At 70.5% G+C, this 53,373-nt stretch carries 61 protein-coding genes, 1 pseudogene and 1 riboswitch (2 of these 63 running past the window's edge); of the genes and pseudogenes, 26 read left to right on the top strand and 36 right to left on the bottom strand.

The window, feature by feature from the left end:
* The 7 genes from ACWC0C_RS23760 to ACWC0C_RS23730 all read left to right on the top strand — a co-directional run.
* Positions 1 to 590: the 3' portion of a hypothetical protein gene (locus ACWC0C_RS23760; protein ID WP_450865696.1), read on the top strand. It extends 67 nt beyond the left edge of the window; the window shows 590 of its 657 coding nt (coding positions 68-657); the start codon falls outside the window, past its left edge; the stop codon is at positions 588 to 590.
* A gap of 640 nt (positions 591 to 1,230) precedes the next feature.
* Entirely contained in the window at positions 1,231 to 1,395 is a 165-nt protein-coding gene (locus ACWC0C_RS23755; RefSeq protein ID WP_450865695.1) for a hypothetical protein, read from the top strand.
* Between the two features lie 6 nt (positions 1,396 to 1,401).
* Complete coding sequence (locus tag ACWC0C_RS23750; protein ID WP_450865693.1) at positions 1,402 to 1,587, top strand: hypothetical protein; 186 nt, start codon at positions 1,402 to 1,404, stop codon at positions 1,585 to 1,587.
* Entirely contained in the window at positions 1,587 to 2,474 is an 888-nt protein-coding gene (locus tag ACWC0C_RS23745; RefSeq protein ID WP_450865692.1) for a hypothetical protein, read from the top strand. The genes ACWC0C_RS23750 and ACWC0C_RS23745 overlap by 1 nt, the downstream gene beginning before the upstream one ends.
* A 5-nt stretch (positions 2,475 to 2,479) precedes the next feature.
* A complete protein-coding gene (locus ACWC0C_RS23740; RefSeq protein WP_450865690.1) occupies positions 2,480 to 2,917 on the top strand; it encodes a C2 family cysteine protease in 438 nt (145 codons plus the stop codon).
* An 86-nt stretch (positions 2,918 to 3,003) separates the two neighbouring features.
* A complete protein-coding gene (locus tag ACWC0C_RS23735; RefSeq protein ID WP_450865688.1) occupies positions 3,004 to 3,228 on the top strand; it encodes a hypothetical protein in 225 nt (74 codons plus the stop codon).
* Positions 3,225 to 3,668 carry a hypothetical protein gene (locus ACWC0C_RS23730; protein WP_450865686.1) on the top strand — a complete coding sequence of 148 codons (444 nt, stop codon included), beginning with the start codon at positions 3,225 to 3,227 and terminating at the stop codon, positions 3,666 to 3,668. The genes ACWC0C_RS23735 and ACWC0C_RS23730 overlap by 4 nt, the downstream gene beginning before the upstream one ends.
* Positions 3,669 to 3,687: 19 nt before the next feature.
* On the opposite strand, the gene ACWC0C_RS23725 is transcribed toward ACWC0C_RS23730, so the two are convergent.
* Both ACWC0C_RS23725 and ACWC0C_RS23720 read right to left on the bottom strand, forming a co-directional pair.
* Entirely contained in the window at positions 3,688 to 5,373 is a 1,686-nt protein-coding gene (locus ACWC0C_RS23725) for a serine/threonine-protein kinase (RefSeq protein ID WP_450865685.1), read from the bottom strand.
* A gap of 52 nt (positions 5,374 to 5,425) precedes the next feature.
* Positions 5,426 to 6,274 carry a menaquinone biosynthetic enzyme MqnA/MqnD family protein gene (locus ACWC0C_RS23720; protein ID WP_449196388.1) on the bottom strand — a complete coding sequence of 283 codons (849 nt, stop codon included), beginning with the start codon at positions 6,272 to 6,274 and terminating at the stop codon, positions 5,426 to 5,428.
* A 297-nt stretch (positions 6,275 to 6,571) separates the two neighbouring features.
* Between ACWC0C_RS23720 and ACWC0C_RS23715 the strand changes: the two genes are divergently transcribed.
* Entirely contained in the window at positions 6,572 to 6,775 is a 204-nt protein-coding gene (locus ACWC0C_RS23715) for a cold-shock protein (protein ID WP_003992177.1), read from the top strand.
* Positions 6,776 to 6,901: 126 nt separating this feature from the next.
* On the opposite strand, the gene ACWC0C_RS23710 is transcribed toward ACWC0C_RS23715, so the two are convergent.
* On the bottom strand, positions 6,902 to 7,477 hold the full coding sequence (locus ACWC0C_RS23710) for a helix-turn-helix domain-containing protein (RefSeq protein WP_450865683.1): 576 nt from the start codon (positions 7,475 to 7,477) through the stop codon (positions 6,902 to 6,904).
* Between the two features lie 68 nt (positions 7,478 to 7,545).
* Between ACWC0C_RS23710 and ACWC0C_RS23705 the strand changes: the two genes are divergently transcribed.
* Positions 7,546 to 8,271, top strand: coding sequence for an AzlC family ABC transporter permease (locus tag ACWC0C_RS23705; protein WP_449196390.1), 726 nt, complete (start codon positions 7,546 to 7,548; stop codon positions 8,269 to 8,271).
* Positions 8,268 to 8,582 (top strand): AzlD domain-containing protein, encoded by a 315-nt coding sequence (locus ACWC0C_RS23700; RefSeq protein ID WP_449196391.1) that lies wholly within the window; start codon positions 8,268 to 8,270, stop codon positions 8,580 to 8,582. Before ACWC0C_RS23705 ends, ACWC0C_RS23700 begins: the two co-directional genes overlap by 4 nt.
* 31 nt (positions 8,583 to 8,613) lie before the next feature.
* Here ACWC0C_RS23700 and ACWC0C_RS23695 read toward each other — a convergent pair whose 3' ends face one another.
* Positions 8,614 to 8,994: a VOC family protein gene (locus tag ACWC0C_RS23695; RefSeq protein WP_449196392.1), complete on the bottom strand. Its 381-nt coding sequence runs from the start codon at positions 8,992 to 8,994 to the stop codon at positions 8,614 to 8,616.
* Between the two features lie 98 nt (positions 8,995 to 9,092).
* On the bottom strand, positions 9,093 to 10,685 hold the full coding sequence (locus ACWC0C_RS23690) for a serine/threonine-protein kinase (protein WP_450865680.1): 1,593 nt from the start codon (positions 10,683 to 10,685) through the stop codon (positions 9,093 to 9,095).
* Between the two features lie 83 nt (positions 10,686 to 10,768).
* On the opposite strand from ACWC0C_RS23690, the gene ACWC0C_RS23685 reads away from it, so the two are divergent.
* Positions 10,769 to 11,419 (top strand): class I SAM-dependent methyltransferase, encoded by a 651-nt coding sequence (locus ACWC0C_RS23685; protein ID WP_450865678.1) that lies wholly within the window; start codon positions 10,769 to 10,771, stop codon positions 11,417 to 11,419.
* On the opposite strand, the gene ACWC0C_RS23680 is transcribed toward ACWC0C_RS23685, so the two are convergent.
* The 3 genes from ACWC0C_RS23680 to ACWC0C_RS23670 all read right to left on the bottom strand — a co-directional run bounded on the left by ACWC0C_RS23680 (position 11,378) and on the right by ACWC0C_RS23670 (position 14,547).
* Positions 11,378 to 11,482, bottom strand: coding sequence for a DUF397 domain-containing protein (locus ACWC0C_RS23680; protein ID WP_450865812.1), 105 nt, complete (start codon positions 11,480 to 11,482; stop codon positions 11,378 to 11,380). The two genes, ACWC0C_RS23685 and ACWC0C_RS23680, sit on opposite strands and share 42 nt — an antisense overlap.
* 121 nt (positions 11,483 to 11,603) lie before the next feature.
* A complete protein-coding gene (locus tag ACWC0C_RS23675) occupies positions 11,604 to 12,500 on the bottom strand; it encodes a LysR family transcriptional regulator (RefSeq protein WP_450865676.1) in 897 nt (298 codons plus the stop codon).
* 184 nt (positions 12,501 to 12,684) lie between these two features.
* Positions 12,685 to 14,547 carry an AMP-dependent synthetase/ligase gene (locus ACWC0C_RS23670; RefSeq protein ID WP_450865810.1) on the bottom strand — a complete coding sequence of 621 codons (1,863 nt, stop codon included), beginning with the start codon at positions 14,545 to 14,547 and terminating at the stop codon, positions 12,685 to 12,687.
* Positions 14,548 to 14,947: 400 nt separating this feature from the next.
* On the opposite strand from ACWC0C_RS23670, the gene ACWC0C_RS23665 reads away from it, so the two are divergent.
* A complete protein-coding gene (locus ACWC0C_RS23665) occupies positions 14,948 to 15,790 on the top strand; it encodes a MaoC family dehydratase (protein ID WP_450865674.1) in 843 nt (280 codons plus the stop codon).
* 22 nt (positions 15,791 to 15,812) lie between these two features.
* Here the strand turns inward: ACWC0C_RS23665 and ACWC0C_RS23660 are convergent, their stop codons facing one another.
* The 10 genes from ACWC0C_RS23660 to ACWC0C_RS23615 all read right to left on the bottom strand — a co-directional run bounded on the left by ACWC0C_RS23660 (position 15,813) and on the right by ACWC0C_RS23615 (position 23,451).
* Complete coding sequence (locus ACWC0C_RS23660; RefSeq protein WP_449196397.1) at positions 15,813 to 16,463, bottom strand: TetR/AcrR family transcriptional regulator; 651 nt, start codon at positions 16,461 to 16,463, stop codon at positions 15,813 to 15,815.
* Between the two features lie 10 nt (positions 16,464 to 16,473).
* Positions 16,474 to 16,782: a DUF4229 domain-containing protein gene (locus ACWC0C_RS23655; protein WP_449196398.1), complete on the bottom strand. Its 309-nt coding sequence runs from the start codon at positions 16,780 to 16,782 to the stop codon at positions 16,474 to 16,476.
* A gap of 87 nt (positions 16,783 to 16,869) precedes the next feature.
* Positions 16,870 to 17,394, bottom strand: a complete 525-nt coding sequence (locus ACWC0C_RS23650; protein WP_450865673.1) for an N-acetyltransferase family protein — start codon at positions 17,392 to 17,394, stop codon at positions 16,870 to 16,872.
* A 16-nt stretch (positions 17,395 to 17,410) separates the two neighbouring features.
* Positions 17,411 to 18,073 carry a UdgX family uracil-DNA binding protein gene (locus ACWC0C_RS23645; protein ID WP_450865671.1) on the bottom strand — a complete coding sequence of 221 codons (663 nt, stop codon included), beginning with the start codon at positions 18,071 to 18,073 and terminating at the stop codon, positions 17,411 to 17,413.
* 66 nt (positions 18,074 to 18,139) lie between these two features.
* The gene (gene mqnE, locus ACWC0C_RS23640) at positions 18,140 to 19,303 is read right to left on the bottom strand and encodes an aminofutalosine synthase MqnE (protein ID WP_449196401.1); all 1,164 of its coding nucleotides are present in this window, start codon (positions 19,301 to 19,303) and stop codon (positions 18,140 to 18,142) included.
* 41 nt (positions 19,304 to 19,344) lie between these two features.
* Complete coding sequence (locus tag ACWC0C_RS23635; protein ID WP_360746680.1) at positions 19,345 to 19,800, bottom strand: Lrp/AsnC family transcriptional regulator; 456 nt, start codon at positions 19,798 to 19,800, stop codon at positions 19,345 to 19,347.
* 63 nt (positions 19,801 to 19,863) lie between these two features.
* Positions 19,864 to 20,520, bottom strand: coding sequence for a UbiX family flavin prenyltransferase (locus ACWC0C_RS23630; protein WP_450865670.1), 657 nt, complete (start codon positions 20,518 to 20,520; stop codon positions 19,864 to 19,866).
* Between the two features lie 153 nt (positions 20,521 to 20,673).
* The gene (locus ACWC0C_RS23625; RefSeq protein ID WP_450865668.1) at positions 20,674 to 20,988 is read right to left on the bottom strand and encodes an SH3 domain-containing protein; all 315 of its coding nucleotides are present in this window, start codon (positions 20,986 to 20,988) and stop codon (positions 20,674 to 20,676) included.
* Between the two features lie 112 nt (positions 20,989 to 21,100).
* Positions 21,101 to 22,003 (bottom strand): menaquinone biosynthesis prenyltransferase MqnP, encoded by a 903-nt coding sequence (mqnP, locus tag ACWC0C_RS23620; RefSeq protein WP_450865666.1) that lies wholly within the window; start codon positions 22,001 to 22,003, stop codon positions 21,101 to 21,103.
* Positions 22,000 to 23,451 (bottom strand): menaquinone biosynthesis decarboxylase, encoded by a 1,452-nt coding sequence (locus ACWC0C_RS23615; RefSeq protein ID WP_449196404.1) that lies wholly within the window; start codon positions 23,449 to 23,451, stop codon positions 22,000 to 22,002. The genes mqnP and ACWC0C_RS23615 overlap by 4 nt, the downstream gene beginning before the upstream one ends.
* A 75-nt stretch (positions 23,452 to 23,526) precedes the next feature.
* Between ACWC0C_RS23615 and ACWC0C_RS23610 the strand changes: the two genes are divergently transcribed.
* Complete coding sequence (locus ACWC0C_RS23610; protein WP_449196405.1) at positions 23,527 to 23,814, top strand: PLD nuclease N-terminal domain-containing protein; 288 nt, start codon at positions 23,527 to 23,529, stop codon at positions 23,812 to 23,814.
* Positions 23,814 to 24,713: a LysR family transcriptional regulator gene (locus ACWC0C_RS23605; RefSeq protein ID WP_449196406.1), complete on the top strand. Its 900-nt coding sequence runs from the start codon at positions 23,814 to 23,816 to the stop codon at positions 24,711 to 24,713. Before ACWC0C_RS23610 ends, ACWC0C_RS23605 begins: the two co-directional genes overlap by 1 nt.
* Here the strand turns inward: ACWC0C_RS23605 and ACWC0C_RS23600 are convergent.
* Positions 24,601 to 25,557 (bottom strand): DMT family transporter, encoded by a 957-nt coding sequence (locus ACWC0C_RS23600; protein ID WP_450865664.1) that lies wholly within the window; start codon positions 25,555 to 25,557, stop codon positions 24,601 to 24,603. The two genes, ACWC0C_RS23605 and ACWC0C_RS23600, sit on opposite strands and share 113 nt — an antisense overlap.
* 110 nt (positions 25,558 to 25,667) lie before the next feature.
* Positions 25,668 to 25,991 carry an ArsR/SmtB family transcription factor gene (locus tag ACWC0C_RS23595; RefSeq protein ID WP_450865663.1) on the bottom strand — a complete coding sequence of 108 codons (324 nt, stop codon included), beginning with the start codon at positions 25,989 to 25,991 and terminating at the stop codon, positions 25,668 to 25,670.
* Positions 25,992 to 26,121: 130 nt separating this feature from the next.
* Here ACWC0C_RS23595 and ACWC0C_RS23590 point away from each other — a divergent pair, with 130 nt between their 5' ends.
* The gene (locus ACWC0C_RS23590) at positions 26,122 to 27,096 is read left to right on the top strand and encodes a quinone oxidoreductase family protein (protein ID WP_450865662.1); all 975 of its coding nucleotides are present in this window, start codon (positions 26,122 to 26,124) and stop codon (positions 27,094 to 27,096) included.
* A gap of 45 nt (positions 27,097 to 27,141) precedes the next feature.
* Here ACWC0C_RS23590 and ACWC0C_RS23585 read toward each other — a convergent pair whose 3' ends face one another.
* Positions 27,142 to 29,028, bottom strand: coding sequence for a serine/threonine-protein kinase (locus ACWC0C_RS23585; protein ID WP_450865661.1), 1,887 nt, complete (start codon positions 29,026 to 29,028; stop codon positions 27,142 to 27,144).
* A 15-nt stretch (positions 29,029 to 29,043) separates the two neighbouring features.
* A complete protein-coding gene (locus ACWC0C_RS23580; protein ID WP_450865660.1) occupies positions 29,044 to 29,793 on the bottom strand; it encodes an LppU/SCO3897 family protein in 750 nt (249 codons plus the stop codon).
* A gap of 87 nt (positions 29,794 to 29,880) precedes the next feature.
* On the opposite strand from ACWC0C_RS23580, the gene ACWC0C_RS23575 reads away from it, so the two are divergent.
* The 4 genes from ACWC0C_RS23575 (at position 29,881) to ACWC0C_RS23560 (ending at position 33,560) form a co-directional block, all read left to right on the top strand.
* Positions 29,881 to 30,480, top strand: coding sequence for a TetR/AcrR family transcriptional regulator (locus tag ACWC0C_RS23575; protein WP_449196412.1), 600 nt, complete (start codon positions 29,881 to 29,883; stop codon positions 30,478 to 30,480).
* 94 nt (positions 30,481 to 30,574) lie between these two features.
* Positions 30,575 to 31,024, top strand: a complete 450-nt coding sequence (locus tag ACWC0C_RS23570; RefSeq protein WP_450865658.1) for a nucleoside deaminase — start codon at positions 30,575 to 30,577, stop codon at positions 31,022 to 31,024.
* Entirely contained in the window at positions 31,005 to 31,982 is a 978-nt protein-coding gene (locus ACWC0C_RS23565; protein ID WP_449196414.1) for an isopenicillin N synthase family dioxygenase, read from the top strand. Before ACWC0C_RS23570 ends, ACWC0C_RS23565 begins: the two co-directional genes overlap by 20 nt.
* A gap of 171 nt (positions 31,983 to 32,153) precedes the next feature.
* Positions 32,154 to 33,560, top strand: coding sequence for a condensation domain-containing protein (locus tag ACWC0C_RS23560; protein WP_450865657.1), 1,407 nt, complete (start codon positions 32,154 to 32,156; stop codon positions 33,558 to 33,560).
* Positions 33,561 to 33,575: 15 nt separating this feature from the next.
* On the opposite strand, the gene ACWC0C_RS23555 is transcribed toward ACWC0C_RS23560, so the two are convergent.
* From ACWC0C_RS23555 to hemL, 8 genes are all read right to left on the bottom strand, one after another.
* A complete protein-coding gene (locus tag ACWC0C_RS23555; protein ID WP_449196416.1) occupies positions 33,576 to 33,977 on the bottom strand; it encodes a hypothetical protein in 402 nt (133 codons plus the stop codon).
* Between the two features lie 25 nt (positions 33,978 to 34,002).
* Positions 34,003 to 35,079: a c-type cytochrome biogenesis protein CcsB gene (ccsB, locus tag ACWC0C_RS23550; RefSeq protein WP_450865655.1), complete on the bottom strand. Its 1,077-nt coding sequence runs from the start codon at positions 35,077 to 35,079 to the stop codon at positions 34,003 to 34,005.
* Entirely contained in the window at positions 35,076 to 36,788 is a 1,713-nt protein-coding gene (gene resB, locus ACWC0C_RS23545) for a cytochrome c biogenesis protein ResB (protein ID WP_450865654.1), read from the bottom strand. The genes ccsB and resB overlap by 4 nt, the downstream gene beginning before the upstream one ends.
* Before the next feature lie 3 nt (positions 36,789 to 36,791).
* The gene (locus ACWC0C_RS23540) at positions 36,792 to 37,559 is read right to left on the bottom strand and encodes a cytochrome c biogenesis CcdA family protein (RefSeq protein WP_449196419.1); all 768 of its coding nucleotides are present in this window, start codon (positions 37,557 to 37,559) and stop codon (positions 36,792 to 36,794) included.
* Position 37,560: 1 nt separating this feature from the next.
* Entirely contained in the window at positions 37,561 to 38,151 is a 591-nt protein-coding gene (locus tag ACWC0C_RS23535) for a TlpA family protein disulfide reductase (RefSeq protein ID WP_450865652.1), read from the bottom strand.
* Between the two features lie 126 nt (positions 38,152 to 38,277).
* The gene (locus ACWC0C_RS23530; protein ID WP_449196421.1) at positions 38,278 to 39,543 is read right to left on the bottom strand and encodes a hypothetical protein; all 1,266 of its coding nucleotides are present in this window, start codon (positions 39,541 to 39,543) and stop codon (positions 38,278 to 38,280) included.
* Positions 39,544 to 39,690: 147 nt separating this feature from the next.
* Positions 39,691 to 40,407 carry a histidine phosphatase family protein gene (locus ACWC0C_RS23525; RefSeq protein WP_449196422.1) on the bottom strand — a complete coding sequence of 239 codons (717 nt, stop codon included), beginning with the start codon at positions 40,405 to 40,407 and terminating at the stop codon, positions 39,691 to 39,693.
* On the bottom strand, positions 40,404 to 41,729 hold the full coding sequence (gene hemL / locus ACWC0C_RS23520; protein ID WP_450865649.1) for a glutamate-1-semialdehyde 2,1-aminomutase: 1,326 nt from the start codon (positions 41,727 to 41,729) through the stop codon (positions 40,404 to 40,406). The genes ACWC0C_RS23525 and hemL overlap by 4 nt, the downstream gene beginning before the upstream one ends.
* A 562-nt stretch (positions 41,730 to 42,291) precedes the next feature.
* Between hemL and ACWC0C_RS23515 the strand changes: the two genes are divergently transcribed.
* The 5 genes from ACWC0C_RS23515 to ACWC0C_RS23495 all read left to right on the top strand — a co-directional run bounded on the left by ACWC0C_RS23515 (position 42,292) and on the right by ACWC0C_RS23495 (position 46,348).
* The gene (locus tag ACWC0C_RS23515; RefSeq protein WP_003974483.1) at positions 42,292 to 42,729 is read left to right on the top strand and encodes a hypothetical protein; all 438 of its coding nucleotides are present in this window, start codon (positions 42,292 to 42,294) and stop codon (positions 42,727 to 42,729) included.
* A gap of 71 nt (positions 42,730 to 42,800) precedes the next feature.
* On the top strand, positions 42,801 to 43,322 hold the full coding sequence (locus ACWC0C_RS23510; RefSeq protein WP_450865647.1) for a hypothetical protein: 522 nt from the start codon (positions 42,801 to 42,803) through the stop codon (positions 43,320 to 43,322).
* A 115-nt stretch (positions 43,323 to 43,437) separates the two neighbouring features.
* Entirely contained in the window at positions 43,438 to 43,971 is a 534-nt protein-coding gene (locus ACWC0C_RS23505; protein WP_450865645.1) for a hypothetical protein, read from the top strand.
* A gap of 10 nt (positions 43,972 to 43,981) precedes the next feature.
* Positions 43,982 to 44,995, top strand: coding sequence for a hypothetical protein (locus ACWC0C_RS23500; protein WP_450865644.1), 1,014 nt, complete (start codon positions 43,982 to 43,984; stop codon positions 44,993 to 44,995).
* A 42-nt stretch (positions 44,996 to 45,037) separates the two neighbouring features.
* Positions 45,038 to 46,348 (top strand): Dyp-type peroxidase, encoded by a 1,311-nt coding sequence (locus tag ACWC0C_RS23495; RefSeq protein ID WP_450865642.1) that lies wholly within the window; start codon positions 45,038 to 45,040, stop codon positions 46,346 to 46,348.
* Positions 46,349 to 46,465: 117 nt separating this feature from the next.
* Here ACWC0C_RS23495 and ACWC0C_RS23490 read toward each other — a convergent pair.
* The 5 genes and pseudogenes from ACWC0C_RS23490 to ACWC0C_RS23470 all read right to left on the bottom strand — a co-directional run.
* Positions 46,466 to 46,939 (bottom strand): annotated as a pseudogene (locus ACWC0C_RS23490) (L-tyrosine/L-tryptophan isonitrile synthase family protein); the annotation flags it as partial.
* 292 nt (positions 46,940 to 47,231) lie between these two features.
* On the bottom strand, positions 47,232 to 47,822 hold the full coding sequence (locus ACWC0C_RS23485; RefSeq protein ID WP_450865641.1) for a sigma-70 family RNA polymerase sigma factor: 591 nt from the start codon (positions 47,820 to 47,822) through the stop codon (positions 47,232 to 47,234).
* Between the two features lie 166 nt (positions 47,823 to 47,988).
* Complete coding sequence (locus ACWC0C_RS23480) at positions 47,989 to 48,681, bottom strand: hypothetical protein (protein ID WP_450865639.1); 693 nt, start codon at positions 48,679 to 48,681, stop codon at positions 47,989 to 47,991.
* A gap of 77 nt (positions 48,682 to 48,758) precedes the next feature.
* Positions 48,759 to 49,337, bottom strand: a complete 579-nt coding sequence (locus ACWC0C_RS23475; protein ID WP_450865638.1) for a copper chaperone PCu(A)C — start codon at positions 49,335 to 49,337, stop codon at positions 48,759 to 48,761.
* Positions 49,338 to 49,574: 237 nt separating this feature from the next.
* On the bottom strand, positions 49,575 to 49,958 hold the full coding sequence (locus ACWC0C_RS23470) for an ArsR/SmtB family transcription factor (protein WP_450865636.1): 384 nt from the start codon (positions 49,956 to 49,958) through the stop codon (positions 49,575 to 49,577).
* Positions 49,959 to 50,045: 87 nt separating this feature from the next.
* A riboswitch (cobalamin riboswitch) is annotated at positions 50,046 to 50,235 on the top strand.
* A 24-nt stretch (positions 50,236 to 50,259) separates the two neighbouring features.
* Between ACWC0C_RS23470 and ACWC0C_RS23465 the strand changes: the two genes are divergently transcribed.
* Positions 50,260 to 51,369: a HoxN/HupN/NixA family nickel/cobalt transporter gene (locus ACWC0C_RS23465; RefSeq protein WP_450865634.1), complete on the top strand. Its 1,110-nt coding sequence runs from the start codon at positions 50,260 to 50,262 to the stop codon at positions 51,367 to 51,369.
* A 24-nt stretch (positions 51,370 to 51,393) separates the two neighbouring features.
* Here the strand turns inward: ACWC0C_RS23465 and ACWC0C_RS23460 are convergent, their stop codons facing one another.
* Positions 51,394 to 52,911 (bottom strand): serine/threonine-protein kinase, encoded by a 1,518-nt coding sequence (locus tag ACWC0C_RS23460; protein ID WP_450865632.1) that lies wholly within the window; start codon positions 52,909 to 52,911, stop codon positions 51,394 to 51,396.
* Between the two features lie 222 nt (positions 52,912 to 53,133).
* Here ACWC0C_RS23460 and ACWC0C_RS23455 point away from each other — a divergent pair, with 222 nt between their 5' ends.
* Positions 53,134 to 53,373, top strand: the 5' portion of a protein-coding gene (locus ACWC0C_RS23455) for a hypothetical protein (protein WP_449201342.1). It continues 12 nt past the right edge of the window; 240 of the gene's 252 nt are visible here — the first part of the coding sequence; it begins with the start codon at positions 53,134 to 53,136; the stop codon falls past the right edge of the window.

Below are 53,373 nucleotides of genomic sequence, written 5' to 3'. Positions count from 1 at the left end.
CAGCGCTCACTTGCGCCTGCGGACATGGCGCAAGCAGCCATGGAACAGGCGAGCCGATGCTGGGCAAGGACGACCCGTCCACAGTCGTGACGGCCTCCCAAGCCCGGTCAGCGCTTCCGCAGCTGAGTGACCTCCCGGCCGACTGGAAGGTTGCCCGCGCCGCCTCATCGCAGGATCTGCGCCATGCGGCCCATTTGTCCGGCAGTCCGGCATGCCACAACGAGCCCAAACCTTGCGGATACGAAGCCAGAGCGGAGATTCGGTTCCAGCATGCGACGGACGATGAACTAATCAAATGTGACATCACGACATTCACCAGCAAGGCCGAAGCAGTCGCCGGTTTCAAGCTGGAGAACAACGACCCCCTTGCACCTGATCCCCTCGCGATCAGTCACGTAGGCAATCAGAGCCAGGGGCACTCGGGCTCGTGGGGCCAGGACGGCAGGATTCTGATGTCCGTGGCCAGGGTGGGGACAGCTGTCGTAGTCGTTACGGCCAGTGGCCCCAAGCCGATCAAGGCATCTTCCCTGGAGGCCCTGGCGAAGATTGCCGGGCAGCGGGCCCTGCACGTGGAACTGGGAACAAGGTGATCGGCGTCGGCGGTGACCTCCTGAGCGGTGATGCGGAAGGTGCGTTGCACGACCTCGGTGGTGTCGGTGCCGATCTGAAGGAGGCGCAGTCGCTTGCGCAGGAGACACTCGAAGCGGTCCGCCCCGCCATCGGATCGACCGCCACGTCGATCGACAGCAGCTGCTGGGAGAGGTGCTCGACCGAGACACCCGGGGTGCACAGGTTCTCCTACGACTACGTCCTGAAGGTCGCCGTTCCCCAGGACGCCTCTCAGCCCATGATGGACGCGGCGCAGGCACACTTCACCAAGGCCGGATACACGCCCGACCTCCCGAACCCGAAAACGGCCAGGGTTGGAGCCACGGTCCCCAAATCCGGCGGTGGATCGGGGTGGGGGTACAGGACGCGTCATCCATGTTCATCAGCATCGGCTCGGACTGCATCCCCACCTCCTCCGACCCGAAGGTCTGACGGAGCTGCCCCGAAGATCAGACGAGCCCGAGGAGACCGCCGGTCGTGGCGGGCTGTCAGCTCGTCGTCGATCCGCACGGTCAGCAGGAGATGTGGATCTTCGGTCACGCATCGGATACGGAGCCCGATGCCCGAATTCCCCTCGTCTAGGGTTTCGAAGACGCCAGGGACGGATGGGACGCGGGGGACATGGCAGACCAGGACGACGCCGCGACGTTGCGCAGCCGGGCGAAGAATCTGCGTGAGGCCGCGCGTCAGGCGCGGAGCATAGCGCCCAAGCTGGGCGGCTACCTCAACGACGTCACCAAGCAGGCCTCCAACGGCATCAACGACTTCGTCGTACGCAACAGCTAGTGGGGTTTGGCCATATGGCACGGCCCCTACGCCCAGCAGTGCACCCAGGCCCTGCAGAAGCGCCGTTCCGCGCTCCAGTCGATGGCCACTGCGCTTCTGGCCGACGCCAAGCGGTGGGACGCCGAGGCCACGGATCTCGAGTCCAAGGCGAAGGATGCGGACAAGAAGACTGCGGCGCGTGGGGGCCACTGATGGGTGACGGATACGTCGGGTTCGACATACCGGGGGTGCGGAAGCTCGCGGGGGACCTGGACGGACTCGCCTCACACGCCTCCTCGCTCCACCGGAGCCTCAAGGCCGTCATGGAGATGGCGCAGACGAACCTGTCCGCCGGCAAGGTTGCCTGGAACGATCCGGATCTCCAGGCCCTCGCCACCCCCCTCGGTGACTTCTCCCTGTTCGGTGGCACAGTTCATCTTCCCGGCGTGCTGAGCGGCCAACTCGGTGACATGCAGACGGATATCAAGCGCCGCCTCGCCCAGCTGGAGGGGGTGCGGAAGCTGGCGGACCTGGGCTACCCGGTCGACCCTGCGATGGTCTTCGCGGACGAGAAGCCGCCGGATCCGAAGAAGATCCAGGAGGCGCTGAAGTGCTTCCGACAGCACCTCGACGACGAGGTGGTCGCCCGCGGTTTCTACGTCACCACCGGATCGGACCCGATTCTCAAGGAGTTCCAGACGCTCACCCCCACCGAGCTGGATGCGGTGGTCTCCAAGCTGTCGGACCATGAGCTGCAGAGGCTGGACCAGCAGATGGAGTTCTCGTTCGGTGACGCGGACAAGCTGCACCGCGACTGGGCGAACCTGATGTTCAGCCACCTCTCGGCGGCCAACGTGGCCAAGGTCTCGAAGGACATGCCCTGCCTGCAGCCGACGATCGACGGGGACTACGCGTACGGCGACGTCGACGGCGACCTGTTCGGAGCGAACGGCGTGGACATCAGGCACGACCTCGCCCAAGGCAACGAGGGCGACTGCTGGTTCCTGGCCTCCCTGGGCGCTGTGGGCCAGCAGGACCCCCAGTTCTTCCGGGACCACATCCGCGAGAACCCCAACGGCACCTACACCGTGACAAGGTGAAGTGGGTGGCCATCTATGAGATGGCCTTCGCCCAACTCCGCGGTGGCTACAAGGGCATCGACGGTGGCTGGGGCGACGAGGGGCTGAACGCCCTCACCGGTCAGTCGAGCGAGCGGCTCGACGCCGGCGACCTCTCCCTGACGGACCTGAAGAACAAGCTCGACCAGGGGTACGCGGTCACGACCGGCAGCAAGGACAACAAGACGCTGTGGTTCTTCGGGGGCAGCGACTCCACGGACAATCACCAGGTCGTCACCACCCACGAGTATGTGGTCGAGCACGTCGACACCGACGCGCACCCGCCTACCGTGACGCTGCTGAACCCTTGGGGCAAAGACGGGGTCGACGATGCGAACGTGAAGGTCCCGCAGGAGATCACCCTGACCGAGGACCAGTGGCACGAGTACTTTCGCGAGGTCGGCACCACGAAGGGCAAGGTGTGATCCGATGACACACGTTCCACAGGAGCATCGCCTGGTGCACAGCGGCAGGCTGCGTCTCGGCCCCGTCATTCCTGGGCATCGTCGCGATGAGCCCGGATCCTGGGGACCGCGCGGCCCGGATCGACATCCTCGACGGGGCGGCGGGCTTCGCCGACGTGGTGGAAGTCCGCGAGGGCGGGGAAGTCGCCACCGGGTGTCACACCGTCCGCTTCACCGAGGTGTTCCCCGGCGACCGTGACGGATACGTCGTCGTCACCGTCGAGGAGTCCGAGCAGACCGCAGAGACCGACGCGCCGGAGGTAAGGCCGTGAGCCCCGTCCGCCGCCGCCGACTGCTCGTCTGGGTACTCGTCCCCGTCACCGTGGTGGTCGGGAGCGTGATCGGTTTCCTCGTGTACTGGAACCAGACTCCTCCCGCCCTCGGCTCGCACGCCTCGGACGTCTACCGCGTCACCTTCTCCAACACTGGTGGCAACTCGGCCCCGCAGCTGCCCACCGCGTTCGTCAAGCTTCCCGACGGATCCAAGGTGGGGCTCCAGATCGGCCGTCCCATCCACAGCTCCGGCCCTCACCAGGCCGGCCTGATGATCCGGCCGCTCCTTGACGGTGGCTCCTACGGAGACGGCACCTCGTTCCAGGTCGCACCTGGCGACGTCGTGTGGGGACACGGCCTGCGCGTCAAGGTCCTCAAGGTCTGGGCCATGCCCGACTGGCGCAAGTCCGCCGTCGATGTGCAGGCCAACCCCGAGTGAGCGACCAGCTCGTGGACCCTCACCCCACCTTCGACATCCGCGACACCGGATTCCCCTCCGCCGAGCTGTCCGACGTGTACTTCAGGTCGTCGCCGACCGGTGTCAGCTCGATCTGGTGCGTGGCCGGGTCGCAGCCTGCGTGGTTGCCCTTGGCGCCGGTGGAGGTGGCGACCAGGTTCGTGCCGGTGACTTGTTTCAGGGTGAGGATGTCGGTGCACACCCCGCCGAGCTGGTCGGTCTGGGTCAGGCGGCCCAATTCCTCGCCGACACCGGCGCGGTGGACGGTGAGGCGGAACGTTCCGATGGGCAGGTTGCCGTCGAGGGCGGTGGCCTGGCCCTCCCAGGTGCCGAGGTAGCGGGCCGGGATCGTGCCGGGCGTGGGGTTGTTGTCCGGGGCGCCGGTGCCGCCCGTGGCCGTGCTGGACGCCGCCGTCGGTGCCTGGGAGTGGGAGGGGGCGCTGCCTGCGCCCTTGTCCTCGTCCTGGTGGGACCAGGGGCGCAGGAGTACACCGAGGCTCAGGGTGCCGGCGGCCAGCGCTCCGGCGACCGCCAGTACGACCGTGCAGCTCAGGCGGCGGCCGCGGGCGCCCTCCACCGGTGTGGCGGCCGCCGCCATGCTGACGGAGATCCGGCCGGGTGGGGGTGCGTCACGCTGCCCGGGCACGACAGTGAGTTCCGCGGGGTTCATCGCGGGCGGAGGCCCGAAGACACCGGCGTCAGTGACAGACGCGGCCGATGCCGAGGCAGGGGACTCTGTCTTCGCAGGGGTGTCGAATGGCACCGGGCCCGAGTGGGGCATCTCCCCCGTGTCCAGGTTCAGGTTCAGCAGGCGTACGGCGCTCCGGCTGACCTGCTCCATCAGAGGTCCCGGGAGCCAGCCGCCGGTCACCAGGCTGGCGGCGCCCGCGGGGGCGAGGCGGTGGCTGATCTCGGTGGGGGTAGGGCGGGAGGGCGGGTCCTTGGTCAGGCAGGCCGCCGCTAGATCGCGCAACTCCCCGTCCATGGTGGACAGTTCGGGCTCCTCGTGGACGACCTTGTAGAGCAGCGCGGCCGAGGAGTCGCCGCGGAAGGGTGGTTCGCCGGTGGCCGCATAGGCGAGGACCGCGCCGAGGGAGAAGACGTCCGCCGCGCCCGTGGCGTCGTTGCCGAGGATCTGCTCGGGTGCCATATAGCCCGGGGAGCCGATCGAGACGCCGGTGGAGGTCAGGGACGCCGTGCCGTCCATGGCGCGGGCGATGCCGAAGTCGATCAGCAGGGGGCCGTCAAGGGTCAGCAGGACGTTCGACGGCTTCACGTCACGGTGGAGCAGGCCCAGTTCGTGCACTGCCGTCAGCGCCTCGGCGAGGCCCGCGCCCAGGGCCCGTACGGTGTGCGTGGGCAGCGGGCCGGTGTCGGCGACGGCCGCGGCGAGGGACGGGCCGGCCGCGTAGGCGGTGGCGACCCAGGGCACCGGGGCGTCCGGGTCCGCGTCCAGGACGGGCGCGGTCCAGGCGCCGCCGACCCGGCGGGCGGCCGCCACCTCGCGCCGGAAGCGGGCGCGGAACTGCTCGTCCAGCGCGAAGTGCGGGTGCACGATCTTCACGGCGACCGTACGGCCGCCCGCGCTACGGCCGAGGTAGACCCGGCCCATGCCACCGGAGCCGAGCCGCCCGAGCAGCCGGTAGGGCCCGATGGCGGCCGGCTCGTCCACGCCCAGCGGCTGCATGACGCACTCCCCCCACCGCACATCCAGTGGTCAGCAGCCTAGTGACGTGCGCTCAGTGCCGCAGCAGGTCCACCTTCACGTCCGCCGGGAAACCGGTCGTCGGGCCGACGCGGCGGGCGAACTCGGCGACGGCCTCCAGCTGCGGGCTGCCGAAGCTGAAGTCGAGGGTGGTGAAGTACTGGGCCAGGGTCGCCTCGTCGAAGGCCTCCCAGCGGGCCGCCTGTTCGGCGACCTTGGCGACCTCCTCCAGGGAGAGGTTGCGGGAGGCGAGGAAGGCCTCGTGGACCTGGCGGGTGATCAGCGGCTCGCGTTCCACGTAGTCCCGGCGGGCCGCCCAGACCGCGAAGACGAACGGCAGGCCGGTCCACTCCTTCCAGAGCGCGCCGAGGTCGTGCACCTCAAGGCCATAGCGCGGGCCGTCCAGCAGGTTCGCCCGCAGCGCCGCGTCGCCGATGAGGACCGCCGCCTCCGCCTCCTGCATCATCAGGCTGAGGTCGGGCGGGCAGGTGTAGTAGTCGGGCTGGACGCCGTAGCGGTCGGCGAGCAGCAGCTGGGCGAGGCGGACCGAGGTGCGGGAGGTCGAGCCGAGCGCGACCCGGGCGCCGTGCAGGCGGTCGAGCGGGACCTGCGAGACGATCACGCAGGACATCACCGGCCCGTCGCAGCCCACGGCGATGTCCGGGAAGGCGACCAGGTCGTCGGCGTTGCGCAGGAACTCGACCAGGGTGACGGGGCCGATGTCGAGGTCGCCGCGCACGATCTGCTCGCTGAGCTTCTCCGGGGTGTCCTTGGTGAGCTCGAAGTCGAGCAGGGTGCCGGTTCTCGCGAGCCCCCAGTACAGGGGCAGGCAGTTCAGGAACTGGATGTGGCCGACGCGCGGCCGGGTGCGAGCATTGTCCACATCGCGAGACTAGACCCCGTGTTGTACGGTGCCGGGACCGACCCCACCCTCGCCACGCCGTCAATTGGCCCAGCGGATGTTCAAACATCCGGGTGACGTGATCTTGACCTCTATTGCTTTCGGCAGCCCGGATGCTAGGCTTGCCGCAAGTTGCAGTTTGGTTTCCCTTGCAGTACAGAGCCTGCGGAGCATGTGACCGCGGGCTCTCGTCGTTTTCAGACGAATGCAGTTGTGCAGCACCGTTTCGCACGTGCAGGTTCTGGAGCAGGGCAACCCTTTTGAGCCCAAGGAGGGCTTATGGCTACCGGAACCGTGAAGTGGTTCAACGCCGAAAAGGGCTTTGGCTTCATCGCCCAGGAGGGCGGCGGCCCCGACGTCTTCGTTCACTACTCCGCGATCAACGCCTCCGGCTTCCGCTCCCTCGAGGAGAACCAGCAGGTGAGCTTTGACGTGACGCAGGGCCCGAAGGGTCCGCAGGCGGAGAACGTCACCCCCGTCTGATCACTGCCTGATCGCAGAACCTGATAGCAGTACCCAAGGAGCCCCGCGCCGTTCCGGCAACGGGGCTCCTGCCTTTTCCGCACCGGCGTTGACCGGCCCGGCCTCGATGAATTCTCCGCGAATTCTCTAGGTGTGCTGCATGACGAGGACGAAGGTCGTGCCCGGCGCCAGCGCCTCGTACGAGTGGGCGACATCGCCCCGATAGGTCATGTAATCACCGGGGCCGAGTTCCGCTTCCTCGCCCGCGGGGCCCGCCTTCACCCGGCCCGAGCCGACGATCAGATGCTCGACAGTGCCAGGAATGTGCGGTTCCGACATGCGGGCCGCTCCCGGCTCGGCGCGCAGGCGGTAGATGTCCCGCCGGGCCGCCGGGGGGCTCGCGGACAGCAGGGTGGCGACGTAGTTCGCCCGTTCCGAGGCGACCTCGGGACCCTCTCCGGCGCGGATCACCTGCACGCTCGCCACCGGCGGCTCCACCAGCGCGCTGAACGGCACGCCCAGCGCGACCGCGAGCGCCCAGAGCGTCTCCACGTTCGGATTCCCGCTCGCCCCCTCCAGCTGGGACAGCGTGGACTTCGCGATTCTGGCACGTTTGGCCAGCTCGGACAGGGACAGCCCGGTGCGGGCGCGCTCGCGCTTGAGCGATGCGGCGATCCACTCCAGGGGGAGCCGGGCGGGGGTCCGGGGAGGCGGCTCGGTCATGTCGTTCGCTCCATCGGTACGATCGTTCGCCTTGACGAACATACGGTCTGCGTTCCATTGTAGAAAACATGCGTTCGGTACAGCGAACAGAAGCAGAAACAACATCCGCGGACGGGGAAACGGACTCCGAGGACGCCTCCCTGGTGCGCGACAGCTCGCTCGTCTGGCTGGCCAGCGGGATCGTCGGCGTCTCCTTCGGTGCCGTCTCCGTCGCGGGCGGGCTGCCGGTGTGGGTGCCGGTGGTGATGTCCCTCGTGGTCTACGCCGGGTCGGCCCAGTTCAGCGCGGTGGGCGTGCTGCTCGCCGGGGGTGGGCCGGTCGCCGCCGCGGCGACGGGGCTGCTGCTGAACACCCGGACGGCCGCCTTCAGTCTGGCCGTCGCCGAGATCATCGGCACCGGGCGCGCGGCGCGCTTCCTCGGCGCGCATCTGGTCACCGACGAGACGGTCGCGTTCGCCCTGGCCCAGTCCGATCCGGTACGGCGGCGCAGGGCGTTCTGGATCTCCGGGCTCGGGCTGTTCGCCGTGTGGAACATCGGGGTGGTGGCGGGTGCGCTGGCCGGGAGCGCGCTGGGGGACACCGCGCGGTACGGCCTGGACGCCGCGTTCCCCGCCGTGCTGGTCGCACTGGTGCTGCCTCAGCTGCGTGCGGACGGGGCGGTACGGCGGTGTGCCGTGCTCGGCGCCGTCATCGCCCTGGTCGCAACGCCCGCCGTGCCCGCCGGGGTGCCGGTGCTGCTGGCTCTGGCGGGGCTGTTCCTGTACCGCCGGAAGTCTGTGGAGGCCACGGCATGAATGCCACCGTCGTCCTGATCCTGGTGCTGGCCGTGGGCACGTACGCCCTCCGGCTGGTGGGGCCGGTACTGCACGGGCGCGTGGAGATACCCGCCCGGGTGCAGGAGTTGGCCTCGGCCGGGGCCGTCGTGCTGCTGGTCGCCCTGCTGGCCACGGGGGCGCTCACCGAGGGCGGCGGGTTCGCGGGCTGGGCCCGGCCGGCCGGGGTGCTGGTGGGTGGCCTTCTGGCGTGGCGCAGGGCGCCGTTCGTCGTGGTCGTCGTGGGAGCGGCCGCGGTGACGGCGTTGCTGCGGGTGGCCGGGGTGGCCTAGGCCTTGGGGCCACCCCGGGGACACGGAACCGTCAGAGCGGGTTGAGGCGGGCCTTGAGCAGGCAGAACTCATTGCCCTCGGGGTCGGCGAGAACGTGCCACTGCTCCTCGCCGGTCTGGCCGATGTCGGCCGGGCGCGCCCCGAGCTTCAGGAGGCGTTCGAGCTCGGCGTCCTGATCGCGGTCGGTGGGGTTGACGTCGATGTGCAGCCGGGGCTTCCCCTGCTCCGGCTCGTCCCTGCGGCTGAGGATGATCGTCGGCTGCGGACCGCCGAACCCCTCGCGCGGCCCGATCTCGAGGGTGCCGTCCTCCTCGCGATCGAGCACCACGAAGTCCAGGACCTCGCACCAGAACCGCGCCAGCACCTCGGGTTCGCGGCAACCGAGCACGAGCTCGCTGATACGACATGCCATCGACGAAACCTACTCTCCGCGTGGGAACTCCGCTCGAGACCGTACCGGGCGAGGCGAGCAGGTGCGAAGGGGTTTTCCAGGTTCCCAGGACGCCGTTCCTAGGACGCCCGCCAGACCGTCAGGTCCCCCTCGACGAAGCCGATGTCCGGTACCGCGGTCGACTTCGTCTGGATCACGAACAGCGCGATGTCCCCCGAGGAGTCCTTGATGCAGATCTCACTGCCGCCCGCCGCCGCGGCCAGCGTGAGACGGTGGTTCTTGGCGCTGTTGAGCATGAGACGGCACTCGTCGAGGGTGGTGCCGTGCCCGCCGAAGATCTGGACGAACACGCTGCTGTCGCTCTCCAGTTCGCAGCCGACGTCCTTGCAGCCGAAGTGGATGTCTCCCTTGCGGTTGTCGAGCGTGCCGTCCGGGTCCTTGAGGCTCAGTGAGTTCTTCGCGTTCAGCATCCGTACGGGGTACGGCTCGGCTTGCGGCTGCCGAGGCGACGGCGAGGACTCCGACGACGACTGCGGCGCGGACGCCGACGAGGATGCGGCCGAGGATGCCGACGGCCCTGCGGTGCCTCCCGCGCCGGACGTCGTGGAGCCGGTCGCGGCAGCCCGGTGACCGCCCCGGTCCCGCGCGTCCATGACCGACCAGGCCAGCGCCGACACCAGCAGCGCACCACCCGCCACGCCCGCCGCCGCGACCACCGCGGTCCGCCGCCTGCGCGCCTTCCGCTGCTCGCCCGGTACCGGCTGCGGCCACCCGGCCGTCGTCACGGTGCCCGCCACGGTCGGCTCGGGCACCGGAGCCGGAACGACGACCTCCGGCCCGGTGATGTCCCGCCACACGGCCGGTCCCCCGCCCGCGCCGGCGTCCTCGCCCAGCCGCTGCCTGCACCACGCGACGGTCTCCGCCAAGTCGGCCCGCTCGGCCGGATCGGCGGCCAGGCACCGGGCCAGCAAGGGGCGCAACGGCTCCGGCAGCAGGGACAGTTCGGGTTCGGAGTGCACGATCCGGTACAGCACGTTGAGCGCCGGGCCGTCCCCGTAGAGCGGCCTGCCCAGCGCCGCGAACGCCGCCGTCTGGCCGAGCGCGAACACATCGGTCGCCGCGGTCACCTCACCCCCGGACGCCTGCTCCGGCGCCATGAACGACGGCGTGCCGATCGTGCCGCCCGTCGCCGTGTACGAGGTGCCGTCGGCGGCCATCGCGATGCCGAAGTCGATCACCCGGGGCCCGTCGGCGGCCAGCAGCACGTTGGACGGCTTCAGGTCCCGGTGCACGATCCCCGCGCCGTGGATCGCCTGCAGCGCCTCGGCCACCCCCGCGATCAGCCACAGCACCGCCGGTACCGGCAGCGGGCCGCGCCGGGCCACCGCCTCCGTCAGGGAAGGCCCGGGCACGTACAGCGTGGCCAGCCAGGGCGGTACGCCGTCCGCGTCCGCGTCGATCAGTTCGGCGGTGTACGCGCCCCGCACCCGCTGGGCCGCCTGGATCTCCCGCCGGAACCGCCGCCGGAAATCCGGGTCGTCCGCCAGCTCCGGCCGTACGACCTTGATCGCGACCGGGCGCCCGCCCTGCGTGTGCGACAGGTACACCCGGCCCATACCCCCCGCGCCGAGCCGCGCGGCCAGCCGGTAACCGGCCACCACCGTCGGATCATCCGCCTGCAGTGGCTGAAAGACCTCCATCGCATGGGTCATCGGCCCACATCCCCCCGTTCCGCCGAGTCGGCCAAGAACAGCAGCGTAAGGGGGCTGTCGGTGCGCCCCGATACGGTCCCCCCATGACCGGCACCGCAGACTTCCTCACCGCCACCCGCACCTTCTACGACGCCGTCGCCGAGGACTACGCCAACCACTTCCGGAACCCGCTCGCCGACAGGCCGCTGGAGCGGGCGCTACTCGCCGCCTACGCCGAACTGGTCGGCGCGGACGCCCCCGTGGCCGACCTCGGCTGCGGCCCCGGCGCGGTCACGGCCCACCTCGCGAGCCTGGGCCTGTCCGTCTTCGGCCTCGACCTCTCCGAGTCCATGCTCACCGTCGCCCGCCGCGAGTATCCCGCTCTGCGGTTCGAGCAGGGGTCGATGCTGGAGCTGCCCCTCGCCGACGGTTCCCTGGACGGGGCCGTCTCCTGGTACTCCAGCATCCACACACCCGTGGCCGAACTCCCCCGCCTCTTCGCCGAGTTCCACCGCGTCCTCGTACCCGGCGGCCACCTCCTCCTCGCCTTCCAGGCGGGTGAGGTGCCGTTGCACCTGGCACAGCCTTGGGGTCGCCCGGTGAGCCTGGACTTCGAGCGCCGTCGCCCCGAATTCATGGCGGAGCTGCTGACCGACGGCGGTTTCATCCTCCGCTCCAGCACCGTGCGCGTACGGGACGCTGCGCTGGCGGAGTCAGCGGACCAGGCGTTCCTTCTCGCCCAGAAGGAAGGCTGACCAGGCGGAGGGGGTGACGGTGAGGTGGGGGGCGGCGGGTTGCTTCGAGTCGCGGATGTGGATGGTGGTGGGGTGGGCGGCTACCTCCAGGCATTCGCCGCCTTCACCGCTGCTGTAGCTGGACTAACGCCGTGGGGCGTGGCCGAGCGCACCGTCGGCAAGACGGTCTGGGCCGAAGTCCCGCTCAGCCCGCGGCAGCGCCCCGGCACTCGACCACCGTGTCGGCGAACGCCCGTGCCGGAGGGCTGAGCGCGTCCCAGCGGCGGACCGCCCAGCCGACCGGCAGCGGGCGCAAGCCGGGTAGCGGGACGAGCCGCAGCTCGCCCACCCCCGGCACCGGAAGCCCCGGTACGGCGGGTACGACCGCCCGCCCCACGCCCAGCTCGGCCAGCAGCAGGGCCGTGTCCCAGTCGGCGACGCTCGTGTCGTAGGTGAAGCGGACGCCTCGTTCGGCGCAGGCCGCATCCAGGTGGACGGCGGAGGTGGAGTTGGGGGGCAGCCGGATGAGCCGGACGTCCCGCAGTTCGGCGGGGTCGAGATCCAGCCGTCCGGCGAGCGGGTCGTCGGCGGGGACGGCGAGCACCCAGGGCAGTTCCGCGACCGTCCGCTGCTCGATGCCGCGCACCGGGGAGCCGACCGTGATCCAGGCCAGGTCGAGGGCCCCGTCGGCCAGCGCGTCGAAGGTGCCGCGTCCCGAACTGACCGTGCGGAACTCCAGGTTGACCTTCGGGTGGCGGCGGCGGAAGGTGACCACCGCGTCGGACATGAAGTGCCGGACGGTGGTGGCACCGGTGGCGACACGGACGTACCCGCTGTGGCCGTCGATGAGGTCGCGTAGCTGCCGCACCGCGAGGTCGAGGCCGGATATGCCCTCGGCCGCCGCCGCTTCCAGGATCCGGCCTGCCTGTGTGGGGACCACGCCGCGTGGCAGCCGTTCCAGCAGCGCGGCCCCTGTCTCCCGCTCCAGCCGCTTGACGTGCTGGCTGACGGCGGACTGGGTGCAGCCGAGGTCCCGGGCGACGGAACTGAGACTGCCCGCCCGGCACACGGCCACGAACACGCGAAGGTCTTCCAGGGTCACAACACCCAAGCTAACACTTGGGTTTGATAAGCAGACCCAAGGATTGACTGGGCGTCAGGTGACGTACGAGGATCGGTGCCGGGCCGCGAACCGACCCAGGCGGCAACCCGCTCCCCGCCTCGCCGAGTCCGGACGACGCGGGACCAGCGAGGAGCGGGTGCCGACCCTCACCGGCCCCTCGGAGTCAACGCCCGGCGTACAGCGCCTCCACCTCGCTCGCGAAGTCGGACGCGATCTGGGCGCGGCGCAGTTTCATCGAGGGGGTCAGGTGGCCGGCCTCCTCCGTGAAGTCCACCGGCAGCACGGCGAAGCGGCGGATGGACTCGGGGCGGGAGACCAGCTTGTTGGCCTCGTCGATGGCGCGCTGCAGGACGGCCTCCAACTCGGGGTCGCCGACGAGGAGTTCCGGCGGCACCGGGTGCTTGCCGATCATCTGCCGCCAGTGGGTGATGCCGTCGGGGTCGAGGGTGATGAGGGCGGCGACGTACGGACGGGCGTCGCCGACCAGCATCACCTGGGAGATCAGCGGGTGCTGGCGCAGCCAGTTCTCCAGCGGGGCCGGGGCCACCGACTTGCCTCCCGCCGTGATCAGCAGCTCCTTCTTGCGGCCGGTGATGGTCAGGTAGCCCTCGTCGTCCAGCTCGCCGATGTCTCCCGTGGCCAGCCAGCCGTCCCTGGTCGCGGGGACGACACCGCCGGCCTGCGGGTCCCAGTAGCCGCGCAGCACGTGCTCGCCCGCGACCAGGATCTCGCCGTCGGCGGCGATGCGGACGCGGGTGCCGGGCAGCGGCCAGCCGACCGTGCCCAGGCGGGGTTTGAGGGGTGGGGTGACGGTCGTGGCGCCGGTGGTCTCCGTCAGGCCGTAGCCCTCGAAGATCTCGATGCCCGCGCCGGCGTAGAACGCGGCGAGGCGCCGGCCGAGCGGGGAGCCGCCGCAGATGGCGTACCGGACCCGACCGCCCATCGCGGCGCGGATCTTGCGGTAGACCAGCGGGTCGTAGAAGGTGCGGGCCGTCTTCAGGGAGCGGCTCGGGCCGCTGCCGGTGCCGGTCTGACGGGCCTCCAGCGCCTCGCCGTAGCGCCGGGCCACGGCCGCCGCCCGGTCGAAGGTCGCGACCCGGCCGCCCGACTCCGCCTTCGCGCGGGCCGAGTTGTAGACCTTCTCCAGCATGTAGGGGATGGTCAGCAGACAGGTCGGTCTGAAGGCGGCGAGGTCCGGCAGCAGGTCCTCGGCGGCCAGGCTCGGCGCGTGACCGAGGCGGACCCGGGCGCGGACGCAGGCGATGGCCACCATCCGCCCGAAGACGTGGGACATCGGCAGGAAGAGCAGGACCGAGGGCTCCTCGTCCTGGGACTTGAAGACCGGGTAGAGCAGCTCGATGGCGTTGTCGACCTCGGCGAAGAAGTTGCCGTGCGAGAGGGCGCAGCCCTTGGGGCGGCCGGTGGTGCCGGAGGTGTAGATGAGCGTGGCGATGGTGTCGGGGCCCAGCATGCCGCGCCGTACGGCGACTTCGCCGTCCTGCACCGGCGCACCGGCCTCGGCGAGCCGGGTCACGTGGTCCTTGTCCATCACCCACAGATGGCGCAGGTCGGGCAGGTGCTGGAGTTCGGGGCCCACGGCGGAGGCCTGGGCGGCCGTCTCGGTGATCAGGGCGACCGCGCCGGAGTCGTGCAGGATCCAGCGCGTCTGGAAGACGGATGAGGTCGGGTAGATCGGCACGGTGACCAGGCCGGCGGCCCAGGCGGCGAAGTCGAGCAGCGTCCACTCGTAGGTCGTACGGGCCATGACGGCGATGCGGTCGCCCGGCGCCAGCCCCTCGGCGATCAGCCCCTTGGCCACGGCGAGGACCTGCTCGGCGAAGTGCGCGGCGGTCACGTCCGTCCAGCGGCCGTCCGGCAGCTTGCGGCTGAGCACGGTCTGGGCGGGGGCGGTCTCGGCGTTGTCGAACGGCAGGTCCGCGAGGGAGCCGTGTTTGACCGGGGACGTGAACGGCGGTACGGACACTTCCCGTACGGCGCCGTCCAGCCGCTGGACCCAGGGCTCCACGAGGACCGGGAGGCCGTCGTAGTCGGTGGCGGAGACCGCGGGGCCGGAGGAGACGGGGGCGTTCGGGAAGGGGGTGGACACGGGCGGCTCCTCTGGCGTGCGTGTACCTGCGGTGCCTTTGCGGGGAGGGGTTACCGCAGGTTAGGGAGGCGATCGTACGGGTCCGGCGTGAGGGGGTTGTGCGGGTTTGGGGGTGGTCCGGGGCTGGGGGTGTGCAGCGTCGGGGGTTATGTGACGGGGGCTCACTTTTGGTTCGCTTGCGCCGTTGAGGGTTCTGGCCGTTGCCGGGTGCGGGTGTGCGGTGGGTTGCTCGCGCAGTTCCCCGCGCCCCTTTGGGTTGGGACTCGCGCCGTAGGCTTACCGGCGGTAACCTTACTTCAGAGTCAGCAGGGGGCCGGATATGGCGGGCGAGTTGATGTCTCTCACGGCCGGTGTGTTGCGCTCGCCGTTCAAGCGGCCCTCCCCGGAGGCGGACTTCCCGCGCGGGCGTCTGGTGCTGCCTGGTCTGCGGGTCGATCTGGAACGGCTGGCCGCGTACGAGCGCGTCTGCGGCTTCCCGACCGGTGACAGCGCCCTCCCCGTCACCTACCCGCACGTCCTCGGCTTCCCGTTGGCCATGCGGCTGATGAGCGACCGGGCCTTTCCGCTGCCGCTGCTGGGCCTCGTCCACACGTCGATCGAGATCAGCCGGCACACCTCCCTTCCGGCGGACGGGGAGTACGAACTCAGCGTGGGGATCGGGGGATTGACCCCGCACCGGCGCGGCACCGCGGCCACGGTGGTCACGGCGATGCGGGCCGGCGGGGACGTCGTATGGGAGTCGTGCAGCACCTATCTCGCGCGGCACCGGACCGATCGGACCGACCGGACCGGCGAGTCCCGGGACGCGCGGCCGGCCCCGCTGCCCGTCGTCGCCGAGTGGCGGCTCGCCGAGGACATCGGCCGGCGCTACGGCGCCGTCTCGGGCGACCGCAACCCCATCCACCTGTACCCCCTCACCGCCCGCCTCTTCGGCTTCCCCCGGGCCATCGCACACGGCATGTGGACGGTGGCGCGCTGCCTGGCCGCCCACGGCGCACCCGACGCCACCGTGGTCCGGGCCCGGTTCCGGGCACCCGTGCTGCTGCCGGGCACGGTGGCGTACGGCGCGGACGGCGCCGGCCGGTTCGAACTGCGCGGGGGCGGCGGGGACCGGCTTCATCTCTCCGGAGAGGTACGGCTGCCATCGGCGAACCGTTCATAACCTGGCCAGGCGCCCCGCACCCCTAGGCATCTCCAGTCGGCGGAGTCCAATGGTGGCCGCTCATCAGGTTCCCCAGCCCCGCCCACGCGAAGTTCATCAGCGTGGCCGCCGCCTGCCTGGCCGTGACGCCGGGCGTCGTGTTGGCCCAGGTGGCGAGGGACTCCGCCGCGCCGACGAGTGCCTCGGCCAGGCCGGCGACCTCGTGCTCCGGCAGGTCGGGGTCGCGGTGGGCCTCGCGGGCCGTGATCGCGACCAGGCGGGTCACGAACGCGACGAGCTCCTCGCGCATCGCAGCGACCTCGGCCGCGAAGGGCTCCCCGTGAGTGCGGGCCTGGAGGTGGAGGACGGACCAGGCGTCGGGGTGCTCGGCGGTGTGCGCGAAGAAGGCCCGGAGGCCGTCCCAGAGCCGGCGATCGGCGGGCAGGTCCGCACGGACTCCGGCGCGGACGGCCTCCGCCAGGGCGGTGGCCTCGCGCCGGATGCAGGCGGTGAAGAGGTCTTCCTTGGAGTTCAGGTACAGATAGACCAGCGGCTTGGAGACGCCCGCGAGTTCGGCTATCTCGTCCATCGAGGCGGCCATGTAGCCGCGTTGCCCGAATATCCGTACGGCGGCGTCGAGCATCTGCTGCTCGCGCACGGCCCTCGGCATCCGTTTGGTCCTCGCCCCACCCATGAGGGCAAGACTAGTTGGATGCGGCTGCCCCGCCCCGCGCCCGCGCGGTGTCGTCGGCGATGTCCTCCTGGCTGCGGTTGGCGTCCAGGTTGGCCTTCATCCGGTCGACCTTGGTCACGATCTGCACCGAGGCCCGGTCCCGCTCCTTGCGCAGCACCACCCAGCTGATCGGCGCCGACAGGACCAGGGCGAGCAGCAGGACCCACAGGCCGTTGGAGTTGCCGAAGCCGCGCGGGAAGATGCCGGAGTAGACGGCTCCCCAGACCACCACGAGGCAGCCGGCGAAGATGCCGAGGCGCATCAGCGTGTAGCGGAGCATCTCAATCCAGTCGTCCGATTCCAAAACAGGTCATCGTCCAGTGAAGCATGACAGCGGAGGGATCTTGCAGGGGGGTCGCGCGGGGGGTCAGGCGAGCGTCAGCAGCATGGTGATGTCGTCGCGGTCGTCGCCCGGGGCGACCCGGATGGCGGCGGGGACCCGGCCGACCTCCTTGTAACCGCAGGAGGCGTAGAACCGCTCCAGGCCCATGCTGCCCCGGCAGGTCAGCCGGATCGCCTCGACGCCCTCGAGCGTGCGGGCCGAGTCGGCGGCGGCCGCCAGCAGATCCCGGCCGTACCCCTTGCCCTGGTGCCGGGGGTGGACCATCACCGTGTACAGCCACACCCAGTGCGTCATGAGCCGGTGCGAGTTGAGGGCGAGGACGGCGGTGGCGGCCACCTGCCCGTCCTCGTCGTGCCCGACGAGCAGCCGGCTGCGCCCCTCGGAGAGCTGGGTGAGGTAGCGGACGAGTTCGGGGCGTATGTCCTCCCGCGTCACGGGCGGCACGAAGCCGACGGCCCCGCCGGCGTTGGAGACGTCCGTCCATAGGTCCAGGAAGCCGTCGCGCAGGGCCGGGGTCATGGCGGGGTCCAGCGTGAAAGTAAGTGGCATGGAGGCACCGTATCTATTACCCAAGGGCGCGTGCAGCCACTTTCAGATCGGCGACGAGCCCCTGGTACGCGGCCTTCCTGTCCTCGTCGTCCTGCGCCCGCAGCACCGACGACGGGTGCACGGTCGGCACCAGCCGCTCCGGCCGCCCGTGGATCTCCTCCTCCAGTACGGTCCCGCGCACCTCGCCCACCCGGAACGACGACCCCAGCAGCGCCTTCCCGGCCGTCGCGCCCAGCACCACGATCAGCTTCGGCTCCACCAGCGCCAGCTCCGCCGCGAGCCAGGGCCCGCAGGCGGTCATCTCCCGCAGGCTCGGCGTCTTGTGGATCCGGCGCTTGCGGGGCTCGGTCTGCGTGAACTTGAAGTGCTTGACCGCGTTGGTGACGTAGGCGTCCGCCGGGTCTATGCCGGCTTCCGCGAGCGCCTTGTCGAGCAGCCGCCCGGCCGGGCCGACGAACGGCTTGCCCTGCCGGTCCTCCTGATCACCGGGCTGCTCCCCGACGAGCATCACGCGCGCGTGCGCGTTGCCCGCGCCGAACACCGTCTGCGTGGCGTTCTCGTGCAGGGGGCAGCCACGGCAGCCTGCGGCAGCTTGGCGGAGTGCGGCGAGGTCGGCGTCATCCGGGACGAAGGGCTCCGCCGTGTAGGCGTCTTCGGGGGCGGTCGTACGGGAACTCACCGCCCCCGGGTACCCCTCGGAGCACCCTCTTCACCAACCGAGTCGGGTGGTGGGTGGGCGAAGGCCTCACACCCGCATCGGCTGGGGGGACTCCCTGCGTGCCGGGTCGGGGCCCTCGTACTCGCGGATGATCTCGTACCGCGTGTTCCGCTCCACCGGGCGGAAACCAGCGTCGCGGATCAGCTCCAGCAGGTCCTCGCGGGTCAGCTTGTTCGGCGTGCCGAAGTTGTCCGCGTCGTGGGTGATCTTGTACTCGACGACCGAGCCGTCCATGTCGTCCGCGCCGTGCTGGAGGGCCAGCTGGGCGGTCTGCACGCCGTGCATCACCCAGAAGACCTTCACGTGCGGGACGTTGTCGAACAGCAGGCGGGAGACCGCGAAGGTCTTCAGCGCCTCCGCGCCGGTCGCCATCTGGGTGCGGGCCTGAAGGCGGTTGCGGATCTTGCCGTCCTTCATGTCCACGAAGTCGTGCTGGTAGCGCAGCGGGATGAAGACCTGGAAGCCGTTCGTCTCGTCCTGCAGTTCACGGAGCCTGAGGACGTGGTCGACCCGGTGCCTCGGCTCCTCGATGTGGCCGTAGAGCATGGTGGACGGGGTCTTCAGACCCTTCTCGTGCGCCAGGCGGTGGATGCGGGACCAGTCCTCCCAGTGGGTGCGGTGGTCCACGATGTGCTGCCGGACCTCCCAGTCGAAGATCTCGGCGCCGCCGCCGGTCAGCGACTCCAGACCGGCGTCGATCAGCTCGTCGAGGATCTCGGAGGCGGAGAGCCCGGAGATGGTCTCGAAGTGGTGGATCTCCGTGGCCGTGAAGGCCTTCAGGGAGACGTTCGGCAGGGCCGCCTTCAGCTCCCGCAGCGAGCGCGGGTAGTAGCGCCACGGCAGGTTCGGGTGCAGGCCGTTGACGATGTGCAGTTCGGTGAGGTTCTCCGACTCCATCGCCTTGGCGAGCTTGACGGCCTCCTCGATGCGCATCGTGTACGCGTCCTTCTCCCCCGGCTTGCGCTGGAAGGAGCAGTAGGCGCAGGAGGCCGTGCACACGTTGGTCATGTTCAGGTGCCGGTTGACGTTGAAGTGCACGACGTCGCCGTTCTTGCGGGTGCGCACCTCGTGGGCGAGGCCGCCGAGCCACGCCAGGTCGTCCGACTCGTACAGCGCGATGCCGTCCTCGCGGGTCAGCCGCTCACCGGAGCGGACCTTCTCCTCCAGCTCGCGCTTGAGCCCGACGTCCATGCCAACACGCCCTTTCTACGACAGCCCGACCAACGGTATCCCTAGACCTCTTCGGGCAGTTCTCCGACCCGGTTCTCCCACTTCGTGGACAGCACGATGGTGGTACGGGTCCGGGAGACGCCCTTGGTGCCGGACAGCCGCCGGATGATCCGCTCCAGGCCGTCCACGTCGGTGGCCCGCACCTTGAGCATGAAGGAGTCGTCGCCGGCGATGAACCAGCAGTCCTCGATCTCCGGCAGGTCCCTCAGGCGCTGGGCGACGTCCTCGTGGTCGGCGGCGTCGGAGAGCGAGATGCCGATCAGCGCGGTGACGCCGAGGCCGAGGGAGGCCGCGTTCACCGTGGCGCGGTAGCCGGTGATGACACCGGCCGCCTCCAGACGGTTGATGCGGTCGGTGACGCTGGGGCCCGACAGGCCGACGAGGCGTCCCAGCTCCGCGTAGGAGGCCCGGCCGTTCTCCCTCAGGGCCTGGATGAGCTGCCTGTCCACCGCGTCCATGCGATCGAAGCCTTCCGGTGAAAGTTCGTGAAGTGATGAGAGCTACTGCTTGGCTACTGCTGCCTACTGCTGATTGCCCGGTGAGCCGCCGCCCAGCTCGCCCTGCCAGCGGCGGTACAGGCCGTGCTCGACGCCCGCCGCGTCCAGCACCCGCCCGGCGACGAAGTCCACCAGGTCCTGAATGTGGGTGGCGCCGGCGTAGAAGCCGGGCGAGACCGGTACGACGGCGGCGCCGGCGTCGTCCAGCCTGACGAGGTGCCGCAGGGTCTGGCCGTTCAAGGGGGTCTCCCGTACGGCCACGATCAGCGTCCGGCGTTCCTTCAGGGTGACGCTCGCCGCACGCTGCAAGAGGTCCTTGGACAGTCCGAGGGCGACTCCGGCCACACAGGCGGTGGAGGCCGGCACGATGATCATCCCCTTCGCCGGGTACGACCCCGAGGACGGCCCGGCCGCGAGGTCGCCCGCGTTCCAGTACCGCACCGCGCTGATGTCGACGTCGAAGGTCCCGGGCTTGCCGTCGGCACCCCGGGCCAGCCATTCCCGCAGGTCGTCCTGCCAGTGGGCATCGCGGAACGAGATACCCGTCTCGTCCAGCAGGGTCAGCCGCGAGGCCCGGCTGACCACCAGGTCGACCGTCTCCCCCGCCTCCAGCAACGCCCGCAGCACGGCCGCCGCATACGGCGTCCCGGATGCACCGGACACCCCCACGATCCAAGGCACGCGCCGCGTTTCTCCTGCGTTCACACCTTGAGCGTACCGGTGGGCGGGACGTCGTTCAGGACCGGTCCGGCGTCTTCGGCTCCGCAAAGGCGTACGCCCGCCGGGGTGGCACCGGCCACTCCCGACGGGCGTTCGGTTCTTACGGCAGACGCGTCACACCCATTGGAGGCAGGCGGCGACGACGTAGCCCTTGGCGCCCTTCCACTTGACCGGGTACCAGAGGCGCTCCTTCACCCCGCAGGCCTTGTAGGTCGCGCCCGCCACATAAGACGTGTCGTTGGTCGTGATGACCGTGCCCTTGGGGATGACGCCCAGGGCAGTGGATTTGGCGGTCGGCTTCGCCCTCAGCGTGATCGACGCCAGCGTCCTGGACTTCGCCGGAGCGGCCGACGCCGCCGGAACCACCCCGGCCACCACACCGCCGACCAGCGCGACAACGGTCGCGACACGCGCAAGTTTCGTCACCATGAACCCCGTGTTCTTTTCTGTTGGTCGGTACAACTACCGTACGGACGGTAGCAACCGAAGATCAGCGGGGGCCTTCGGGGTGTGGCACCCGCACAGCCTCGACACACGCCCTCTACAAGGTCAGACCGCGCACCAGCAGGTCCAGCAGCGCGCACACGAACAGGGCGATCCCGATGAAGCCGTTGACGCTGAAGAACGCCCTGTTCAGACGGGACAGGTCGTGCGGCCGGACGATCGAGTGCTCGTAGAGGAACGCACCCGCGACGATCAGCAGGCCGAACCAGAAGAAGGCACCCGCGCCGGTGACGGCGGCGTACCAGACGAGCAGGGCCGTCGTGATCGTGTGGCAGGCCCGGGCGCCCCAGATCGCGGCCGGGATGCCGAAGCGGGCCGGGACCGACATGACGCCGGTCTCGCGGTCGGTCTCGACGTCCTGGCAGGCGTAGATCAGGTCGAAGCCGCCGATCCAGATACCGACGGCGAGGCCGAGGATCACCGCGTCCCAGTTCCAGGAGCCGGAGATGGCGAGCCAGCCGCCGACGGGGCCCATGGCCTGGGCGAGGCCGAGGATGGCCTGCGGGAAGTTCGTGAAGCGTTTGCCGTAGGGGTAGATCACCATCGGGATCACCGCCACCGGGGCCAGCGCCAGGCACAGCGGGTTCAGCAGGGCCGCCGCGCCCAGGAAGATCACCAGGGCGATCAGGGCGCCGGTCCAGGCGTGCCGGACCGACATCGCGCCGGTCACCAGCTCGCGGTGGGCCGTACGGGGGTTACGGGCGTCGATCTCGCGGTCGATGATCCGGTTGACCGCCATCGCGAACGTGCGCAGGCCGACCATGCAGACGGTGACCAGCAGCAGCCGGCCCCAGTGGATGCTCTTGTCCCACTCGTACATCGCCGTGAGGGAGGCGATGTAGGCGAAGGGGAGCGCGAAGATCGAGTGCTCGATCATCACCAGGCGCAGGAAGGCCTTGGTGCGTCCCGGCTGGGGGATCGCGGCAGAGGCGCTGCTCACAGGCCGTACTCCTTCCAGCGGCGGTCCACCAGGGCCGCCGTATCGGGGTCGGAGAGGACCATGTCCGGCCAGCCTCCGTCCCGCGTGTACCCCTCCTCCGGCCACTTCTTCGTGGCGTCGATCCCCGCCTTGCCGCCCCAGAACTGCTGGTAGGAGGCGTGGTCGAGATGGTCGACGGGGCCTTCGACGACGGTGAGGTCACGGGCGTAGTCGGTGTTACCGAGGGCCCGCCAGGCGACCTCGTGCAGATCGTGCACATCGCAGTCGGAGTCCACGACCACGATCAGCTTGGTCAGGGACATCATGTGGGCGCCCCAGATCGCGTGCATCACCTTCTGCGCGTGCTTGGGGTACTTCTTGTCGATCGAGACGATCGCGCAGTTGTGGAAGCCGCCGGCCTCGGGCAGGTGGTAGTCCACGATGTCCGGGACGATGATCTTCAGCAGCGGCAGGAAGAAGCGTTCCGTGGCGCGGCCGAGCGGGCCGTCCTCCGTCGGCGGGCGCCCGACCACGATCGACTGGAGCAGCGGGCGCTTCCGCATGGTCACGCAGTCGATCTTCAGCGCCGGGAAGGGTTCCTGCGGGGTGTAGAAGCCGGTGTGGTCGCCGAAGGGGCCCTCGGGCAGCATCTCGCCCGGCTCCAGCCAGCCCTCCAGGACGACCTCGGCGTTCGCCGGGACCTGGAGCGGGACCGTCTTGCAGTCGACCATCTCGATCCGCTTGCCCGCGATGAACCCCGCGAACAGGTACTCGTCGATGTCGCCGGGGAGCGGGGCGGTGGAGGCGTAGGTGACGGCCGGGGGGCAGCCGAAGGCGATGGCGACGGGCAGCCGCTCCCCCCTCCTGGCGGCCACCTGGTAGTGGTTCCGGCTGTCCTTGTGGATCTGCCAGTGCATGCCGATGGTGCGCTTGTCGTGGCGCTGCAGGCGGTACAGGCCCAGATTGCGGATACCGGTCTCGGGGTCCTTGGTGTGCGTGAGCCCCAGGTTGAAGAAGGAGCCGCCGTCCTGGGGCCAGGTGAAGAGGGCGGGCAGGCGGTCGAGGTCGACCTCGTCGCCGTGCAGGACGACCTCCTGCGCGGGAGCCTCTTTGACCTTCCTGGGCGGCACGTGGGTCATCGCGCCGAGCTTGCCGAAGGCCTCGCGGACGCCGACGAAGCCGTGCGGCAGCTCGGGCCGCAGCAGGCCGCCGATCTTCTCGGAGATCTCGCCGTACGACTTCAGGCCCAGCGCCTTCAGCAGGCGGCGGTCGGTGCCGAAGACGTTCATGGCGAGGGGCATCGCCGAGCCCTTCACGTTCTCGAAGAGCAGCGCCGGGCCGCCGGACTTCTGCACCCGGTCGACGATCTCCCCGACTTCCAGATAGGGGTCGACCTCGGCCTTGATGCGCTTGAGGTCGCCCTCGCGCTCCAGCGCCCGCAGCAGGGAGCGAAGATCGTCGTAAGCCATGTGTCCCAGTATCTGCCACCCGCTACCCTGGCCCGGTCACCGGGGCCGTCTCACTTCGTCGGGGGATCGCACGCCATGCTCAGGTATCTGCCGTTCCTGCTGGTACTGGCGCTGTGGATCTTTGCCTTCGTGGACTGCCTGAACACCCCCGAGGAAGAGGTGCGGCATCTGCCGAAGATCGCGTGGGTGGTCATCATCCTGCTCTTCGGCGAGGTGCTGGTCGGCCCGGTCGCCTGGCTGCTCACCGGCAAGGTGCGGCAGACCGCGCCGGCGGGGGGCGCCACGCCCGGGCGGTGGGTCGCCCCCGACGACAACCCCGAGTTCCTCAAGTCCCTGAACAAGGACGACCCCGAGAAGGGCTGATGGAACTCCGGCTGCTCGTCACCTTCGAGAAGGTCGCCGCCGTGCTGAGCTTCACCCAGGCCGCGGCCGAGCTGTCGTACGCGCAGTCCAGCGTGACCGGTCAGATCCGCGCCCTGGAGTCCTCCCTCGGCGTCGAGCTGTTCGACCGGCTCGGCAGCCGGATCCGGCTCACCGAGGCCGGTGAGCGGCTGCTGCCGTACGCCCGGCAGATCATCGAGCTGGCGGAAGAGGCCCGGGCGGCCGTCGTCGAGCCGGAGGAGCCCTCCGGCACCCTCACCGTCGGCACCATGGAGTCGCTCACCTCCTACCGGCTGCCGCCGCTGCTGGAGTACTTCCACCACCGCCACCCCAAGGTACGGCTGGCGCTGCGCACCACCATCGGCGACGAGACCCGGCAGGCGCTGCGTCAGGGCACGTACGACGTCGGGTTCCTGATGGAGGAGGAGACCGAGCACCCGGGCCTGGAGACCGCCGTGCTCGCGGTCGAGCCGCTGGCGCTCGTCGCGGCGCCCGGGCACGCCCTGGCCGGGGCGGCCGTCGCCACCTCCGACCTCGTGGCGCAGCCCCTGCTGGCCACCGAGCCGGGCTGCGCCTACCGGGACCTGTTCGAGCGGGAGCTGAAGTCCCTCGGGTCCCCCGGAGACGTCGGCTTCATGGAGTTCGGCACGATCGAGGCCACCAAGCGCGCGGCGGCGGCCGGCCTCGGTGTCTCGCTGCTGCCCGAGGTGACGGTCGCCGCCGAACTCGCGGAGGGCTCTCTCGTACGGCTCGCCTGGGAGCCGCCGTTCACGCTTCGGACGCAACTGGCGTGGCGGTCCGGGAAGCGGCTTCCGGCGCACGCCCGGCTGTTCGTGGAGCGGGCGCGGCGGCTGCTGTGCGAACAGGACGGGCGAGGCTGACCTTGAGGCTCGCCGTCACGATCAGCGGCACGCCCAGCGCCTGGACGAGCCCGATGTGGTGGCCGTAGACCAGCCAGTCCATCAGCATCGCCACGGCCGGGTAGACAAAGGCCAGTACGGCGATCTTCGCGGTCGGCAGCTTGGCGTACGCGGCGTACATCAGGACGTACATCACCCCGGTGTGGATCAGGCCGAGCCCGACGAGCCAGCCCCAGTCCCAGCCGGTCCCGCTCATCGCACCGAAGTCCGCGAAGGGGAGCAGCAGCGGGATGCCGACGAGGACCTGGACGAGGGCGATCAGGTGCGGGCGGACACCGGTGATCCGCTTGGTGACCAGGGTGGACAGGCCGTAGAGCAGGGCGGCGAGGAGGGCCTGGCCGATGCCGAGCAGGTACGAGCCGCCGCGCGCGAAGTCGCCGGGGGTGACGCCCGACACCAGGATCAGTCCGGCGAACGCGACGGCGATCCAGCCGACCTTCGCGGCGGTGAGCCGTTCGCGGAACAGCAGGGCGCCGAGGAGGACCACGTAGAAGGGCTGCGTGTGGTAGACGACCGTGGCGACCGAGATGGACGTGTTCTCGTACGACGAGAACAGCAGCACCCAGTTGAAGACGATGAACACCCCGCCCAGGACGGCGAGTCCGAGGGTGCGGCGGGTGAAGCCGTGGTCGCGCAGCCAGCCTCGGGCGGCGACATAGCCGCCCAGGGCGAGGGCGCCGAACAGGACGCGGAAGAAGACGACGTTGAAGGGTGAGGCACCCGACTCGACGACGAAGACGCCGAGCGTGCCGGAGAGCATCATGGCGGTGGTCAGCTGGGCGGTGCCCTTGAGTTCCGAGGTCATGGCCACGACGCTAGGACCAGGCCGGACATCGATCCACGGGCCAGTACGGGGTGTTGCCGATGGGCCCATCGGCGCCGCCGATACGGGCAGATCGCGGGCGCCCGGCCGGGTCAGTCACCCCTGAGGATCAGGTCCAGCAGCCCCGGGAAGCGGGCGTCGAACTCGGTCCGGCGCAGCCGGTTGACCCGCCGGGGGCCCTCGTCGCGCTGCTCCACCAGCCCGGCCCCGCGCAGCACCACGAAGTGGTGGCTGAGGGCGGCCTTGCCGACCGGCACGTCGAAGCTGCCGCAGCTGCGGGTCCAGTCGGGGGACCCGGCCAGCTCCCTGACCAGGGAGATGCGCACGGGGTCGGCGAGGGCGGCCAGCGCCGTGAGGACGGGCACGTCGTCGGGGTGGGTGTGCTCCGGGGCGGCCCGGTGACTGCCGGTGCTCACGTCACGCTCCCCTCCTCCACTTCCGCTTGCACTTCCACTCGCACTTCCGCTTGCCGAGTGTTCGATGAAAACCATACACTCACGAGTGTTCGCTTTCGATTGAACACTTGAGCCGAGTCAGGGGTGCGGCATGCGCGCTGTGGAGTTCCAGGAGTACGGCGGTCCCGAGGTGCTGCGGGTGGTGGCGACCGAGGCGCCCGAACCCGGACCCGGGCAGGTGAGCATCGACGTGGCCTACGCCGGCGTGAACTTCGCCGACCTCAAGGCCCGCGCGGAGGGCTACCGGGTGCCCGCGCTGCCGTACGTCCCGGGCGTGGAGGTCTCCGGCCGCGTCCGCGCGCTCGGCGCCGGGGTCACGGACCTCGCTGTCGGCCAGGAGGTGGTGGCGCTCACCGAGGGCGGCGCGTACGCGGAGGTGCTGGTGACCGAGGCCGCGACCGTCTTCCCGGTCCCCTCCGGCCTGGACCTGCGCACCGCCGCGACCCTGCCGGCGGTCCTGCCCACGGCGTACGCCCTCGTCCACACCGTCGGCCGGCTCCAGCCCGGCGAGTCGGTGCTCGTGCAGAGCGCGGCGGGCGGGATCGGCACGGCGGTCGGACAGCTCGCGCGGGCGGCGGGCGCCGGGGCGGTGTACGGCGTGGTGTCCTCGGCCGCGAAGGCCGCCCACGCCAAGAACCACGGGTACGACGAGGTGTTCACCGGCGCCTTCCAGGAGCCGGTGCGCGAGGCGACCGGCGGACGCGGCGTCGACCTGGTGCTGGACCCCGTCGGCGGCGACACCCTGCGCGCCGGACTCGCCTCGCTGGCGGTCTTCGGGCGCCTGGTCTCCTTCGGCAACGCGAGCGGGGCCGAGCCGTGGAGCGTGGGCCAGGCGGAGCTGGCACCGCTCGGCGTCTCGGTCTCCGGCTTCTCCATCCTCACCCTCACCACGTCCGCGCCGGACACCCTGCGCCGGCTGGTGGAGCAGGCGTTCGCGAAGGCGGTCGACGGGACGGTGACACTGCCGGTGACGGCCGAGTTCGCCCTCGCGGACGCGGCGGAGGCGCACCGGCTGATGGGCGGACGGACGAGCACGGGGAAGCTGCTGCTGCGCGTGACCGACTGAGTCGGCGTCAACTGTCAGCCCCGGCACCGCCGGACGGCGGCGGCCTCAGGTCCGGGCCCAGCTCTGCGAGGACGCCCCCGATGTGCAGGTCGCCTCGGCCACGCCGCCTCCGAAGGCGAGGTCGAGGCAGCCGCCGTCGTAGACCGTGCGCAGGGAGTTGCCGGAGCCCGTCGTCCAGCGCAGGTTGCTGCCGCCCTGCGAGCAGTCGCCGACGAAGACGGCCTGGCCGTTGCCGTTGGCGCTCAGGCAGGCGCCGGTCGAGACGTTGACGACCTTGACGGTGCCGCCGGCGGCGCTGCGGAAGGTCCAGCGGGCCGAGGAGTCCGAGCAACTGCCGAGGCCGGTGGAGCCGTAGACCTGGATCAGGCACTTGCCGTTCTCGCCGTTCTTCAGCCGGAAGGCGTCGGAATCGGTGCCGCCGCTCCCGGTCGGCCCACCGCTGCTCGAACCACCGGCGCCGGACCCACCGCCGCTACTGGAGCCACCCGAGCTGCTGGAACCGCCGGAGCTGCCCGAGCTGCCGGAGCTACCCGACCCGCCGGAGCCGCCCGAGCTGCCGGTTCCGGAGCCGGAGCTGGTGCTGCCGCTGCCGCCTCCACTCCCGCCGCTCCCTCCGCTCCCTCCGCTCCTGGCCTTCGAGTCCCCCTTGCCCCGCTGATTCTTCTCACCGGCCGGTGTGGCGGAGCCCTTCTTGCCCGGCTCGGCCGTCCCGGAGGGGCTCCCCGAGGAGTGGCCGGGCCCGGGGGCGGCCGGCGCGGAGACGGAGGATCCCGGAGTGCCGGCGGCGTCGCTCCGGTGGGTGTCGGTGGCGTACGGGGCCAGCTGAAACGCGAGGGTCGCGACACCGGCGCCGACCACGACCGGCACGACAGCCACCAGCACGCGCCTGCGGCCCCGCTCCCGCTCCGGCCGGCGCTTGGAGGGCCCCACGACGATCTCGGGCTCGGGCCGACCGTCCCCCTCCGTCCCCTCGGTCCCCTCCGTCCCCTCTGCCTCCTCGGCCGGGCCGGGCTCCGGTACCGCCGACGCGAACTCGGCGCGTGCGGTGAGGTGTTCGGTGATGGCGGGCGGCCATGGCGAGGAGCCGGGAGACGGGACGTGGCCGGCGGTCAGGTTCAGGAGTTCGGGCGCGGTGGGGCGGCCTTCGGGGTCCTTGTCCAGACAGGAGGCGACGACCGACGCCAACTCCGGGTCCACCGCGCGCAGTTCCGCCAGGTCGGGCTGCTCGTGGACGATCCGGTACAGCACCCCGTGGCCGGACTCGTCACCGAACGGCGGCCGCCCGGACCCGGCGTACGCCACCACGGACCCGAGCGCGAAGACGTCCACCGCGCCGGTCAACCGCCGCGCACCCGAGGCCTGTTCCGGTGACATGTAGGCGGGGGTGCCGACCACCATGCCGGTCCGGGTCAGCTGGCTCTGCTCGGCGGCCCGGGCGACCCCGAAGTCGATGAGGGTGACCCCGTCGAGGGTCAGCATGACGTTGGACGGCTTGACGTCCCGGTGCACCATGCCCAGCCCGTGCACCGCCGCGAGACCCGCCGCCGCCTCCCGCAGCAGCCGCCACAGCGACGCGGCCGGCAGCGGCCCGCCGTGCGCCTCGACGGCCTCGCGCAGGGTCAGCCCGGGGACGTACGCGGTGGCGAACCACGGTGGCCGGGCGTCCCGGTCCCCGGCGAGCAGGGGTGCGGTGGCCCCGGCGGGCAGCCGGGAGAGGTTGTCCAGTTCGTGCCCGAAGCGACGGACGAAGTCCTTGTCCTCGCCGACGACCGACGGCAGGACCTGTTTGACGGCGGCGTACCGCCCCTCGTGCACACCGAGGTAGACCCGCCCCATGCCGCCGGCCCCGAGCCGGCCGACGAGCGGGATCGGTCCGATCCGCCGGGGGTCGTCCTCCTCCAGCGGCTCGACCCAGTCGTGTTCCCCGTTCAAGTCTTTCCCCCTGCTTCAGCGTGCGTAGGACCCGAGGCCCACCAGACAGTAGACGTACTCGTTCACCGTCGCCCCGTTGATCGTGTAGCGCGAGGAGAAGGCGTACTCGGTCCGGGGGTTGTCGTTGCAGCGGCTCATGTCCGAGGTCAGCGGAATCGTCTCGATCACCTTGTAGTGCGCGTCGGACGCGGAGCAGGACACCTCCTCCACACCGCTGACGGACTGGGCGGTGGTGGAGTTCGGCAGGGTGCCGTTGAGGCAGGTGCCCGAGGTGTAGGGGCTCGGGTCCGGGGTGGAGCCGCCGTAGGGGTCGCCGGTGCCGTACGACGGATCGCTGCTGTACGGATCGCTGCTGTACGGGTCGCTGGTGTACGGCTCGTCGGTCGCCGTGGCGGTCGGGTACGACGGCGAGTACGACGACGATCCGGCCGCGTCGTCGGAGGAACCGCCGCTGCCACCGCCCTGATGGGTGAGCACCAGCAGTAACACGACGACGGCGATGACACCGAGCACGCCCAGGCAGGCGAGCCCCTGCTTCTTCCCGGCCGGGGCCGGTCCGGTGCCGGCCGGCGTGACACGGATCCGCAGGCGCACCTCGCCGTCGGCGGTGCGCAGCCGTACGAGGTCGCCGTCGCGGACCGGCGGTATGCGGACCGGCGGTACGCCCGTGCTCGCCGGCAGCCTGAGGACCGTACCGGAGGCGGCTTGCTGTGGGGTGAGGGAGACGGGGATCTCGGGGATTCCGGGGTTCTCGGGTGACGACACCAGCCGCTCCTGGATGTGAGGATGAGGCAACCAGTGTGGGCCAACTGCCCACAGAACTAAAATATCTTTCTAGAAAAGTAATTCAGAATGAGCCCCAAGCAGCAGCGTGGCGAGGCCACGGTCGAACAGCTCCTGGACGCCGCACTGCGGGTGTACGCCGAGTCGGGTGAGCAGGGGCTGACGGTCGCGGCGGTCACCCGGGCGAGCGGGGTCAGCCTCGGCAGCCTGTACCACCACTTCGGCAGCGTCGACGGGCTGATGAACGCCCTGCTGACGCGGTGGCTCGGCCGGCTGCTGGGCGAGCTGGTCGCGGCGCTGGAGCACACCCGTACCGCCCACACCGGTATTCGTGCCCTCGTCGGGGCCTACCTGAACTTCGTCCAGGAGCACCGGGACGCCGCGCTGCTCCTGCACTCCTCCTATGCCGACCGGCGCGGAATGACCGAGGGCCGGCAGCTCCGGGACGCCCAGGAGGCCCGCCTGTCGCCGCTGGCGGAGTGGGCGGCCCGGTACGTGGCCTCCGGCGCCCTCGCCCCCCTCCCGGCCCCGCTGCTGGAGTCCCTCATCCTCGGCCCCGTGATCGGGATCGCGCGGCGATGGCTGGCCGGGTTCGACGACGTCGACCTTGATCAGGCGGCGGTGCTGCTGCCGGAGCGGATCTGGCGGTCGGTGGCGGCGGAGGGCTGAGCGCCGTGGGGGCCTGCCCGATGCGCCCCGCCCGCGCCGGCCGGCGCCCCCACCCCCCGTTGCCCCGCACTCCCCCGCACAGCACAGTAAAGCCATGGACGAACAACAGGCCCGCGCCTGGCTCGCCACCGCCCTGGACGAGGCCCGCGCGGGACTTGCCGAGGGCGGGATCCCGATCGGCGCCGCGCTCTACGGCCGCGACGGCACCCTCCTCGGCCGCGGCCGCAACCGCCGGGTCCAGGACGGCGACCCCTCGGCCCACGCGGAGACGGCCGCCTTCCGCGCGGCGGGCCGGCAGCGCACGTACCGCGGCACGACCATGGTCACCACGCTCTCCCCGTGCTGGTACTGCAGCGGCCTGGTCCGTCAGTTCGGGATCTCCCGGGTGGTGGTCGGCGAGGCCGCCACCTTCCACGGCGGCCACGACTGGCTCGCCGGACACGGCGTGGAGATCGTCCTGCTCGACGACCCCGCGTGCGTGGCCCTGATGACGGACTTCGTCAAGGACAACCCGGAGCTGTGGAATGAGGACATCGGTGAGTGAGTCGCGCGTTCCGACCATTGATCTGCGGCCCTGGCCCGGCGGTGGCGAGGAGGACCGCGCCGCCCTCGCGCGTACCGTTGACCAGGCCCTGCAGTCCGCCGGGTTTCTGCTGGTCACCGGGCATGGTGTGGAGCCGGGGCTGCGGGCCGGTATCCGGGCGGCCGCCCGGGAGTTCTTTCTGCTGCCCGCCGAGGTCAAGCGGGCCTACGAGGCCAAGGTCGGCGGTCGCGGCTGGCTCGGGCCCGGTGCCGAGGCCAACGGGTACGCGGAGGGCACCGAGACGCCGCCCGATCTGAAGGAGTCGCTCACGTTCGCGACGGACGAGCCCTTCGACGATCCCGTCGTGAACGCGCAGTGGTACGCGCCCAACGTGTGGCCCGCCGAGGTGCCCGCACTCCGCACCCTCTGCACGACATACCTGTCGCACATGGCCGCGCTGGAGAGGCGGCTGCTGTCGCTGCTGGGATACGCCCTCGGACTCGAACCCGACTTCTTCTCCCGGCACATGGACCATCCGACGTACGGCTTCAACATCAACTGGTATCCGGGGACGGACGTCGTCGGCGAGCCGCTGCCGGGGCAGTTCCGGATCGGGCCGCACACCGACTTCGGGACCGTGACCGTCCTGGACCGGCAGGCAGGGAAGGGCGGCCTCCAGGTGTACACCGAGGAGGGGGGCTGGGAGGACGCGCCGTACGACCCGGACGCCTTCACCATCAACGTCGGTGACCTGCTGGCCCGTTGGACCGGCGACCGGTGGCGGTCCGGGCGGCACCGGGTGCTGCCGCCGCCCGTCGACGAGCCCGCCGAGGAGCTGATCTCGCTCGTGTACTTCGGCGAGTGCACCCCGGGCACCCGGGTGGAGTCCGTGCCGGCGCCGGTGGGCCGGGTGGCGTACCCGCCGGTCGACTCGCATGTGTACCTGCGCGAGAAGCTCGACTCGATCACCGTCGGGTGAACCCCCGGGCGCACCGGACCTCGCCGCGTCACCGTCGGTTGTCCACTTCCGCGTTCGGACTGCCACCCGATCCGTTGAAATGAACTCGCCGGGCATGTCCCGCCCGCGTCCCACGGCATTGCCTTGAAGGGGGCCCGCAACCAGGGCCCCTTTCCTTGCGATGGGAGACGCGTGCGAATCACTGACATCCAGCGCTGCGAGGTCCGGCCGGGACGGCTCGTCGAGTGGACACTGAGCCCGGCGACCGTGGCGGCGGCGACGGCGCTCCCGGACGACTCCCGGCCGCCCGCCTACATCCAGGAGTCGCACATCCGGACCGCCAAGTGCGTCCGGGAGGACGGGCTGTTCGTGCCGACCTGGCTGGGCACCGCCTTCGACCTGCCTGGCCCGGTCGACCTCGATGTGCTGCAGGGTGCGCTGCGCGCCTGGACGGTGCGGCACGAGACGCTGCGCAGCGGCTTCCGCTGGGAGAACGACACCCTGCGCCGGTTCACCCTCGACGCCGCCGATGTGTCCCTGCACCGGGAGGACGCGGGCGACTTCCCGGACGCGGACGAGCTGGTACGGCACCTCCAGGACCGTTTCGACACGGTCGCGGACGCGCTGCGCTGGCCGAACCTGATCTACACGGCGGTCGTACGGGACGACGGCGCCAGCGTGTACCTGGCCTTCGACCACAGCAACGTCGACGCCTACTCGCTGCAGCGGATCCCCGCCGAGGTGCACGAGCTGTACACGCAGGGCCTGGCCGGCACAAAGCCCGGCTCCCTCGCCCCGGCGGCCAGCTACGTCGACTTCTGCGAGATCGAGCGGGCCGACGCGGACGGCATCGACGGCCGGCACGCGATCGTCGGCCGCTGGCGCGAGTTCATCCGGCGCTGCGACGGCGTGCTGCCGGGTTTCCCGGTCGATCTGGGCCTGGAGCCGGGTGGGCCGCTGCCGAGGCAGCGGATGCTGTGCGAGCCGCTGGCGGACGCGGACGAGGCGGCGGCGTTCGAGGCGTACTGCAGGCCGTACGGCGGCAGTCTGGTCGGCCTGCTGGCCGCGACGGGGCTGATCGTGCACGAGTTGGGCGGGCAGCCGGTGTACCGGACGGTGGTGCCGTTCCACACCCGGGTGAAGTCGCGGTGGAGCGACTCGGTGGGCTGGTACGTGGGCGGTGCCCCGATCGAGGTCCCGGTCGGCCCTGCGAAGGGCTTCCCGGACACCCTGCGGGCGGTGCGCGCCGAGCTGCAGGCCAACCGGTCGCTGGCCCGGATGCCGCTGGCCCGGGTGCTGAGCCTGCTCGGCGCGGACTTCCGGCCGACCTCGCCGGACCTGTACTCGATCGTCTCCTACGTCGACACCCGGGCCATCCCCGGCGCCGGACGCTGGGCCGAGCAGCGGGCGCACGCACTGCTGCGGGTGTCGTACGGCGACCAGGTGTGCGTGTGGGTGAACCGGCTGCCGGAGGGGCTGTGGCTGGCGAGCCGCTACCCGGACACGGACGTGGCGGCGAAGAACCTGCGGCTGTACGTCGAGCGGCTGCGCGACCGGATCGCCTCGGTGGCCCACGGCAGCCTGTCCGCGGTGTGCTGACCCAGGAACGCCCGCCTAGGAACGCCCCAGCTGTTCGATAAGGCGTTCGAATCTGATCCGCCAGGCGGACTCCGAGTCGCTCTCGCCCTGGAACTCGCGGGTGAAGCGCAGCACGCTGGCCGTTCCCCCGTCCCGCTCCAGATGGAACCGGATCCGCCCGCCGCCCTCCAGGCTGTACTCCGCGACCCGGTCCACGTCCCAGGCCGTGACCCGGCCGGTGCCCAGCTCGCCCAGGACGACCGTGCCGTCGAGCCGGGGTTCGAGAACGGCGACGGCGGTGCACCATCCCGTGAGTCCCTCGCGGGTGGCCACCGCCGGCCAGACGTCTTCCATGGACCTCGGGAGCCGCACCAGGAAGTGGAGTATGTGCGTGTTCCCGTGGGTCTGGCTGGTGCCCTGTGCGATGGAACCGCTCATGACACCAGTGTGGGCGACCCTCCGCTCACACGCCCGCGTAGGAGTGCTTGCCGCTGACGAAGATGTTGACGCCGTAGTAGTTGAACAGCCAGCAGCCGAAGGCGAGCATCGCCAGGTAGGCGGCCTTGCGGCCCTTCCAGCCGGCCGTCGCGCGGGCGTGCAGGTAGCAGGCGTAGGCGACCCAGGTGATGAAGGACCAGGTCTCCTTCGGGTCCCAGTTCCAGTAGCGGCCCCAGGCGTCGCCCGCCCAGATCGCGCCCGCGATGATCGTGAACGTCCACAGCGGGAAGACGGCCGCGTTGACCCGGTAGGCGAACTTGTCGAGCGAGGCGGAGGCGGGCAGCCGCTCCAGCACCGAGGCGGCGAAGGCTCCGGGCTTGCCGCCGGTCTGGAGCTTGTTCTCGTAGGAGTCCTTGAACAGGTACAGGATCGTGGCGACCGCGCCGACGTAGAACACCGCGCCGCAGAAGATCGCGGTGGAGACGTGGATGTACAGCCAGTACGAGTGCAGCGCCGGGACCAGCTGGTCGCTCGCGGTGTACAGGACGGTGACGGCCAGGCCCAGGTCGAGCAGGACCGTGGTGATCAGGAACAGGCCGAGCCAGCGCACGTTCTTCTTCAGCGCCAGCAGCGCGAGGTACACGCCGACGGCGACCGTGGAGAAGGTGATGTTGAACTCGTACATGTTGCCCCACGGCGCCCGCTCCACGGAGGCCGCGCGGGCCACGACCCCGGCCAGCTCCACCAGGAAGGCGAGCACGGTGAGCGAGATGGCGATCCGCCCGTAGAGGTCGCCCTGCGCGTCCCCGCCGTGCGCACCGGGCCCGTCCGGCACATCGCGGGCACCGGAAGCCGAGCGGACGACGACCTTGGGCCGCTCCAGCACGGCGGTGCCGCCGGCCTGCCTGACGGTGACGGCGGGAGCCTTCGCGGAGGTCTCCGTGGTCAGCGCGGCGGCCGTACGGGCCACCTTGCTGCGGCTGCCGAAGAGCCACTCCGCGATGTAGGCGAAGAAGGCCAGGGTGTAGACGGCCATCGACGAGTAGATCAGCGTGTTGCTGATGCTCGCCAGGTGTTCGTTGGTTGCGGCGGCGAGAGTCACTTCTCAGCCCCTTCGGCAGGTACGACTGGTGTGTCGGGGGATTCTGCGGAGTCGTCGTCGGGTTCGGGTGCCCCCGGCGCCTGGTCGTAGAGGGTTCCGGCGAGGTCGCCCAGTTCCTCGGGCACCTTGGCGGACTCGCTGCGGCCGAGCCCGGCCATCTCGACGACCGTCACGCCGTCGGCGCCGCGCACCGCGCGCACCCACACCCGGCGCCGCTGGATGAACAGGGAGCCGGCCAGACCGAAGATCGCGGCGAGGGCACCGCCGAGCGCCCAGCCGCTGCCGGGCTCCTGGACGATCTCGAAGCCGGCCCACTCCTTGATGTCCTTCTCGAAGGTGATGGACCCGGCGCCGTTCGGCAGCGTCAGCGTGTCGCCCGGCTGGAGGAGCTTCTTCACCAGCTGGCCCTTGCTGTCCTTGAACGCCGTCATGTGCGTCTTGTCCAGCTGGTACACGTTCTGCGAGAGGCCCGCGTTCACGCCGCCGAGGTTGCCGTGGTAGGCGTTCACCGCGAGCAGCGGGTTCACCAGCGCCGGGAACCGCGAGAGCATCGTGCCGCTCTTCGCGTCGAAGGTCGGCACGAAGAAGGCCTGGAAGCCGAGCTGTTCCTTCTTGCCCTGCGGGTTGCGGTAGCCGTCGTAGACCTTCACCACACCGTTGGAGGTGACGTTGCCGTCGAGCGGCAGCAGCGGCACGGCGTCGTGGAAGACCTCCTTGCCCTTGCCGTCGCGGACGGTGATGACGGGCGCGTAGCCGTGGCTGACGAGGTAGACCTTGGCGTCGTCGATCTTCAGCGGCTGGTTGACCTCGATGGTGGCCGGCTGGTCCTTGCCGTACGCGCCCTTGCTGTAGTCGATCTTCGCCTCGAAGGTGCGCGGGGTGCCCCTGTTGGGGCCGTTGATCTCGTAGGTGGCCCTGAAGTCCTTCAGGTCGAAGCTGAACGGCACCAGGTCGTCGTTCTGGAACAGGGTGCCGGACTTGAAGTCGTCGTACTGCGGGAGCGTGTTGGCGAAGCCATCGCCCTCGACGACCAGCTTGGTGCCGTCCGACTTGAACAGCTGGCCGGAGGCGAAGGCGACCAGCAGCACGATCAGGGCGATGTGGAAGGCCAGGTTGCCCAGCTCGCGCAGATAGCCCTTCTCGGCGGCGACGGCGTCACCGGCGATGTGGGCGCGGAAGCGGCGCTTCTTCAGCAGCGCGACCGCGGCCTCGCGGACCTGCTCGGGGTCGGCGGTCGTACGCCACGTCGTGTACGCGGGCAGCCGGGTCAGCCGCTTGGGCGCGGCCGGCGGACGGCCGCGCAGCTGGCCGACGAACTGCCAGGTGCGCGGGACGATGCAGCCGATCAGGGAGACGAACAGCAGGATGTAGATCGCGGAGAACCACACCGAGCTGTAGACGTGGAACAGGCCGAGCTTGTCGTAGATCGGCGCGAGCGTCTTGTGGGCCTTGCGGAAGTCGTCGACCTTGTTCAGGTCGGCGCCGGTCTGCGGGATGAGCGAGCCGGGGATCGCGCCGAGCGAGAGCAGCAGGAGCAGCAGCAGCGCGACCCGCATGGAGGTGAGCTGCCGCCAGAACCAGCGGGCCCAGCCGATGACGCCGAGGCCGGGTGCGGCCGAGAGCTCCTCGGCCGGGGCGGTGGACAGCTGGGATCCGGCCGCGCCGAGGTCCTCCTGGTCCCGGCTCTTGTCGGTTTCGGTCTTGCTCATCGATCAGATCCCCACAGTGAAGCCGTCGGACCAGGTCTGCACCTGCTGCACCAGACTGTCCCAGGCCCCCGTCAGCAGCAGCACACCGGTCGCGATCATCATCGTGCCGCCGATGCGCATCACCCAGACGTAGTGGCGCTTGACCCAGCCGAACGCGCCGAGCGCCTTGCGGAAGGCGATGGCGGTGAGGACGAAGGGGATACCGAGGCCGAGGCAGTAGACGACCGTCAGCAGCGCGCCCCGCGCGGCGCTCGACTCGTTCCAGGACAGGATGTTCACCGAGGAGAGCGTCGGGCCGAGACAGGGGGTCCAGCCGATACCGAAGAGCGCACCTATCACGGGCGCGCCCAGCAGACCGGTGGCCGGCCGCTTGTGGAGGCGGAACTCGCGCTGGGTGAACCAGGGCATCAGCCCCATGAAGAAGACGCCCATGAGGATCATGAGCACGCCGAGCACCTTGCTCAGCGGGTCCTTGTAGGCCTGCAGCGTCGAGCCGAAGTAGCCGAACAGCGCGCCGCCGGAGATGAACACCGCGCTGAAGCCGAGCACGAACAGGGAGGCCCCGGCGACCATCCGTCCCCGTCTGGCCTCGGCCAGGTCGGTGCCCGCCACACCGGTGACGTAGGAGAGATAGCCGGGAACCAGCGGCAGGACACAGGGCGAGAAGAAGGAGATGAGGCCGCCGAGCAGGGCCACCGGCGCGGCGACCAGCAGGGCACCGTGGAGCACGGTCTGGTTCTGACCCACCGCCAGCGTCACGAGTGCGCTCACGTCACTTCTCCGCGACGACCGGCTCGAGCATCTTCAGCAGGGTGGTGTCGTCGAGCGCCTCCAGGGCCCGCGCGGCGACCTTCCCGTGCTTGTCGATGATGAGCGTGGAGGGGATCAGCTGCGGGTTGAGCGTGCCCCGCTTGAAGCGGAGCATCAGCTTGCCCGTGGGGTCGTACAGGCTCGGGTAGCCGATCCCGTACTCCTTCTCGAAGGCGAGTGCGGGGGTGGTGCTGGTGTCCCGGGTGTTGATGCCGACGAACTGGACGCCCTTGCCCTCGTACTGCTTCGCCACCTTGGACAGGTACGTGGCCTCCTCGCGGCACGGCCCGCACCACGAGCCCCACACGTTGAGGACGACGACCTTGCCCTTGTAGTCGGCGACGTCCAGGGCCTTGCCCTCGAGGGTCTTGCCGGACAGGTCCGGGGCCGTGGCGCGCTCGCCCACCGGCACGGTGCTGATGCCGTTGTTGCCGGTGACGAAGTTGGTGTTGCCACCGCCGCCGGAGGTGCCGCCCTTGCCGCACGCGGACAAGGTCAGGGCCGCGACGGCGGCCACGGCGCTGAGCAGGACGGCGCGGCTACGGGTACTCATGTGAAAAGTTTCGCATGCCGGTTCCGGGGATCTCGCGCGCCCCCCTGCCGGGCGGAAAACCGCATTTCAGGGCGTATTTACACGGGACATTTCCGGCAGGGGGCGGAGGCGGGGGCGAACGAGGGTCTAGGCGAGGAAGGTCTTCCAGCCGCCGGCGGGCTTCTGCCCGACCTCCAGCGTGCGCAGCTTGGCCAGCACCTCGGGCTTCTGTACGTCGATCCAGTCGACGAACTGCCGGAAGGAGACCATCCGTACGTCCGCGCCCTTCTCCTTCTCCCGCGCGATGTGCTTGAAGGCCTCCTCGACGGAGTCCATGTAGATGCCGCCGTTCCACTGCTCGAAGTGGTTGCCGATGAAGAACGGCGCCCGGTTTGACTCGTATGCCCGCTGGAAGCCCGCTATGTACGCCCCCGCCGACTGCTTGCGCCAGCCCGGGTAGTTGTAGGCGGGCGCCTTGGTGGTGTTCACGGACTGGTTGGCGAGCATGTTGTAGTCCATGGACAGGACCTCGAAACGGCGCCCGGGGAACGGGATCTGCTGCAGGGGCAGGTCCCAGATGCCGTGCCGCTTCACCGGCCAGACCTGGCGGCCGCCCGGCGAGGAGGCGTCGTAGCGCCAGCCCAGCTCGCGGGCGGTGGGCAGCAGGTTGTCCTGACCGAGCAGACAGGGCGTACGGCCGCCGGCCAGCTCCTTGTCGTAGTCGAAGGGGAGCGGGTCCAGGTCGTGCCAGCCGGTGTTGGTCTTCCAGTTCTTCACGAAGGACTTGGCCTGGTCGATCTCGCTGCGCCACTGCTGCGGCGTCCAGAACTTGACCGAGCCGTGGGTCTCGCCGCAGAAGTGCCCGTTGAAGTGGGTGCCTATCTCGTGGCCCTCGAGCCAGGCGCGGCGGACGTTGGTCAGCGTGGCCTTGACGTGGTCGTCGGCGAGGTAGCCGATGGCGGAGGCGCCACGCGGGTTGTTCGGGGGCTCGTACATCCGCTTCTTCGACTCGGGCAGCAGGTACAGCCCCGAGAGGAAGAAGGTCATGCTCGCGCCGTGCTCCTTGGCGAGGTCCAGGAAGCGCGGGAAGAGGCCGTTGCCGACCTCGCCGGCGCCGTCCCAGGAGAAGATCACGAACTGCGGCGGGGTCTGACCCGGCTGGAGCGGCTCGGGCTTGGCCGGCTGGTGCGGCTGCTTGCCCGTGAAGGCCGTGGAGCCGTCGCCGATCGGCTTGGCCGGACGCTCGGGGTGGTCACCACCCTGGCCGTTCTTGCCGTCACCGGAACCGTTCGTGTGCCCGGCACCGTCCGATGACGTGTTGCCCCCGCACCCGGCGAGGGTGGCGGCGGCCGCCGCGCCCGCGCCGAGGCCGAGCATTCCCCTACGGGAGAGATTCCGGGAGACGGTGCGCATGGAAATCCCCGATTCGTCGCGCCTGCTGGTAGTCACCCAGTGAGATGGCGCAACGATCGGGGAGGTTCACCTTGATTCGTATGTTTTTCGCAATAACTCCGGCAAAAGCGGCCTACGGCATGTCAAATGAACTGCCACAAGTGACAGTTACGCGCCGAAGGCCTTGCCCTTTCCCTGCACCGGCTTGGCACCGGCCCGCAGATGGGCCGGGACGAGATCGATGGCGGGCTCGCTGTAGCCGACCGACACGATCTTGTCGCCCAGATAGGTGAAAGTCGTCAGGGAGGCGAGCGTGCACTGCCGCTTGCGCGGATCGTGCCACAACCGCCGCCGCTCGACATAGGACCGCACGATCCAGATCGGCAGCTGATGACTGACCAGCACCGCCTCGTGCCCGCGCGCCTGGTCCTTGGCCGCGTTCAGCGCGCCCATCATCCGCACGACGATGTCGACGTACGGCTCACCCCAGGACGGCTTGAAGGGGTTGACCAGGTGCTTCCAGTTCTCCGGCTTGCGCAGCGCACCGTCGCCCACGCCGAAGGTCTTGCCCTGGAAGACGTTGTCGGCCTCGATGAGCCGCTCGTCGGTGTCCAGGTCGAGTCCGTGCGCCTTGGCGATCGGGGTGGCCGTCTCCTGCGCCCGCTCCAGCGGCGAGGCGCAGACGTAGGTCACGTCCCGCGAGGCGAGGTGCTCGGCGTCCCGGTCGGCCATCTGCCGGCCCAGCTCGGACAGGTGGTAGCCGGCCAGCCGCCCGTACAGGATCCCGGTCGGGTTCTCCACCTCACCGTGCCGCACGAGATGGACGACGGTGACGTCCTTGTCGCTGCCGCTGCCGCCGGTGCTGCTGCTGGTGCTGTTGCTCACGCGGTGGCCTCCGCAGCCGCCCGGGCCGCCGCCGGAAGGGCGTCGGCGATCTTCTGGATGGCCCGCTCGTCGTGGGCCGTGGACACGAACCAGGACTCGAAGGACGACGGCGGCAGATAGACGCCGTTCGCCAGCAGCGAGTGGAAGAACGCGGTGAAGCGGTACGACTCCTGCCGCTTGGCGTCCTCGTAGGTGCGCACCTGCCGGTCGGTGAAGAACACCGAGAACATGTTGGAGGCGGTCTGCAGCCGGTGCGCCACGCCCTCCTTGCTCAGCGCCTCGGTGACGAGGGCCTGGATCTGCGCGGACACGGCGTTGACGGTGTCGTACGCGGCGTCGTCGAGCAGCCGCAGCTGGGCGAGCCCGGCGGCGGTGGCGACGGGGTTACCGGACAGCGTCCCGGCCTGGTACACGGGCCCGGCGGGAGCCAGGTGAGCCATCACATCGGCCCGTCCCCCGAAGGCGGCGGCGGGGAAGCCACCGCCCATCACCTTCCCGAAGGTCATGAGGTCGGGCTTGACGCCGTCGACCCCGTACCACCCGGCGCGGCTGGTCCGGAAGCCCGTCATGACCTCGTCGGAGATGTAGAGGGCGCCGTTCTTGTGGCAGGCGTCCTTCAGCCCCTGGTTGAAGCCGAGGTCCGGCGGCACGACGCCCATGTTGCCGGGCGAGGCCTCGGTGATCACGCAGGCGATCTCGCCGGGGTGCCGGTGGAAGGCCTCCTGCACGGCTTCGAGATCGTTGTACGGCAGCACGATCGTGTCGCCGGCCTGGGCGCCGGTGACGCCGGGGGTGTCGGGCAGGGCAAAGGTCGCGACCCCGGACCCGGCGGCGGCCAGGAGGGAATCCACGTGCCCGTGATAGCAGCCGGCGAACTTGATCACCTTGGACCGCTGGGTGAACCCGCGGGCGAGCCGGATCGCGGACATGGTCGCCTCGGTGCCGCTGCTGACCAGCCGCACCTGCTCCACGGGCGCCACCCGGGCGACGATCTCCTCGGCGAGCGCGACCTCGCCCTCACCGGGCGTACCGAAGGACGTACCGCGCGCGACCGCCTCCTGGACGGCGGCGATGACCTCGGGGTGCGAGTGCCCGAGGATCATCGGCCCCCAGGAACAGACCAGGTCGACGTACTCGCGCCCATCGGCATCGGTGAGGTAGGCCCCCTTCCCCGACACCATGAACCGAGGCGTGCCGCCGACGGCGCGGAAGGCGCGCACCGGCGAGTTCACACCGCCTGGGGTGACGGCGGAGGCACGGTCGAAGAGCGCCTGGGAGACGGGCGCATCGTAGGGATAGGGCGTTTCGCTCTGGGCACTCATGACGTGCGACTTCTCCGCCTTCTCGGACTCCGGTTGGGTGGTGACCTCCTCAGGGTAGGCCGCGGCCCGGCCGGGAGGCGGCCGGCCTCCGGTCCGCAGCGCCACCGGGCCGGCATCTGCGAGACTGAGAGCTGATACACACAGCTCATACGCACGTAATGACCAGGGGCCGGAAAATAACCCGTGGACTGTTGTTCCACCGCACGTTTCGGCGTGCGGCCGTGGGGGAGGTCACTGACACGATGATCGGGTTGCGCGGCGGGGGCCACGCGTCCTAGAAAAGCAGTCGGGTGGAGATATGCATCGCGGTGGCGGACTGGGCGAGGGGACTGATGACCTGGGTCCTCGACGTGCCCGGCGGGGAAGGCACCGGCGCGACGCGGAGGAAACGACCGAGGCACGGCAGAGCGACGCACGTCAGACACAGGATGTACCGGGTGAGCCCGATCGGTACGACCGGCGGACCGACCGGCAGCTGGAGAGCCAGCTCGACCGGCCGGCCGACCGCCGGCTCGACCACCGGGCCGACCGCCTGAGGGCGGGGAGCAGGAATGGTGGTCGGGTGGGGGTGACGTACAAATACTTCGGCGCGCCCGACGGCGCGACCGCGGCCCGCGTGCCCATCTCGATGCGCCCCGAGGAGCTCGGCGGTGACGAGCTGGGCATGAACGGCATGTTCACCAAGATCAAGCCGGAGACGATGGCGGCGATGGTACTCACCGGCATCGAGGGCGTCCCCCTGCACAAGGTCCCGCCCCTGGAACTGGTCGTCCTGCACCCCGACTACGCGGTCGTCAAGCTCCCCATGACCGTCGTCGACCCCCTGCGCGGCATCGGCGAGGAAGCGGTCGGCGCGGCGGCCTTCATCTGGTCGACGGTGCCGGACCGGGGCGGGCCGCGGGATGCGTTCAATGTGTACCAGTTGCTGCACGAGTGGCAGGACTTCTCGCATCGGCTGCATGAGGCGGGGCATCAGCCTTATTGCCTTGTCTGGCCCTGAGCGCGGAGCCTGGACGCGGCAGGAGAACCTGTGGCCGTGCGGCGCGCGGCGGGTGTGACCAGACTGGGACCATGGAAGGCCGGGCTCCCTCGCAGGCTGCGGACGTGCCCCAGCCGGAGGCTGCCGAGGGGCAGGAATACATGGGAGCCGTGTACGGCTCGCTGCTCGCGGCCTCGGTGGTGGTCGGGGCGGGCTCACTCGGTTCCTTCCCCCGGCTTCAGCTCGTTCTCCTCCTGCTGTGCACCGGCATGGTGTCCTGGGCGACCCGCGTGTACGTCCGGCTCTTCTGGGAGCGGATCAAGGGCGTGCCCGTGGGCCTGAAGGAGGCCCGTGGAGCGTGTGCGGCCGAGTGGCCCGTGATCATGGCGGCCGTGCCACCGGCCGTGGCGGTGGCTGTCACACCCCTGCTGGGTATCGGTACGCAAGGGGCGGTGTGGCTGGCCCTGGGCGTAGCGCTGGCCGGTCATGTCGGCTGGTCCACGCTGGCCGCCCACCGCGCGGGGGCCACACGGCGGGCTGTGGTGACCGCAGGGGCGGTCAACCTGTTGCTCGGCCTGGTCGTCGTTGTCTTCAAGGTCGTCGTCAAGCGCTGACGCCGTAGCGGTCCGAGCCGTTGACCGGCTCTCCCGCCCGGCAGGCGCCCTCCGCCACCGAGTGCGACGCTGGGAGTGGTCCCGTCCCGGCCTCTGGAACGCGGGAGGAGCGGACATGGAGATCAAACCGCAGGCAGTCGTCATCCCCAAGGACACCGGCCACCTGGAACAGGGGAAGTACGGCCCCGTCTTTCCGAGAACCCCGGCCTGCTATGGGTTCACCATCGTCGCGAAGGTCAAACCGGGCAGGGCCGACACGATGCGGGAGTACGGCCACACCCTGGCCAAGGCGCTGGAGCAGGATCCGTACCTTCTCGCACCGCTGAAGCTGCACTACCTGCGCTGGGTTCTCTTCGACGACGACACGCGCTTCATGTACCAGGGCATCTTCGACACCGACTTCGACAAGTACACCGAGGACGCCGTCGCGCTCTTCAGCAAGGCAGGTGTGAGCACCGCCTTCGAGAACCTCGAGGGGTTTCCCGAGGACTGGCGCACCAACCCCGAGGCATTCGTGCGCTTCGTACGGGAACACCACTGTCCGAGCTTCATCGAGTACGGGGAGTATCCGTACGTGACGGCAGACGAGATCAAGAAGGCCTTGCGGATCAAGAACGCCCTGTCGGAGATGCTCGACCAGATGCAGTGAGACGATCGAAATGAGCGAGGCCAGAACCGCGCGGACGTACAACCAGAGGCACATTCCGCGGGAGTACACCCCTGGCGGGCGGCGGGTGAGCATCTACGTCTCGTGGAGCTATCCGGCCGAGGCGGGCCGCAACGCGGCCGAGCTGGACAACCGCTTCTCCACGATGACCGAGGTCAGGCGGGTGGCATGGCCGGCCTACGAGGACCCGCAATGGTCCGATCCGTACCGGTTCCAGCAGGGTATCGCCGGGTCACTCGAGCTGTTCTTCTGGGCCTGGGTGCCGTTCCAGGACTTCGTCGAGGAGGTCACGGGGCACCCCGTCCCGGTGTATCAGCGCATCGACCAGGCGGGTTTCCACACCCCGCTCGACGAGCGGGTGCTCGACGACACGGACGTCATGTTCGTGTTCGGGCTGGACCACGCGGTCACCGAGCAGGAGGCCCGGCCCGGGGAGATCGAGGCCCTGCGGGCGTTCCTCGCCCGGGAGGACACCCGTCTCGTCCTGGGCCCGCACCACGACGTCGGTGCATCGGACGACCCGTCGGTACGGGAGATGGAATACCTCCATCACGGCGATCCCCTGGTGCCCCGGCAGCAGCGATTCGCCACCTATGTGAGGGACTTGATGCGGGGGCTCGGGGTACCGGTCATGAACCGGTACGGGCTGCGCCCGGCAACGAGCGAGGGCAACCAGATCGTCCCCCTGTCCACGGTCAGGGACCTGGACCCGACGGGCTGGCTGGACGGGGTGACCAACTTCAACTTCCACATGCACCTGCCGCACTACGACGTGACGACCGACGCGCCGGACGCCATCCACGTGCTGGCCAGACAGCCGATCGACATGTCCAGGCCGCATCCGTTCACCGAGGCCGGGAACACCGAGTTCAACATGTTCCTGTGGATGCCTCCCGGCGGCGACCGCGCCGGCGATCTGCTGCTGGCGGACTCGACGATCTTCAGCTCGTTGTTCGGCGGGGACGAAAGCCTGCGGAACTTCTGGCGAAACCTCGTCTCCAAGTAGGGCCGCGGGGAGGTCGACGGTGAGCGTGCAGACGGACGACGCGTGGAACTCGACGATATTCAGCGCGGGGTGCTCAGCCCCCGGCCGACGCCTTATGCGGCGACTTACCTGGCCTTCCGCATCGACGACCGGGGGCATGGGCGGGAGCTGATGCGGCGCGCGAGTACGGCGGTGACCTCCGCGGCGGACTCGGTCAGCCCCTTGGGGGAGACCTGGGTGAGCGTGGCCGTCACCTGTCGCGGCCTGGAGGCGCTGGGGGTGCCTCGCACGTCACTGGACACGTTCGCCTGGGAGTTCCGGCAGGGGATGGCGGCCCGTGCCACAGCGCTCGGCGATGTGGGCGACAGCAGCCCGGAGCACTGGGAAGAGCCGCTGGGCGGCCCCGACGTCCATGTGGTGCTCACAGCGGTCGCGCCGGACCCGGCGCACCTGGAGGCGGCCGTCGACCGCGCCCGCCCCGCTTACGACCGGCTCACCGGCGTGACGGCGATATGGCGGCAGGACTGCTACGCGCTGCCCTCCGAGACCGAGCATTTCGGCTACCGCGACGGAGTCAGCCATCCGGCCGTCGAAGGCAGCGGGACACCGGGGTCGAACCAGTGGGAAGTGCCGCTGAAGGCCGGGGAGTTCGTCCTGGGCTACCGGGACGAGATCGGCGGCCTGCAGAGCCCGGAGCCGACCGTGCTGGGACGCAACGGCAGTTACGCGGTCTTCCGCAAGCTCCACCAGAAGGTCGCCGAGTTCCGGCGGTATCTGAAGGACAACTCCACCGGGCCCGAGGACGAGGAACTGATCGCCGCGAAGATCATGGGGCGCTGGCGCAGCGGCGCTCCCCTGGCGCTGACCCCGGACCACGACGATCCCGCGCTCGGCGCCGACCCGCACCGCCGCAACACCTTCCTGTACGAGGACGACGATCCGACGGGCTTCAAGACACCCGGCGGGTGCCACATCCGCCGGGCCAATCCCCGCGACGCCGCGGTGGCGGGAGAGGTGCGGCTGCACCGCATGATCCGGCGCGGCGCCGTCTACGGTCCGCCGCTGCCCGAGGGAGTGCTGGAGGACGACGGAGCCGACCGCGGCCTCATGTTCGCGTTCGTCGGCGCACACCTCGGGCGGCAGTTCGAGTTCGTCCAGTCCCAGTGGATGAACGACGGTGTCTTCTTCGGCGCGAACGACGCCAAAGACCCCGTCACCGGATCCCATGACGGGTCCGCCGGCTTCACCATTCCCCGACGGCCGCTGCGCCGGCGCCTCGCCCCACTGCCGCGGTTCGTCGTCACCCGAGGAGGCGAGTACTGCTTCCTGCCGAGCCTGGCCGCCCTGCGCTGGCTCGGCAATCTTCACGACTGACAGCGTGGCGAGCCCGTCAGTTCTGTTCGAAATGGCTTGGTCTGCCGTCCCGTTGGACCAGGCGGCCCAGGCTCGACTGCGTTGGATGACGGCGTAGGCGCGTTGTCGGCAGGCGCGTTGGAGGGCTGAGCGGGTGCCGGGCCAGTCGGCGGTGTCTTCGACGAGGAAGCGGGTGATGCCGCGGTAGAGGGCGAGGGCGTGGGCGTCGGCTCGGATCTCGGCGCGCAGGGCGTCCAGGGTGGGGGCGTAGTGGGCTTGGATGTGGGCGCGTTTCGTGTCGTGCAGGCGGTTGCCCAGGACGTTTCGCCGGTCGAAGAGGGACAGGTGGTCCAGGGCCGGTTGGGTCATCTGGGTGCGGAGTTCGTCGGCGTAGGCGTCGATGTGGGTGTCCGGGACGCCGATGGGGTCGCCGAAGACGTGGCCGTCGGGGCAGATGATCACGTGGGCGCCGGGCGGGTAGATCTGCTCGATCCGGGCGCACAGGGCGTTCAGGAAGGTGAGGGACAGGCGTTCGCCCTGGTCGGGGAGGTGGCCGAGGACCTTGGCCGGGTTGGGGGATCTACAGGGGAAGCCCGGCAGGGTGAAGACCACCGGGGCGCCTTCGCGTACGAAGTCGGCGATGCGGCCCCGGAGTCGGTCACAGGCATCGGTCGTAGGCGACCGGCAGGCACCGCCCCGAAGGCGCCCTGCGCCAGGCGGGCGGCGATCAGCCAGGCGGCCCAGGGAGCGGCGGCCGCGCTCCCGGATCCACTCGGTACACGGGCGAACCTCCGTCACCCGGTCCAGGAGTCGGGGTGAGGGCCGGGTGAGTTCCCGTCAGCCGGCCCTACGGCTCGAAAGGGTGCCGGTGCCGGGTGCTCCTCGGCACCGGCACCCTCTCGCGTCAGCAGGCCACCAGGGCGTCCATCAGGGTCGCGCGGGCCCGGGCCACGCGGGAGCGGACCGTGCCGATCGGGCAGTCGCTGACCTCGGCGGCCTCCGCATAGGGCAGGCCGAGCAGCTGCGTGAGGACGAATGCCTCCCGGCGGTCGTCGGGCAGCGAGGCCAGCAGATCGAGCAGTGCGATGCCGTCGTCGAAGCCGGGCAGGCCGCACGGCTGGGCCAGCTCGACGGCCACCTGCCAATCCGGTACGTCGGACAGGCGCGGGCGGGCGGCGGCGTACCGGTAGCTGTCGATCACCGCGCGGCGGGCGATGGACAGCAGCCAGGACCGGGCCGAGGAACGCCCCTCGAACCGGTGCAGACTGCCGAGCGCCCGCAGGAACGTGTCCTGGGCCAGATCGTCCACAGCCTGGGGATCGCCGCAGAGATGGGCGACGTAGCGCTGGACGTCCCGGTGCAGGGCGCCCACGAACTGCTCGACCGCGTCCTCGTCACCGCCTCGGGCGGCCAGCGCCCATGCGGTGATCGATTCGTCGAGCGCTGCCGTTTTGTCGCTTCGGGCGCGCGAGGTGGGCGGGGCAGAGGTAATCACCTGGTGTCCTTCTCGGGTCAACCGTGATCCGGACCAGGCACGCGGGACCGCGTGCGGTCCGGTGAAGTGGGGGACGGCCCTACGCCGGTGTGGCGCTGCAACGCCTGCGCGGTCGTACGGCCGTGGCCCGAGGCGCAGACGGGCAGCCTCGGGAAACCAGCTGTCTTCAGGCGACAGCGGTTCCCACGGGCGGACCCCGAGAAGTGATCGCGTGAACGAGGAGGAGAAGGCGCGGAGCCCGGTCCGAGCGACGGCGCCGCGGGCCGACACGCGGGCGGTCCGGAGCGAGGGGCAGGGCGAGCAGCAACCGCAGCGGCGCCGCGAGCCATCCGGCGGTCGCCCGCAGGATCCGGAAGGCGGCCTTCTCGCCGTACCCCAGCCACAGGCCGCACAGCAGCGCGGCGAGCAGGTGGGCGGCGAGCATGCCGAAGGACGTAGATCCGCCGTCCATGGAATGCCCCATGTGCCCCATGTGCGCCATACGGTCCATATGGTCTGCATGAGCCATGTGTCCCATGTGGCCCATGTGCATGGAGCCCATCGCCATCGAGCCCATGTCCATGGAGTCCATGCCGCTCATCCCCATGGAGGCCGAACCGCCGGACGCCGACTGGGCCCAGGAGAACGCCTCGTGCAGCCCGGTCTGGGCGGCCACGACGACCGTCACGATCAGTGGCAGCCCGCGCTCACGCCCCGCCAGGCACCAGCCCGCGGCGCCGGTCACGGCCAGGCCGGCGGCCAGCGCCCACGCGGGCACGTCGCGGCCGGACATCAGGACGTGACCCAGGGCGGCGAGCAGCACGCAGACGGCCGCGAACACCGCGGCCCGTATCGAGCGAGCACACCACCCTGCTGTCATGGCGTCCTCATCCTCGCATCCGGGCCGCGCTCGTCATGCGGGGGTACGGAAATCCACCGGCGAGAGCCGGCCGGTGATCACGAGGCGCGCCCGCCCGGGCGGGTCACCACCGCGATGGTCTCGACCGGCTCGCTGTGCTCGAAGTGCAGGGTGAACGGCACGAGGTCGCCCGCCCGCCAGCCCGGCTCGGCCCGCAGCGTCACATCCACGCCGGCCGGGGACATGGACAGCTCACCGCCCGCGGGGACGGCGGCGGAGCCGACGTCGGTCCTGTAGGCGGCCGCGCCGCCGGTCATACGGTGACGGGTGAGGGCGATGCCGCCGCGCGTGGCCGTGGACGTCACCTCGACCAGCCGGTCGTCCGCGCCGCCGAGGTTGGAGACGTCGAAGAACGCCGCGGTCTCCGTGCTGCCGCCGTAGGGCAGGAGGACCCGCCCGGACGAGACGGCGATCCGCGCCGGGCTGCCCGCCTTCCCGGCCCCGACCCAGGTGGCCAGGCCGCCCAGGGCGAGGCTGCACGCGGCGACGGGCGTGATCGCGGCCAGCAGGGCGTCGGCAAACCGGCGGCGCGAGGGCCGCCACGGGTTCTGCTCGGTCACACCGGGGTTCTGCCCGGCCACCGGGGTCGTCGAGGTCATCGGGTTCATCGGAGTCATCGGGTACGCCTCCTTGGCAGGAACCCGCACAGGGCAGGCGGCGGCACAAGCTTGCGCAGCGGGAATTGCCGGGGCTCGTCCATCAACCGCGTCTCCAGATCACGTCGTACGGCGTCGGCCGGATCGAGCCGTACCGGTGCAGGAGTCGGACCGGCCGGTGGCCGGGTTCCGGGGCGGGGCGCAGAGGTGGCGCACGTCACGTACGGGACGGCGACACCCGCCCGTACGTCCGCTGTTCTAGTGGGGCGGCGTGCCGTCGGCGCTCGTGGCGCGGGGCGCGCAGTGGTCGAGCAACTCGCGGACCGGGCCGTCGACGAGCCGGTAGCGCACGATCCTGCCGTCCTTGTCGCCCTCGACGACGCCCGCGGTGCGCAGGAGGCGCAGGGCCTGGGAGACGGCGGTGTCCCGCATCCCGGTGGCGACGGCGAGGTCGGAGACGGCGATGGGGCCGGCCTCGTGCAGGGCGAGCAGCAGCGACAGGCGCCCGGGATCGGCGAGCAGGGAGAAGCGTTCGGCCCAGGTGCGTACGCGCTCCGGCTCGCCGACGGCGGCGATGGCATCGCAGACCCGGTGACCGTCGATGGTGCGCCGGCCGGCGCGTTCCGCGGGGACGAGATGCATGGGCTCATCATCGCAGCCGCCGGTGTTCGGCTCTCCGGGCCCATACCTGCGCACCTGTGCAGCCTTGCAGTCGCGACCCGCGGCCTTCTAGGGTGAGCGGGCCGTGGTGTTCGGGAAGACCGGTGACGGCCCCTCAGGGGCCCAGTCCGGAGCGGCCCTCGCCACTGTGATCGGGAAGTTCCCGCCCCATGCATTGCCACTGGCCTCGCGGCCGGGAAGGCAGGGGCGGGCGCGTCGACCCGTCAGCCAGGAGACCGGCCACGGCATACGAGCTGTCCACGAGGTGCTGGAGCGTAACCGTATGACCGTGCCCCCAGGCGCGCCCGAAACCACCGCCGCCCCGTCCTTCCGCTGGCGCCGCGAGGACACCGTCCGCACCGCCGGTCTCCTGGCCGTGATCGTCGCCCTGCACGTGGTGGCCTTCGGGATCCTCTTCCTGCTCGTGGTGCCGGGTCACTACGAGGTCGGCTCCAAGGCGTTCGGCGTCGGCCTGGGCATCACCGCCTACACCCTGGGCATGCGGCACGCCTTCGACGCCGACCACATCGCCGCGATCGACAACACCACCCGCAAGCTGATGGCCGACGGCAAGCGACCGGTGTCGGTGGGCTTCTGGTTCGCGCTCGGCCACTCCGGCGTGGTGGTCGTCATGGCCGCGCTGGTCGCCGGGGGCGCCAAGCTCGCCGGCACCCTGATGAACGACGACTCGCGCACCCACCAGGTCCTCGGCACGGTGGGCACCACGGTCTCCGGCGGCTTCCTGTACCTCATCGCCGCACTCAACCTGGTGGCGCTGTTCGGCATCATGCGTGTCTTCAGGGCCATGCGGGCCGGACGCTACGACGAGGCCGAGCTGGAGGCACACCTGGACTCGCGCGGCTTCATGAACCGGATCCTGGGCCGCCTCACCAAGTCCATCCGCCGCCCCGGCCAGATGTTCCCGCTCGGCTTCGTCTTCGGCATCGGCTTCGACACCTCGACCGAGGTCCTGCTCCTCGCCCTGGCCGGCAACGGCGCAGCAGCCGGCCTGCCCTGGTACGCGGTCCTGTGCCTGCCCCTCCTCTTCGCCGCGGGCATGAGCCTCTTCGACACCCTCGACGGCACGTTCATGAACTTCGCCTACCAGTGGGCCTTCTCGAACCCCGTCCGCAAGGTGTTCTACAACCTCACGATCACCGGCCTGTCCATCGCCGTCGCCTTCTTCGTCGGCACGATCGAGCTGGTCGGCGTCCTGCACGACAAGCTCGGCCTCGACGATGACGTCACCGGCTGGATCTCGGGCCTGGACCTGGACAACGTCGGCTACGTCATCGTCGGTCTGTTCGTGGTCGTCTGGGCCGTGGCCATCGCCTACTGGCGCCTGGCCAAGGTCGAGGAGCGCTGGAACGCCCGTACCGCCGACACCGGCTGACGGTCTGCGCGCGGCAACGGCGTGTCAGGCGTCGCCGCTCAGGCGGATGCCGCTCGCGGCGGTGTCGAAGATCGGGCGGTACTTGTGCCACTGCGCGTCCGGCGCGGAGAGGTAGACCGTGTACTGGGTGCCATCGGTGCTGGAGAAGGCCAGTTCCGCCGCACGGTACTTCCGTGCCCTTCCGTCGAAGGTGAACTCCCAGTACCCGGCGGGCCGCCCCCGGAAGGTCGTCGCGGCCATCCGCGCCCGCTCATAGCCGGGGTTGAGGCGACGGGTCTGGGCCTCCTCGTCGTCACGCCAGTGCTTGAGCGGATCGCTGCCGGCGAACCGTACGACGTTGACCCTGAGGCTCACCAGGCCGTCGTAGTAGGCGACCTCGCCGCCCGGCATCGCCTTGCTCTTCCAGCCGTCCGGCACGGGCACGGCGAAGCCGTAGCCGCTGTCCGCCTTCTCGAGGTGGTATCCGGCGGGCAGCGGCGGCAGGGTGGGGCTGGTGCTCGGAGCGGGGGTGGAGGCACCGGCCCGGGGGGTGTGGCTGCCCGGCCGGTCGGCACCGCCCTTGAACCACCACAGCGCGCCGCCCGCCACACAGGCGGCGAGTGCCACCGCCACGACCGACCGCACCACCGCACGGCGGCGGTCGCCGTTGCCCTTCCGCGCAGGAGGCACGAGGTCGCCGGAACGGTTCGGCCGCGTGGGGGGATCGACGGGAGCGGTGCGGGCGCCGGTCACCTCGCCCAGGCGGCGTTCCGCCTCGTGTACGTCCATGCGCTCGTCCGGCTCCTTGACGAGCAGGCCCTCGATCACCGGCGCCAGGTCCCCGGCGCTGCGCAGCGGCTCGTACGGTTCGGTTGCGATGGCGTACGCGATCTCGATGGGGGTGTCGCGCTGGAACGGGTGCCGTCCCTCGACGGCCTGGTACAGCGTTGCCCCCAGGGACCACAGGTCACTGGCGGGACCGGGCCCCTTGTCCCCGCTTCTGAGGCGTTCGGGCGCCAGGTAACGGATGGAGCCGATCAGCTCGCCGGACTTGGTCAGTGACGACGTACCCGACTCCATGGCGATCCCGAAGTCGGTGAGGACGATCCGCCGATCCTTGCCCAGCAGCACGTTGGCGGGTTTGACGTCCCGGTGCAGGACCCCGGCGTCGTGGGCGGCGCGCAGGGCGGCGGCCATGGCACGGCCGATCCGGGCGGCTTCCTCGGGCGGCAGCGCACCCTGGCGCTTCAGGACGTCACCCAGCGTGAGCGCGGGTATGTACTCCATGACGATGCACGGCAGACCCTCGTCATCGACGACGTCGTGCACCACGATCACGTTGGGGTGGGTGATGCGGGCGGCGCTGCGGGCCTCGCGCCGGGTGCGCTCGTGGAGCCTTTGGACCTCGTCGTCGTGCAGGTGCGGCGGGATGCGCAGTTTCTTCACGGCCACGTGGCGGCCGAGCAGCTTGTCCTCGGCACGCCACACGGTGCCCATGCCGCCGCTGCCCACCCGCTCCACCAGCAGGTACCGGCCGGCGACGAGCCGCCCAAGATCGGACACCGCGTCTCCTTCTGTACTTCCCGTTCGCGAATTGGGAACGTCGGCGAGGAAGGCACGATAACCCATATGAGTGACTGATCACGGTCGGCCGGGGAACCCGCCGCCACGCACGCCGTGGGGGCCAGCGCCCGGCAGACCGCCACCCGTTGGGTCCCGGCCCCCCTGGGTCTATCGTCTGAATTCCGGGGTCGGCCGGGATCAGGACGAGGAGGACGGCCGGTGATGCCGCAGGACGAGGCCGTGGTCGGCTGTATGGGCAAGGTGCTCATCGGGACGCGTGGAGCCGCGGGCCCCGGTGAGGTCCTGGTACGGGTCAGGGGCGGTTCAGAAACGTTTCTGGCGTGGTCCGAGGAGCCCCTGCCCGCGGGCGCTACGGTCCTCGTGATCGAATCACGGGGATGCCGCGAGGTCGGCGTCATCGAGTGGGTGGATCCATTGGACGCGCTCGGCGCAGACGCCGCC

The sequence above is a fragment of the Streptomyces sp. NPDC001709 genome, from assembly GCF_053596375.1.
The sequence above is the reverse complement of the archived record's forward strand: the minus strand, read 5'-3'. Positions and strand labels throughout refer to the sequence as shown.

What these genes read in the sequence shown, in the direction of transcription:
- ACWC0C_RS23710 (WP_450865683.1), bottom strand. Translation starts at nt 7,477, where the DNA reads ATGACCGAGCCGCCTCCCCGGACCCCCGCCCGGCTCCCCCTGGAGTGG.
- ACWC0C_RS23605 (WP_449196406.1), top strand. Translation starts at nt 23,814, where the DNA reads ATGGAACTCCGGCTGCTCGTCACCTTCGAGAAGGTCGCCGCCGTGCTG.
- ACWC0C_RS23655 (WP_449196398.1), bottom strand. Translation starts at nt 16,782, where the DNA reads ATGCTCCGCTACACGCTGATGCGCCTCGGCATCTTCGCCGGCTGCCTC.
- ACWC0C_RS23715 (WP_003992177.1), top strand. Translation starts at nt 6,572, where the DNA reads ATGGCTACCGGAACCGTGAAGTGGTTCAACGCCGAAAAGGGCTTTGGC.
- ACWC0C_RS23530 (WP_449196421.1), bottom strand. Translation starts at nt 39,543, where the DNA reads ATGCGCACCGTCTCCCGGAATCTCTCCCGTAGGGGAATGCTCGGCCTC.
- ACWC0C_RS23610 (WP_449196405.1), top strand. Translation starts at nt 23,527, where the DNA reads ATGCTCAGGTATCTGCCGTTCCTGCTGGTACTGGCGCTGTGGATCTTT.
- ACWC0C_RS23575 (WP_449196412.1), top strand. Translation starts at nt 29,881, where the DNA reads ATGAGCCCCAAGCAGCAGCGTGGCGAGGCCACGGTCGAACAGCTCCTG.
- ACWC0C_RS23505 (WP_450865645.1), top strand. Translation starts at nt 43,438, where the DNA reads ATGGAGATCAAACCGCAGGCAGTCGTCATCCCCAAGGACACCGGCCAC.
- ACWC0C_RS23555 (WP_449196416.1), bottom strand. Translation starts at nt 33,977, where the DNA reads ATGAGCGGTTCCATCGCACAGGGCACCAGCCAGACCCACGGGAACACG.
- ACWC0C_RS23535 (WP_450865652.1), bottom strand. Translation starts at nt 38,151, where the DNA reads ATGAGTACCCGTAGCCGCGCCGTCCTGCTCAGCGCCGTGGCCGCCGTC.
- ACWC0C_RS23685 (WP_450865678.1), top strand. Translation starts at nt 10,769, where the DNA reads ATGACCGGCACCGCAGACTTCCTCACCGCCACCCGCACCTTCTACGAC.
- ACWC0C_RS23470 (WP_450865636.1), bottom strand. Translation starts at nt 49,958, where the DNA reads ATGCATCTCGTCCCCGCGGAACGCGCCGGCCGGCGCACCATCGACGGT.
- ACWC0C_RS23705 (WP_449196390.1), top strand. Translation starts at nt 7,546, where the DNA reads ATGCGTTCGGTACAGCGAACAGAAGCAGAAACAACATCCGCGGACGGG.
- ACWC0C_RS23725 (WP_450865685.1), bottom strand. Translation starts at nt 5,373, where the DNA reads ATGCAGCCGCTGGGCGTGGACGAGCCGGCCGCCATCGGGCCCTACCGG.
- ACWC0C_RS23735 (WP_450865688.1), top strand. Translation starts at nt 3,004, where the DNA reads ATGAGCCCGGATCCTGGGGACCGCGCGGCCCGGATCGACATCCTCGAC.
- ACWC0C_RS23480 (WP_450865639.1), bottom strand. Translation starts at nt 48,681, where the DNA reads ATGACAGCAGGGTGGTGTGCTCGCTCGATACGGGCCGCGGTGTTCGCG.
- ACWC0C_RS23465 (WP_450865634.1), top strand. Translation starts at nt 50,260, where the DNA reads ATGACCGTGCCCCCAGGCGCGCCCGAAACCACCGCCGCCCCGTCCTTC.
- ACWC0C_RS23565 (WP_449196414.1), top strand. Translation starts at nt 31,005, where the DNA reads ATGAGGACATCGGTGAGTGAGTCGCGCGTTCCGACCATTGATCTGCGG.
- ACWC0C_RS23625 (WP_450865668.1), bottom strand. Translation starts at nt 20,988, where the DNA reads ATGGTGACGAAACTTGCGCGTGTCGCGACCGTTGTCGCGCTGGTCGGC.
- ACWC0C_RS23615 (WP_449196404.1), bottom strand. Translation starts at nt 23,451, where the DNA reads ATGGCTTACGACGATCTTCGCTCCCTGCTGCGGGCGCTGGAGCGCGAG.
- ACWC0C_RS23570 (WP_450865658.1), top strand. Translation starts at nt 30,575, where the DNA reads ATGGACGAACAACAGGCCCGCGCCTGGCTCGCCACCGCCCTGGACGAG.
- ACWC0C_RS23745 (WP_450865692.1), top strand. Translation starts at nt 1,587, where the DNA reads ATGGGTGACGGATACGTCGGGTTCGACATACCGGGGGTGCGGAAGCTC.
- ACWC0C_RS23700 (WP_449196391.1), top strand. Translation starts at nt 8,268, where the DNA reads ATGAATGCCACCGTCGTCCTGATCCTGGTGCTGGCCGTGGGCACGTAC.
- ACWC0C_RS23590 (WP_450865662.1), top strand. Translation starts at nt 26,122, where the DNA reads ATGCGCGCTGTGGAGTTCCAGGAGTACGGCGGTCCCGAGGTGCTGCGG.
- ACWC0C_RS23600 (WP_450865664.1), bottom strand. Translation starts at nt 25,557, where the DNA reads ATGACCTCGGAACTCAAGGGCACCGCCCAGCTGACCACCGCCATGATG.
- ACWC0C_RS23755 (WP_450865695.1), top strand. Translation starts at nt 1,231, where the DNA reads ATGGCAGACCAGGACGACGCCGCGACGTTGCGCAGCCGGGCGAAGAAT.
- ACWC0C_RS23510 (WP_450865647.1), top strand. Translation starts at nt 42,801, where the DNA reads ATGGAAGGCCGGGCTCCCTCGCAGGCTGCGGACGTGCCCCAGCCGGAG.
- ACWC0C_RS23690 (WP_450865680.1), bottom strand. Translation starts at nt 10,685, where the DNA reads ATGACCCATGCGATGGAGGTCTTTCAGCCACTGCAGGCGGATGATCCG.
- ACWC0C_RS23695 (WP_449196392.1), bottom strand. Translation starts at nt 8,994, where the DNA reads ATGGCATGTCGTATCAGCGAGCTCGTGCTCGGTTGCCGCGAACCCGAG.
- ACWC0C_RS23650 (WP_450865673.1), bottom strand. Translation starts at nt 17,394, where the DNA reads ATGCCACTTACTTTCACGCTGGACCCCGCCATGACCCCGGCCCTGCGC.
- ACWC0C_RS23475 (WP_450865638.1), bottom strand. Translation starts at nt 49,337, where the DNA reads ATGACTCCGATGAACCCGATGACCTCGACGACCCCGGTGGCCGGGCAG.
- mqnE (WP_449196401.1), bottom strand. Translation starts at nt 19,303, where the DNA reads ATGGACGTCGGGCTCAAGCGCGAGCTGGAGGAGAAGGTCCGCTCCGGT.
- hemL (WP_450865649.1), bottom strand. Translation starts at nt 41,729, where the DNA reads ATGAGTGCCCAGAGCGAAACGCCCTATCCCTACGATGCGCCCGTCTCC.
- ACWC0C_RS23665 (WP_450865674.1), top strand. Translation starts at nt 14,948, where the DNA reads ATGGCGGGCGAGTTGATGTCTCTCACGGCCGGTGTGTTGCGCTCGCCG.
- ACWC0C_RS23660 (WP_449196397.1), bottom strand. Translation starts at nt 16,463, where the DNA reads ATGGGTGGGGCGAGGACCAAACGGATGCCGAGGGCCGTGCGCGAGCAG.
- resB (WP_450865654.1), bottom strand. Translation starts at nt 36,788, where the DNA reads ATGAGCAAGACCGAAACCGACAAGAGCCGGGACCAGGAGGACCTCGGC.
- ACWC0C_RS23635 (WP_360746680.1), bottom strand. Translation starts at nt 19,800, where the DNA reads ATGGACGCGGTGGACAGGCAGCTCATCCAGGCCCTGAGGGAGAACGGC.
- ACWC0C_RS23500 (WP_450865644.1), top strand. Translation starts at nt 43,982, where the DNA reads ATGAGCGAGGCCAGAACCGCGCGGACGTACAACCAGAGGCACATTCCG.